At 71.1% G+C, this 55,325-nt stretch carries 54 protein-coding genes, 1 tRNA gene and 1 riboswitch (2 of these 56 cut by a window edge); of the genes, 14 read left to right on the top strand and 41 right to left on the bottom strand.

From position 1 onward, the window contains the following. The 5 genes from ftsH to dacB form a co-directional block, all read right to left on the bottom strand. Window positions 1-1,329: the 5' portion of an ATP-dependent zinc metalloprotease FtsH gene (gene ftsH / locus ACZ5L9_RS04810; protein WP_464534397.1), read on the bottom strand. Its footprint begins 726 nt before the window's first position; the window shows 1,329 of its 2,055 coding nt (coding positions 1-1,329); the start codon lies at window positions 1,327-1,329; its stop codon lies off the left edge, out of view. 123 nt (window positions 1,330-1,452) lie between these two features. Next, a complete protein-coding gene (gene hpt, locus ACZ5L9_RS04815) occupies window positions 1,453-2,004 on the bottom strand; it encodes a hypoxanthine phosphoribosyltransferase (protein WP_464534398.1) in 552 nt (183 codons plus the stop codon). Window positions 2,005-2,028: 24 nt separating this feature from the next. Then, window positions 2,029-3,078, bottom strand: coding sequence for a tRNA lysidine(34) synthetase TilS (gene tilS, locus ACZ5L9_RS04820; protein WP_464534399.1), 1,050 nt, complete (start codon window positions 3,076-3,078; stop codon window positions 2,029-2,031). Window positions 3,079-3,082: 4 nt separating this feature from the next. Then, complete coding sequence (locus ACZ5L9_RS04825) at window positions 3,083-4,195, bottom strand: zinc-dependent metalloprotease (protein WP_464534400.1); 1,113 nt, start codon at window positions 4,193-4,195, stop codon at window positions 3,083-3,085. A 98-nt stretch (window positions 4,196-4,293) separates the two neighbouring features. Continuing rightward, window positions 4,294-5,712, bottom strand: a complete 1,419-nt coding sequence (gene dacB, locus ACZ5L9_RS04830) for a D-alanyl-D-alanine carboxypeptidase/D-alanyl-D-alanine endopeptidase (protein WP_464534401.1) — start codon at window positions 5,710-5,712, stop codon at window positions 4,294-4,296. A gap of 76 nt (window positions 5,713-5,788) precedes the next feature. Here dacB and ACZ5L9_RS04835 point away from each other — a divergent pair, with 76 nt between their 5' ends. The 4 genes from ACZ5L9_RS04835 (at window position 5,789) to ACZ5L9_RS04850 (ending at window position 9,330) form a co-directional block, all read left to right on the top strand. Further along, the gene (locus ACZ5L9_RS04835; RefSeq protein WP_464534402.1) at window positions 5,789-6,280 is read left to right on the top strand and encodes an inorganic diphosphatase; all 492 of its coding nucleotides are present in this window, start codon (window positions 5,789-5,791) and stop codon (window positions 6,278-6,280) included. 511 nt (window positions 6,281-6,791) lie between these two features. Continuing rightward, window positions 6,792-8,060: an HNH endonuclease signature motif containing protein gene (locus ACZ5L9_RS04840; RefSeq protein WP_464534403.1), complete on the top strand. Its 1,269-nt coding sequence runs from the start codon at window positions 6,792-6,794 to the stop codon at window positions 8,058-8,060. A gap of 210 nt (window positions 8,061-8,270) precedes the next feature. Then, complete coding sequence (locus tag ACZ5L9_RS04845) at window positions 8,271-8,645, top strand: PadR family transcriptional regulator (protein ID WP_464534404.1); 375 nt, start codon at window positions 8,271-8,273, stop codon at window positions 8,643-8,645. Further along, the gene (locus ACZ5L9_RS04850; RefSeq protein WP_464534405.1) at window positions 8,635-9,330 is read left to right on the top strand and encodes a hypothetical protein; all 696 of its coding nucleotides are present in this window, start codon (window positions 8,635-8,637) and stop codon (window positions 9,328-9,330) included. Before ACZ5L9_RS04845 ends, ACZ5L9_RS04850 begins: the two co-directional genes overlap by 11 nt. A gap of 377 nt (window positions 9,331-9,707) precedes the next feature. Here ACZ5L9_RS04850 and ACZ5L9_RS04855 read toward each other — a convergent pair whose 3' ends face one another. The 10 genes from ACZ5L9_RS04855 to ACZ5L9_RS04900 all read right to left on the bottom strand — a co-directional run bounded on the left by ACZ5L9_RS04855 (window position 9,708) and on the right by ACZ5L9_RS04900 (window position 20,554). Next, on the bottom strand, window positions 9,708-10,277 hold the full coding sequence (locus tag ACZ5L9_RS04855; RefSeq protein ID WP_464534406.1) for a hypothetical protein: 570 nt from the start codon (window positions 10,275-10,277) through the stop codon (window positions 9,708-9,710). Beyond that, the gene (locus ACZ5L9_RS04860) at window positions 10,277-12,253 is read right to left on the bottom strand and encodes an acyl-CoA dehydrogenase family protein (RefSeq protein ID WP_464534407.1); all 1,977 of its coding nucleotides are present in this window, start codon (window positions 12,251-12,253) and stop codon (window positions 10,277-10,279) included. The genes ACZ5L9_RS04855 and ACZ5L9_RS04860 overlap by 1 nt, the downstream gene beginning before the upstream one ends. 45 nt (window positions 12,254-12,298) lie before the next feature. After that, entirely contained in the window at window positions 12,299-13,648 is a 1,350-nt protein-coding gene (locus tag ACZ5L9_RS04865) for a C40 family peptidase (RefSeq protein WP_464534408.1), read from the bottom strand. Between the two features lie 119 nt (window positions 13,649-13,767). After that, window positions 13,768-14,826, bottom strand: coding sequence for a phosphatase PAP2 family protein (locus ACZ5L9_RS04870; protein ID WP_464534409.1), 1,059 nt, complete (start codon window positions 14,824-14,826; stop codon window positions 13,768-13,770). Between the two features lie 10 nt (window positions 14,827-14,836). Further along, entirely contained in the window at window positions 14,837-15,808 is a 972-nt protein-coding gene (locus tag ACZ5L9_RS04875) for an ABC transporter ATP-binding protein (protein ID WP_464534410.1), read from the bottom strand. After that, a complete protein-coding gene (locus ACZ5L9_RS04880) occupies window positions 15,805-17,481 on the bottom strand; it encodes an ABC transporter permease (RefSeq protein ID WP_464534411.1) in 1,677 nt (558 codons plus the stop codon). Before ACZ5L9_RS04880 ends, ACZ5L9_RS04875 begins: the two co-directional genes overlap by 4 nt. Beyond that, window positions 17,457-18,566, bottom strand: coding sequence for a thiamine ABC transporter substrate-binding protein (locus tag ACZ5L9_RS04885; protein ID WP_464534412.1), 1,110 nt, complete (start codon window positions 18,564-18,566; stop codon window positions 17,457-17,459). Before ACZ5L9_RS04885 ends, ACZ5L9_RS04880 begins: the two co-directional genes overlap by 25 nt. Next, a riboswitch (TPP riboswitch) is annotated at window positions 18,556-18,662 on the bottom strand. (Overlaps the previous gene by 11 nt.) Window positions 18,663-18,708: 46 nt before the next feature. Next, window positions 18,709-19,749, bottom strand: coding sequence for an MBL fold metallo-hydrolase (locus tag ACZ5L9_RS04890; protein WP_464534413.1), 1,041 nt, complete (start codon window positions 19,747-19,749; stop codon window positions 18,709-18,711). Then, entirely contained in the window at window positions 19,746-20,198 is a 453-nt protein-coding gene (locus tag ACZ5L9_RS04895) for a hypothetical protein (RefSeq protein WP_464534414.1), read from the bottom strand. Before ACZ5L9_RS04895 ends, ACZ5L9_RS04890 begins: the two co-directional genes overlap by 4 nt. After that, the gene (locus ACZ5L9_RS04900; RefSeq protein WP_464534415.1) at window positions 20,195-20,554 is read right to left on the bottom strand and encodes a hypothetical protein; all 360 of its coding nucleotides are present in this window, start codon (window positions 20,552-20,554) and stop codon (window positions 20,195-20,197) included. Before ACZ5L9_RS04900 ends, ACZ5L9_RS04895 begins: the two co-directional genes overlap by 4 nt. A 16-nt stretch (window positions 20,555-20,570) precedes the next feature. On the opposite strand from ACZ5L9_RS04900, the gene ACZ5L9_RS04905 reads away from it, so the two are divergent. Continuing rightward, window positions 20,571-21,329 (top strand): putative protein N(5)-glutamine methyltransferase, encoded by a 759-nt coding sequence (locus tag ACZ5L9_RS04905; RefSeq protein ID WP_464534416.1) that lies wholly within the window; start codon window positions 20,571-20,573, stop codon window positions 21,327-21,329. A gap of 147 nt (window positions 21,330-21,476) precedes the next feature. On the opposite strand, the gene cds1 is transcribed toward ACZ5L9_RS04905, so the two are convergent. Together cds1 and ACZ5L9_RS04915 are read right to left on the bottom strand one after the other, a co-directional pair. After that, window positions 21,477-22,568, bottom strand: coding sequence for an L-cysteine desulfhydrase Cds1 (gene cds1 / locus ACZ5L9_RS04910; RefSeq protein ID WP_464534417.1), 1,092 nt, complete (start codon window positions 22,566-22,568; stop codon window positions 21,477-21,479). A gap of 16 nt (window positions 22,569-22,584) precedes the next feature. Further along, the gene (locus ACZ5L9_RS04915; RefSeq protein WP_464534418.1) at window positions 22,585-24,210 is read right to left on the bottom strand and encodes an AMP-binding protein; all 1,626 of its coding nucleotides are present in this window, start codon (window positions 24,208-24,210) and stop codon (window positions 22,585-22,587) included. A 109-nt stretch (window positions 24,211-24,319) separates the two neighbouring features. Here ACZ5L9_RS04915 and mqo point away from each other — a divergent pair, with 109 nt between their 5' ends. Continuing rightward, window positions 24,320-25,834, top strand: a complete 1,515-nt coding sequence (mqo, locus tag ACZ5L9_RS04920) for a malate dehydrogenase (quinone) (RefSeq protein ID WP_464534419.1) — start codon at window positions 24,320-24,322, stop codon at window positions 25,832-25,834. Window positions 25,835-25,942: 108 nt separating this feature from the next. On the opposite strand, the gene ACZ5L9_RS04925 is transcribed toward mqo, so the two are convergent. Beyond that, window positions 25,943-26,722 carry a sigma-70 family RNA polymerase sigma factor gene (locus ACZ5L9_RS04925; protein ID WP_464534420.1) on the bottom strand — a complete coding sequence of 260 codons (780 nt, stop codon included), beginning with the start codon at window positions 26,720-26,722 and terminating at the stop codon, window positions 25,943-25,945. 105 nt (window positions 26,723-26,827) lie between these two features. Continuing rightward, on the bottom strand, window positions 26,828-27,445 hold the full coding sequence (locus ACZ5L9_RS04930; RefSeq protein WP_464534421.1) for a response regulator transcription factor: 618 nt from the start codon (window positions 27,443-27,445) through the stop codon (window positions 26,828-26,830). Window positions 27,446-27,472: 27 nt separating this feature from the next. Between ACZ5L9_RS04930 and purU the strand changes: the two genes are divergently transcribed. Together purU and ACZ5L9_RS04940 are read left to right on the top strand one after the other, a co-directional pair. Further along, a complete protein-coding gene (purU, locus tag ACZ5L9_RS04935; protein ID WP_464534422.1) occupies window positions 27,473-28,321 on the top strand; it encodes a formyltetrahydrofolate deformylase in 849 nt (282 codons plus the stop codon). 88 nt (window positions 28,322-28,409) lie between these two features. After that, window positions 28,410-29,225 carry an alpha/beta fold hydrolase gene (locus tag ACZ5L9_RS04940; RefSeq protein ID WP_464534423.1) on the top strand — a complete coding sequence of 272 codons (816 nt, stop codon included), beginning with the start codon at window positions 28,410-28,412 and terminating at the stop codon, window positions 29,223-29,225. 30 nt (window positions 29,226-29,255) lie between these two features. On the opposite strand, the gene ACZ5L9_RS04945 is transcribed toward ACZ5L9_RS04940, so the two are convergent. From ACZ5L9_RS04945 to ACZ5L9_RS04985, 9 genes are all read right to left on the bottom strand, one after another. Then, complete coding sequence (locus tag ACZ5L9_RS04945; protein ID WP_464534424.1) at window positions 29,256-31,106, bottom strand: sulfatase-like hydrolase/transferase; 1,851 nt, start codon at window positions 31,104-31,106, stop codon at window positions 29,256-29,258. Between the two features lie 105 nt (window positions 31,107-31,211). Next, a complete protein-coding gene (locus ACZ5L9_RS04950; protein WP_464534425.1) occupies window positions 31,212-32,081 on the bottom strand; it encodes a hypothetical protein in 870 nt (289 codons plus the stop codon). Then, entirely contained in the window at window positions 32,078-32,566 is a 489-nt protein-coding gene (locus ACZ5L9_RS04955) for a SigE family RNA polymerase sigma factor (protein ID WP_464534426.1), read from the bottom strand. The genes ACZ5L9_RS04950 and ACZ5L9_RS04955 overlap by 4 nt, the downstream gene beginning before the upstream one ends. Before the next feature lie 98 nt (window positions 32,567-32,664). Beyond that, window positions 32,665-34,677, bottom strand: a complete 2,013-nt coding sequence (locus ACZ5L9_RS04960; protein WP_464534427.1) for a putative bifunctional diguanylate cyclase/phosphodiesterase — start codon at window positions 34,675-34,677, stop codon at window positions 32,665-32,667. A gap of 67 nt (window positions 34,678-34,744) precedes the next feature. After that, entirely contained in the window at window positions 34,745-35,665 is a 921-nt protein-coding gene (locus tag ACZ5L9_RS04965; RefSeq protein ID WP_464534428.1) for a 1-phosphofructokinase family hexose kinase, read from the bottom strand. Beyond that, a complete protein-coding gene (locus tag ACZ5L9_RS04970; RefSeq protein WP_464534429.1) occupies window positions 35,647-36,204 on the bottom strand; it encodes a Rossmann-fold NAD(P)-binding domain-containing protein in 558 nt (185 codons plus the stop codon). The genes ACZ5L9_RS04965 and ACZ5L9_RS04970 overlap by 19 nt, the downstream gene beginning before the upstream one ends. Further along, window positions 36,205-37,941 carry an IlvD/Edd family dehydratase gene (locus ACZ5L9_RS04975; RefSeq protein WP_464534430.1) on the bottom strand — a complete coding sequence of 579 codons (1,737 nt, stop codon included), beginning with the start codon at window positions 37,939-37,941 and terminating at the stop codon, window positions 36,205-36,207. Next, window positions 37,938-39,314 carry a family 4 glycosyl hydrolase gene (locus ACZ5L9_RS04980; protein ID WP_464534432.1) on the bottom strand — a complete coding sequence of 459 codons (1,377 nt, stop codon included), beginning with the start codon at window positions 39,312-39,314 and terminating at the stop codon, window positions 37,938-37,940. Before ACZ5L9_RS04980 ends, ACZ5L9_RS04975 begins: the two co-directional genes overlap by 4 nt. Before the next feature lie 17 nt (window positions 39,315-39,331). Next, window positions 39,332-40,192 (bottom strand): fumarylacetoacetate hydrolase family protein, encoded by an 861-nt coding sequence (locus ACZ5L9_RS04985; protein ID WP_464534435.1) that lies wholly within the window; start codon window positions 40,190-40,192, stop codon window positions 39,332-39,334. 60 nt (window positions 40,193-40,252) lie between these two features. On the opposite strand from ACZ5L9_RS04985, the gene ACZ5L9_RS04990 reads away from it, so the two are divergent. Then, window positions 40,253-41,161: a hypothetical protein gene (locus ACZ5L9_RS04990; RefSeq protein WP_464534438.1), complete on the top strand. Its 909-nt coding sequence runs from the start codon at window positions 40,253-40,255 to the stop codon at window positions 41,159-41,161. A gap of 86 nt (window positions 41,162-41,247) precedes the next feature. On the opposite strand, the gene ACZ5L9_RS04995 is transcribed toward ACZ5L9_RS04990, so the two are convergent. The 8 genes from ACZ5L9_RS04995 to ACZ5L9_RS05030 are packed head-to-tail and all read right to left on the bottom strand — an operon-like array spanning window position 41,248 to window position 48,054. Then, window positions 41,248-41,934 carry a polysaccharide deacetylase family protein gene (locus ACZ5L9_RS04995; RefSeq protein ID WP_464534441.1) on the bottom strand — a complete coding sequence of 229 codons (687 nt, stop codon included), beginning with the start codon at window positions 41,932-41,934 and terminating at the stop codon, window positions 41,248-41,250. After that, a complete protein-coding gene (locus ACZ5L9_RS05000) occupies window positions 41,931-42,248 on the bottom strand; it encodes a hypothetical protein (RefSeq protein WP_464534444.1) in 318 nt (105 codons plus the stop codon). Before ACZ5L9_RS05000 ends, ACZ5L9_RS04995 begins: the two co-directional genes overlap by 4 nt. A gap of 44 nt (window positions 42,249-42,292) precedes the next feature. Then, window positions 42,293-43,162 carry a class II fructose-bisphosphate aldolase gene (locus tag ACZ5L9_RS05005; RefSeq protein WP_464534447.1) on the bottom strand — a complete coding sequence of 290 codons (870 nt, stop codon included), beginning with the start codon at window positions 43,160-43,162 and terminating at the stop codon, window positions 42,293-42,295. Beyond that, window positions 43,156-43,887 (bottom strand): DeoR/GlpR family DNA-binding transcription regulator, encoded by a 732-nt coding sequence (locus tag ACZ5L9_RS05010; protein ID WP_464534451.1) that lies wholly within the window; start codon window positions 43,885-43,887, stop codon window positions 43,156-43,158. The genes ACZ5L9_RS05005 and ACZ5L9_RS05010 overlap by 7 nt, the downstream gene beginning before the upstream one ends. A 31-nt stretch (window positions 43,888-43,918) precedes the next feature. Next, window positions 43,919-44,935: a D-2-hydroxyacid dehydrogenase gene (locus ACZ5L9_RS05015; protein ID WP_464534454.1), complete on the bottom strand. Its 1,017-nt coding sequence runs from the start codon at window positions 44,933-44,935 to the stop codon at window positions 43,919-43,921. Then, window positions 44,932-45,765, bottom strand: coding sequence for a carbohydrate ABC transporter permease (locus ACZ5L9_RS05020; RefSeq protein ID WP_464534457.1), 834 nt, complete (start codon window positions 45,763-45,765; stop codon window positions 44,932-44,934). Before ACZ5L9_RS05020 ends, ACZ5L9_RS05015 begins: the two co-directional genes overlap by 4 nt. After that, window positions 45,762-46,727, bottom strand: a complete 966-nt coding sequence (locus tag ACZ5L9_RS05025; protein WP_464534460.1) for a carbohydrate ABC transporter permease — start codon at window positions 46,725-46,727, stop codon at window positions 45,762-45,764. The genes ACZ5L9_RS05020 and ACZ5L9_RS05025 overlap by 4 nt, the downstream gene beginning before the upstream one ends. A gap of 4 nt (window positions 46,728-46,731) precedes the next feature. Next, a complete protein-coding gene (locus tag ACZ5L9_RS05030; protein ID WP_464534463.1) occupies window positions 46,732-48,054 on the bottom strand; it encodes an ABC transporter substrate-binding protein in 1,323 nt (440 codons plus the stop codon). A gap of 163 nt (window positions 48,055-48,217) precedes the next feature. Between ACZ5L9_RS05030 and ACZ5L9_RS05035 the strand changes: the two genes are divergently transcribed. The 5 genes from ACZ5L9_RS05035 to ACZ5L9_RS05055 are packed head-to-tail and all read left to right on the top strand — an operon-like array spanning window position 48,218 to window position 51,293. Beyond that, window positions 48,218-49,135, top strand: a complete 918-nt coding sequence (locus ACZ5L9_RS05035) for an SIS domain-containing protein (protein ID WP_464534466.1) — start codon at window positions 48,218-48,220, stop codon at window positions 49,133-49,135. 16 nt (window positions 49,136-49,151) lie between these two features. After that, window positions 49,152-49,436: a hypothetical protein gene (locus ACZ5L9_RS05040; RefSeq protein WP_464534468.1), complete on the top strand. Its 285-nt coding sequence runs from the start codon at window positions 49,152-49,154 to the stop codon at window positions 49,434-49,436. After that, on the top strand, window positions 49,418-50,359 hold the full coding sequence (locus tag ACZ5L9_RS05045) for a carbohydrate kinase family protein (RefSeq protein WP_464534470.1): 942 nt from the start codon (window positions 49,418-49,420) through the stop codon (window positions 50,357-50,359). Before ACZ5L9_RS05040 ends, ACZ5L9_RS05045 begins: the two co-directional genes overlap by 19 nt. Before the next feature lie 53 nt (window positions 50,360-50,412). Then, on the top strand, window positions 50,413-50,979 hold the full coding sequence (locus tag ACZ5L9_RS05050; RefSeq protein WP_464534472.1) for a histidine phosphatase family protein: 567 nt from the start codon (window positions 50,413-50,415) through the stop codon (window positions 50,977-50,979). A gap of 44 nt (window positions 50,980-51,023) precedes the next feature. Continuing rightward, window positions 51,024-51,293 carry a hypothetical protein gene (locus tag ACZ5L9_RS05055; protein WP_464534474.1) on the top strand — a complete coding sequence of 90 codons (270 nt, stop codon included), beginning with the start codon at window positions 51,024-51,026 and terminating at the stop codon, window positions 51,291-51,293. 56 nt (window positions 51,294-51,349) lie between these two features. Here ACZ5L9_RS05055 and ACZ5L9_RS05060 read toward each other — a convergent pair whose 3' ends face one another. The 5 genes from ACZ5L9_RS05060 to ACZ5L9_RS05080 form a co-directional block, all read right to left on the bottom strand. Continuing rightward, the gene (locus ACZ5L9_RS05060; RefSeq protein WP_464534477.1) at window positions 51,350-51,511 is read right to left on the bottom strand and encodes an adenylyltransferase/cytidyltransferase family protein; all 162 of its coding nucleotides are present in this window, start codon (window positions 51,509-51,511) and stop codon (window positions 51,350-51,352) included. A gap of 6 nt (window positions 51,512-51,517) precedes the next feature. Then, on the bottom strand, window positions 51,518-53,053 hold the full coding sequence (locus ACZ5L9_RS05065) for an FAD-binding oxidoreductase (protein ID WP_464534479.1): 1,536 nt from the start codon (window positions 53,051-53,053) through the stop codon (window positions 51,518-51,520). A gap of 175 nt (window positions 53,054-53,228) precedes the next feature. Further along, window positions 53,229-53,304, bottom strand: a tRNA-Thr gene (locus ACZ5L9_RS05070). 78 nt (window positions 53,305-53,382) lie between these two features. Beyond that, entirely contained in the window at window positions 53,383-54,945 is a 1,563-nt protein-coding gene (locus ACZ5L9_RS05075) for an alpha/beta hydrolase (protein ID WP_464534481.1), read from the bottom strand. After that, window positions 54,942-55,325, bottom strand: partial view of a DNA polymerase III subunit delta' gene (locus ACZ5L9_RS05080; protein ID WP_464534483.1) — the 3' portion only. The gene runs 753 nt beyond the window's last position; the window shows 384 of its 1,137 coding nt (coding positions 754-1,137); its start codon lies off the right edge, out of view; its stop codon occupies window positions 54,942-54,944. Before ACZ5L9_RS05080 ends, ACZ5L9_RS05075 begins: the two co-directional genes overlap by 4 nt.

Raw genomic sequence — 55,325 nt, forward strand, 5'->3', positions numbered from 1 at the left:
GTTGTGCGGGAGCGCCGCGGCGACCAGGGCGTGGCCGCCCTCGTGGTAGGCGGTGATGAGCTTCTCGTGGTCGCTCATCACGCGGCCGCGCTTCTGCGGGCCGGCGATGACGCGGTCGATCGCCTCGTCGAGGGCGGTCGCGGTGATCAGCTTCTCGTTGTTGCGAGCGGTGAGCAGCGCGGCCTCGTTGAGCACGTTGGCCAGGTCGGCGCCCGAGAAGCCGGGCGTGCGCCGGGCGACGTTGAGCAGGTCGATGTCGGTGGCCAGCGGCTTGCCGCGGGCGTGCACCTTGAGGATCTCGGCGCGGCCGATCAGGTCGGGGACGTCGACCTGGATCTGGCGGTCGAACCGGCCCGGGCGCAGCAGCGCCGGGTCGAGCACGTCGGGGCGGTTCGTCGCGGCCAGCAGGATGACGCCGCCGCGAGTGTCGAAGCCGTCCATCTCGACGAGGAGCTGGTTGAGGGTCTGCTCGCGCTCGTCGTGACCGCCGCCCATGCCGGCGCCGCGGTGGCGGCCGACGGCGTCGATCTCGTCGATGAAGACGATGGCCGGCGCGTTCTCCTTGGCCTGCTCGAAGAGGTCGCGGACGCGGCTCGCGCCGACACCCACGAACATCTCGACGAAGTCGGAGCCGGAGATCGAGTAGAACGGGACGCCCGCCTCGCCGGCGACGGCGCGCGCGAGCAGGGTCTTGCCGGTGCCCGGAGGGCCGTACAGCAGGACGCCCTTGGGGATCTTGGCGCCGACCGCCTGGAAGCGGGCCGGCTCCTGGAGGAACTCCTTGATCTCGGAGAGCTCCTCGAGTGCCTCGTTGGCTCCTGCGACATCGGCGAAGGTGGTCTTCGGCATGTCCTTGCTGATCAGCTTCGCCTTCGACTTGGCGAACTGCATGACGCCGCGCCCGCCGCCGCCCTGGACGCTGTTCATCATGAACAGGAACAGCACCACGATGAAGATGAAGGGCAGCAGGAAGCTGAAGATCGAGCCGAGCAGGCTCGGCTGCGACACCTGCGAGTTGTAGGTGTCGATCTTGCCGTCGGTGACCTGCTTCTGGACCGTGTTGATCAGCGCGGCCTGGGCACCGTCGACCCAGTGGGTGGAGACCTTGTCGCCGGCGTCCCGTACGCCGTCGCGCAGCGTCGCCCGGATCTGCTGGTCGCCGTCGACGAAGGTGATGTCCTTGACGTCACCGGCGTCGATGTACTTGACCATCTGGGACGTGGTGATCTCGTCGCCGCCGCCTCGCGGAGCGAGGTACTGCAGGGCGAGCAGGACGCCCACCACGGCAACGAGGATCCAGAGCCACGGGCTCTTGACGATGCGCTTCACAAGGCTTCTCTCGGACGCGAGGTACAGGAACTTTCGAGGACTACAACGACTCAACACGCTCGAACGTGCCGGGTGCGTCGCCCACATTCTCCCCCAGGATGGAAATCACCTGGGAGAAGCCCATCAGGAGTAGACGTGCGGCGCCAGCGTGCCGATGTCACGCAGGTTGCGGTAGCGCTCCTTGAAGTCGAGGCCGTAGCCGACCACGAACTCGTTCGGGATGTCGAAGCCGACGTACTTCACCTCGACCGGCATCTGCTGGGCCTCGGGCTTGCGCAGCAGCGTCGCGATCTCCACCGTGGCGGGGTTGCGCGAGGCCAGGTTGGACGTCAGCCAGGTCAGGGTCAGACCGGTGTCGATGATCTCGTCGACGATGAGGACGTGACGGTCCGTGATGTCCGCGTCGAGGTCCTTCATGATCCGGACGACGCCGCTGGACTGGGTGCCGGAGCCGTAGGAGGAGACCGCCATCCAGTCCATGTCGACGTGGCGGGTGAACGAGCGTGCGAGGTCGGCCATCACCATCACGGCGCCCTTGAGCACACCGACGATGAGCAGGTCCTTGCCCTCGTAGTCCTGCTCGATCCGGGCGGCCATCTCAGCGAGCCTGGCCTGGATCTGGTCTTCGGTGTAGAGCACCTTGACGAGGTCGTCACCCACGTGCGCGGAATCCATGCCGCAACAGTAACCGGAGCCAGCTCAACCGGAAGAAGCAGTGCGGCGGAAGGCGAGCACGTCCGGCCCGTCCTGGTAGGCGGTGACGTAGCCGGGGAGCTGGATCTGCCGCTTGCCGGCGTCGACCATCAGGAGCTCGGCGACGGCGTTGACGTGGACGGCGAAGAGCTCGTCGCCCGGGCAGCCCGCCTCGAGGGCGGCCAGGCGGGCGACGCGGGTCTGCATCGCCCAGCCCATCGGTCGGACCTTCGAGGTCGTCACCCGGATGCCGAGCCCCTCGGCGCCCGGCTCACGGGCCTCGCTCAGGAGCCGCTCGGCGTAGTCGTCGAGGAACTCCATGTCTGGGCGGAGCTGCTCGGCGGTGCGCGCGAGGGTGGCGGCCACGCCCGGGCCGAGCTGCTGCTCGAGGAGCGGCATCACGTCGCGCCGCACCCGGGCGCGCAGGAAGCGGGGATCGCTGTTGTGCGGGTCGACCCAGAAGTCGATCTCCTCGTGGCGGCAGGCGGCCTCGGTCTGCTCGCGGGTGACGTCGAGCAGGGGTCGGAGGAAGCGCACGTCGCCACGGTGGAAGCCGCGCCGCATGCCGGCGATCGAGCGGCCGCCGCTCCCCCGGGCCAGGCCGAGCAGAACGGTCTCGGCCTGGTCGTCGCGGGTGTGGCCGAGCAGCACGGTGATCGCGCCGAAGTGCGTGGCGAGCTGGCCGAGCGCGGCGTACCGGGCCTCGCGGGCACCGGCCTCCACACCGATCGCCGTGGCATCGACTTGGACCCGGATGGAGGCGGTCTCGCCCGCACCCATCGCGGCCATCTGCTCGACCACCCGCGCGGTGTGCTCGGCCGAGCCGTCCTGCAACGCGTGGTCGACGACGACGCCGATCACGGAGCTCGGGCTGCGCCTCAGCTCGAAGATCGCCGCACTGAGCAGCGCCAGTGAGTCGGCACCGCCGGAGCAGGCGACCAGGACCGGCCGATCGTCGTTGTCGGGGACCCACACCCCACCCCGGCCGTCCGGGACGATGGTGAGCGCCTCCCGTACGCCGCGCCGTACGGCTGCGACCGCTGGCGGGAGCGTCATCGGCTCACAGGACCCGCGTGATCCACTGGTCCGGCGCGTAGATCTCGTCCTTCGACGGGAGGTTCTCCGGACCGGCCCAGACCGCGTTGAACCGGTCCATGCCGACCTTGTCGATGACCGCCCGGACGAAGATCGCTCCGTCGCGGTACTGCGCCATCTTCTGCTCGAGGCCGAAGAGCCGGCGCACGATCCGGTCGAGGGAGCCGGTGCCCTTGCGGCGCTTGTTGAAGGCCTCGCGGATGGTCGCCACCGTCGGGATGACCGTCGGGCCGACGCCGTCCATCACCACGTCGGCATGGCCCTCCAGCAGCGACATCATGCCGGTGACGCGATCCATGATGGCGCGCTGCTCGGGCGAGGAGATCGCGTCGATGAGGTTGCCGTTGCCCTTGATCGCCTCGATCGTGCGGCTGAGGCCGTCGGTGAGCATCGTCTGGGCGTCCATGGTGGCCGCCAGCGCCGCGACCTCGCTGAGGACGTGCTCGCGCAACCAGGGGTTGGCGGTGAACTGGACCCGGTGGGTCTCCTCGTGGAGGCAGACCCAGAGGCGGAAGTCGGTCGGGTCGACGTGCAGGTCGCGCTCGGCCTGGACGATGTTGGGGGCGACCAGCAGGAGACGCCCGTACGGGCCGCTGCCGGTGACAGCACCTGCGGCCCCCGGGTGCTCACTCGTGCCTCGCTCGACTCGGTCGGAGCCGTAGAACGGGTCGAACTGGCCCAGCACCTTGCCGGAGAGGAAGCCGAGCAGGCCGCCGACCTCGGCGCCCGTCACCTTGGCGCCGACGCTGCGGGCGATGCCGCTGGGCCGGTGGGTGACGACCTTGTCGATGACGGGCGTCATGACGTGCGCGAACGCATCGGCGTTGGCCTGGACCCAGCCGGCGCGGTCGACGACGAGGACCGGCGCGGCCTCGGCAGGAGTGGTCAGGCCGGTGAACTCCTTGACCAGCGGCGTCGACTTGGCGGCGTCGGCACGCAGCTCGGCGACCGCGGCGGCCGCCTCCGCGCGCGGGATGGTCGGGCCCTCGCCCGCCAGGCCGGAGCCGATCCGTACGGCGAAGTCCCAGTCGACGATCTCGCGCGCGCTGTCGTCAGCGCCGTCCGCCGCAGAAGTCATGAGTCGAACTTAGGCGAAGCCGGCAAAGCAGCGCGAGCTCGCTCGTGTTTGCGGGGTGCGGTCCGGGTGCGGTCCGGGTGCGACCCGGGCACGCTGAGCTAGCCGCAGCGGCAGGTGGTCAGCGCGGTCGCCAGGGCGTCGAGCGCATGCCGGGCGGCGAGCGTGTCGGTCTCGGAGACGCGGTCGGCCATGATCGCGAACACCACCGGAGTGCCGGTGGCGTCCTGGGTGTAGCCGGCCAGCGCGTCGACCCCGGTGAGCGTGCCGGTCTTGGCGCGGACGAGGCCACGGCCCGCCTCGGTATTGCCGTCCTCGTCGTCGAAGCGGTCGAGGAGGGAGCCGCTGAACCCCGCAACCGGGACCGAGACCACGATCGGGGCCAGACGAGGCTGTGCCACGGCCTGCTGGAGGGTCTGGACGAGGGTCACCGGCGAGATCCGGTCGGCCCGCGACAGGCCGCTGCCGTCGCGCAGGACGAGCCCGCTGGTGTCGACGCCGAGCTTGGCGAGCGCGCCCCGTACGGCCGCGGCGCCTCCGGCGAAGCTGCCGCCGTCGCCCGACGCGAGGCCGGCCTGGTGGGCGAGGACCTCGGCGCCCTCGTTGTCGCTGACCTCGAGGACGTGGTCGACGATCTCGCGCAGCGGCGGGCTGTCGACGTGGGCGAGATCGGCGGCACCCTGCGGGGCGGTCTGCTCCTGGGCTGCTCCGCGGACGGTGATGCCGGCGCTGGAGAGTGCCTCCGCGAACGTCGCGGCGGCGTCCTGCGCCGGGTCGGCGACCCGGCCGGTCGCTTCGGCGTCGTCGGTCGTACGCCCCTCGTCGGCCCACAGCGCGGTGATCGGCGCGACCACGCCCTCGGTGATGTAGCTGTGCGGCCAGGTCGGGGCGACGTCCGGGCCGGTGAAGAGCGACGTGTCGTAGCGGAGCCTGACCGACGTGATGCCGGTGGCGCGCAGCGCGGACGCGGTCTGCTTCGCGAGCGTGGCGAGGTCGGCGACCTTCGGGTATGCGTCGTCGGCGGCCGGCTCGGAGGCGAGCAGCGGATCCCCGCCGCCGACCAGCGTCACGGTGTCGATGCCCGGGGTGTCGGTGAGGACCGTACGGGTGGTGAAGCGCTTCTCCGGCCCGTCGAGCGCGAGCACGGCCGCGGCGGTGAGCAGCTTGTTGGTCGAGGCCGGCACCGCCGCGCCACGGCCTCGTTGCGCCACGATCGGGCGGTCCAGATCGGCGACTGCGGCGACGACATGGCTGCCGAGCGCGTCGTCGACGTCTCGGGCGAGGAGTCGCTGCACCGAGGCGGCGCGGATCGTCCCGTCGCCCGCATCGGCGATCGGATCCGTCGCTGCCGGCGTCGGCACATCGACGACCAACGGACGTGGCGCCGGAGTGGCCGCGACCCGGTCGTGACCACGCCAGTGATCGACCCAGCCGAGCGCCCAGAGAGCGGTGCCGGCGAGGAGCGCCAGGACCAGCGGCACCACCACGACGAGCAGTCGCCGACGACCCCTACGTGACACTGATGACCCTCCCGGTAGCGACTATCGAGGTCATTGTGGTGGACAATGGCGCGTCAACACACCTGGAGGAACACCCATGACGCTGACGTTCGACGTCCTGATCGAGGTCCCCAAGGGCTCGCGCAACAAGTACGAGGTCGACCACGAGACCGGCAAGCTCCGCCTCGACCGCGTGCTCTTCACCTCGATGGTCTATCCGGCCGACTACGGCTACATCGAGGACACCCTCGGTGGCGACGGCGACCCGCTGGACGCGCTCGTCCTGCTCCCGTTCCCGATCCACCCCGGCGTCCTCGTCGAGTCGCGCCCGGTCGCGATGTACGTGATGGAGGACGAGAAGGGCCAGGACGAGAAGGTCCTCTGCGTCCCGACCGACCCTCGCTTCGACAACATCCAGGACCTGGGCGATGTGCCGCAGGACGTGCTGGACGAGATCAAGCACTTCTTCGAGCGCTACAAGGACCTCGAGCCGGGCAAGTCCGTCAAGGGCTCCGACTGGGTCGGCCGCGAGGCCGCGATCGCCGAGATCGAGGCCTCGATCGAGCGCTTCAAGACCTCCGGTCACTGATCCACCGCTCCAAGCAAGGCGCTCCGGCCACTGGCCGGGGCGCCTTTTGCGTTCACTCGGCCCTCCCGCACCGCCGACTCGGCCCTCCCGCACCACCGACTCGACCCTCCGGCACGTTGTCTTTGGACGGGACCACACGCATGGTGGCTCGACGCGACGGTGCCCCACGCTGGGACGGTGCCAAGACACTGTGCTGGCACCCGCTGTACCACGCTTCTCTCGTTCGTCTTCGTGATCGCCAGCAGGCCCTACAGGCGCAACCCGTCCACCGGCGGTTGCCGGTGGGCGGGTGGCGTACCGGTGGCGACGGTTCCAGCCAGAGATTTCAAGGGAAGAGCGGCACCGCGGGTGCCGGTCGAGTGTCTTGGCACAGCAGGTGCCGAGAGCACAGTTCCGTCGGGCCACTAGCCCCGGGGCACAGAACAAAGACCCGAGAAGATATTCGAAAAGAAGTCTCTGGACAGGTCCGATGAGGCCCAAAACTGTCGGACCCTTTCCGTAGATTCGAACCATGACCACCGCACTCGCCCTTGAGCTCGACCGGGACACCCCGGCCGGACTCCTGGAGGCGATGGGCGCGGCGCGCGAGGACGCCCGCCAAGCCGAGATCCGGATCATGCGCCTCGCCTTGGAGTGGGCGGACCTGCACTCGACCGACTCCTTGGACCGGGCGATGACGGTGCCCGGCACCGACCACGAGCTCGCGATCGCGGGCGAAGGGGCGCCGCTGGTGGCGGAGTTCGCCGTCGCCGAGTTCGCCACCGCCCTGGGCCGCTCGGCCGACTCGGCCCGGTTGTGGCTCGGGACCGTGCTCGAGCTGCGGTATCGCCTCCCGTTGGTGTGGGCGCGGATGGTCGCTGGTCCGTTGGAGCCCTACAAGGCCCGCCGCATCGCCGACCACACCCTCGCCCTGACCCGAGATGCTGCGGGGTGGGTGGATGCCCAGGTCGCACCTCTCGCGCACAAGATCGGGATCGTGCGCCTCGAACGCCTCGTCACCGACGCGATCCGACGCTTCGACCCCGAACAGGCAGCCCAAGACGAGCTCGCTGCTGCCGAGCACCGCCACGTCACCATCCACGACCGCGACGTGGTCGGAGGCTGTGTCGGAGTCAGCGCGAGCCTGGATGCGGTCGACGCCCGCGACTTCGAGACCGCGATCGCCCGCGCCGCGCACGCCCTGCTGTTGGCAGGCTCGGAGGAGTCGTTGGACGTGCGGCGTGCGCTCGCGGTGGGAGAGATCGCACGCCGCGAGCTCGGACTCGACCTGACCACCGGAGAGATCACCACCGGCGGATCGGCCGCGACCCTGTACGTCCACCTGAACGCGGACGACCCGGAGACGGCGCACGTCGAGCACGGCTCCGGCGACTACACGGTCGGCATCGACCGCCTCCAGTCGTGGCTCACCCGCCCCGGCACGACGGTGAGCATCCGGCCGGTCATCGACCTCAACACCGAGATCGCCTCGTCGGGCTACCAGCCCTCAGCGACCCTGCGGGAGCAGATCGTCCTGCGCAACCGCATCTGCGTGTTCCCGCACTGCACCCGCAGCGCCCGCTCAGCGGACCTGGACCACATCGACCCCTACGAACACGGCAGCACCACCACCTCGGCGAACCTGGCACCCCTGTGCCGCCTCCATCACCGGGTCAAGACCCATGCAGGCTGGGGGTACACCCAGCTGAGTCCCGGCGAGTTCCTCTGGACCAGCCCCCACCGTCAGCACTTCCACGTCGACCCCACCGGCACCACACCACTACCCGCCCCCGGCGGCTGAGCCGCGCGCAGCCCCCGGTGGTCGGTGCCAATGAAGCGAGCCTCGACACCACCGCTGCGACCAATCGCCGGCGTCTCCGTCGACGCCGCGCCCATCGACCCACCGCGATCGACCCGCCGACTCGTAGGCGTACGTGCCTCCGGGTGCCACAGGCCGCGTGTTCCACGTAAACGCTCGCATTATGCGGCGATACCTACTACCGTGCGTCGCATGATAGATCAGGGCGACATCGACGGCCGGGAGACCCTGCTCATGCGCGGGGTCCTCGACATGTGCGTCCTGGCTCTCTTGGATCAGGAGCCGCTTCACGCCTACGGCCTCGTCCAACAGCTGCAGGATCACGGCTTCGTCAACGCGAGCTACGGAACGATCTATCCGCTCGTGACTCGCCTGCGGAAACAGGGACTCGTCGACAACCAGCTGGAGCAGAGTCCTTCGGGACCGGCTCGCAACGTGCTGGCGATCAACACCGCTGGCAGAGCGGCCCTCGAGTCCTGGTCAGCGCAGTGGAAGCGAACAACCGAACTCACCAGGCTGGTGCTTGACTCCGGCCCCACCCGAGGAGAGGCCCGTTATGCGCAGTGAAGAGTTGCCGGGAGACCCGCTGCTCGATGCCTGGATCGAGGCGGTTTCGGATCAGCTGCGCCGCAGCGGCGCGAGCAACCGCGACCGCCGACGACTTCGCGCAGAACTCGAACGGGATCTGCGACTGGGCCTGGCCGATGGCGCATCGATCGAGGAGCTGACTAGCGGAGACCCGGGCATATTCGCACGCGAGCTCGCCGAAGCCGACGGGCTCGTCGTGTCCCCGCGAAAGAACCCCTCGGTGACCCACGCGACGTTCGTCGGGACCGCGCTGGCGGGCGCCACGGTCGGAGCGGCGGCATCGCTCATCACGATCTATCCGCTCGGAATGCGGATCGTGGACAACCTCCGACTCACCTACGGCGATCAAGGCGGCTTCGCGATCGGGATGCATACCGTCGCATCGCTGGTCTGCGCAGCGTTCTCCATGTTTGCCGTTCGCTGGCGATTCCGTGACGAGAGAAGGATCTGGCTGATCGCCCTTACCGCAGGCGCCTCACTCCTCCTGGGCGGGGCACTCAGCGTCGCGCCGACGATGGCTGTCGCCGCGCGACTCGACTACTCCAGCGCTATCCCTGTCGTCACTCTCGAGGTATCGATCGTCGCCGCGTTCTGCGCGACGGCGCTCCTGCTCGGGCTATGGCTGGTCAGGCACGTGCGACGGTCAGCGGCAGCCGTCGCATAGGCCGCGCCCGTGTGCGGGCAACGTCCCCTCGTGCGCTGGACCGGCGACCCATGCTGCGTCCCCGCCGGAGCTGCGTCCGATGGAACGGAACTGCTCGGACAACGCGTCATGCGAACGTGCGGCTCATCGCGACCAGCCTGATCGGTCTGGCGGCCCTCGGCGCATGTACCTCCGCAGCGAATTCACGTACGGCCGTACCCGCGCCGGACCACGACGTCCGCGTTGCCACGGCGCTCGCCGACACCATCACCTCGGTCGGGCTGACGGCCTACGCCTCCGATGGACGGATCTGCGCCGAGGGAGTGGGCGCCGGGCCGGCGACGCCTGCGCCGGGCGCCGGGCGCCGGGCGCCGACATACTGCAGTGACGGCCGTGGCTCAGGCGTCGAGCCAGCCGGTGAACGCCCGGATGAAAGCGGCGTGGGCCCCGGCGGTGGCTTGACGGCCGCGCCAGCGGCCGGCCACGTTGAGTGAGTGATCGGCGCGCGGCAGCTCGACGATCTCGGCGGGCAACGTCCGGGCCGTCTCGGCGACCCAATGCTCATCAGCGGTGCCTCCGACGAGGAGCTGGCGGGCGGGGTTGGCCCTGATGCCCTCGACCACGTCGGGCTGGCCGAGGAGGGGCGTGAGCCAGCAGGAGGGGTACGCGGCGGCAGCGGCCTGCGGCGCCGCGAGCGTGCCGATCGACTTGGCCAGCACCCGGACCGGGAGCTCACCGGGCGCGGCGTCCTCGACGGCGGTGGTCAGCTCCCCGCCGGCCCACGGGGCCGTCACCGACTCCGGCGCCTTCCACCACACCTGACGCACCCGCCAGCCGGCGTCCACGGCCGCCAGGCTCGCGACCGAGAGCAGCGGTAGGTCCGGGTGATAGCCCTGTCCCGGCAGCAGGACGAGCAGGCCGCGCGCATCGGTGAGGTCCGGCCCGAGGTCGACGTAGCGGGTGGCCATCAGCCGATCAGCTCCTCGGCCCGGAGCAGCTCGTCGGGGATCCCGAACGCATCGACCAGGCCCACGGCCGAGGAGCGCAGCTCACGGCAGAGCGTCCCGACCTCGCGCGAGATCGCCTTCGAGCGCTGGACGGTGAGGCGGCCGTGCTCCATGAACCACGCCCGGTCGCGCTCGATCTCCGCAAGCGCGTGCAGCGTGCAGACCTGAGCCAGCAGATCGCGCGCGGCGCCCTCCTGCACCTCGCCCAGCCGTGCGACGAACGCCTCCAGCACCAGCCGCTCGACATGCGCACGGGCCGAGGCGATGACGTGGTCCTGGACGGCGGAGAACACCTCGGCCGGGTCGCCGCCGTTGTCGACCCCCCGCTTCAGTCGACGCGCGACCCCGCCCAGCATGTGCTCCTCGCGGAAGCGGAGCATCGCCAGGTGATACTCCGGATCGCGGACCTCGGCCTCCTGGTCCCAGGCGTCGCCGCCGGGCAGCAGGTCGCGGAACCGCTCCAGCAGCTTGTGCGCAGACGTCCTCTCCAGCACCGTGTCGACCGCCATGCCGGCGACGAAGCGGACCATGCCGAGCTGGTCGAGGTCGGAGAAGGCGTCGGCGTAGTCGGTGAGAAGACCCTTCGCGACCAGCTGCAGCAGGACCGTGTTGTCGCCCTCGAACGTCATGAAGACGTCGGTGTCGGCCTTCAGCGCCGCGAAGCGGTTGGCGGCGAGGTAGCCGGCACCGCCACAGGCCTCGCGACACTCCTGGATGACCCGGGTCGCGTGCCAGGTGGCTACGGCCTTCGTGCCGGCGGCCCGCGACTCGAGCTCACGCCGGTGGTGCTCCTCGACGGTGTCGGGGTCGGCACTGAAGATCTCGTGCAGCTGCTCGCGCAGCACGTCCTGCGCGAAGGAGAGGGCGTACGTCCGCGCGATCAGCGGGATGATTCGGCGCTGGTGCTGGCCGTAGTCGAGCAGCAGCATCTCCTCGCCGTCGCCGGTCCCGAACTGGCGGCGCCGCACGGCATAGCGGGTCGCGATGGTCAGCGCCGACTTGGCCGCCGTGATGCCCGCGCCGCCCACACTTACCCGGCCCTGCACCAGGGTGCCGAGCATCGTGAAGAAGCGCCGGTTGGGGTTCTCGATCGACGACTCGTAGCGGCCGTCGTCGGTGATGTCCGCGAAGCGGTTCAGCAGGTTCGCCCGCGGCACCCGGACCCCGTCGAACCAGATCCGGCCGTTGTCGACGCCGTTGAGCCCCATCTTCGGGCCGTCGTCCTCGATCCGTACGCCCGGGGCGGGCCGACCGTCGACGCGGATCGGCACCAGGACAGCGTGCACGCCGTGCCTCTCGCCGGCGACGACGAGGTTGGCGAAGACCGCCGCCATCGTGCCGTGCTTGGCGGCGTTGCCGATGTAGTCCTTGTAGGCGTCCGGCTCGGTGGTCGCCACGACGAGCTCGTCCGTCGCGGGATCGTAGGTGGCCGTGGTGCCGAGCTCGGCGACGTTGGAGCCGTGCGCGTGCTCGGTCATCGCGAAGCAGCCCAGCAACCGACCGCTCACCACGTCGGCGAGGTAGGCGTCGTGGTGTCGCGCGGTACCCAGATGCAGGATCGCGCCGCCGAACAGGCCGAACTGCACGCCCGACTTCACCAGCACGGAGAGGTCGCCCATCGCGAGCGTCTCGAACGCGGCGATCGAGGCGCCGATGTCTCCCCCGCCGCCGTACTCCTTGGGGAAGCCCAGGCCGGTCTGGCCCGTCTTGGCCATCTCCACGAGCAGGTCACGGACCCGATCGCGGTACGCGTCGCGGGCGAGCTCGTCGGCCTCGGCGAGCAGGCCCGCGTGCGGGATCAGCTCCTCGCGCACCTGGCGGCGGACGTCCGCGTAGCGGCCGTCCAGGACGGCGCCGAGCTCGGCAGTGAGCTCGCCAGAGAGCACGCCAGAGAGCACGCCGGTGACAGCGTCAGCAACGGGGGCATCGGTGTCCATGCCCCCGACGGTATCCCCGGGCGGCCCCGGTCAACCCGGGGTGCGCTACGGGCGGGCGAAGAAGTTCGGGGCGGTCCAGGAGTACATCGACACCTCGTCGACGTCCGCGCCCGTGTGCGGCGCCTGCACGATCATCCCGTTGCCGGCGTAGAGCGCGACGTGGTGGATCGAGGAGGGGTTGTCGGTGGTGCCCCAGAAGACCAGGTCGCCCGGACGCAGGTCGCTGTAGGAGATCGGGGTGGACTCCTCGTACTGCGCGACCGAGTAGTGCGGCAGCGAGATGCCGCCCTGTGCCCAGGCCGCCATGGTGAGGCCGGAGCAGTCCCAGCTGGACGGTCCGGCGGCACCCCAGACGTACGGCTCGCCGATCTGGGCCCGCGCGAAGGCGAGCGCTGCGGCCACGCCGCCGGACGAGGCGGGCGGCGCCGGCGTCACCGTCGGCGTGGGGGTCGTGGAGTCCGACTGGCCCCCGCCCTGTAGCTCGCCGGTCTCCGCACCCTTGCGGGCAGCGGTTCGCTGAGCCTGCTGCGCCGCTGCGGCAGCAGCCTCCTCGGCGGCCTTCTGAGCAGCCTTCTGGGCTGCGGCCTCCTGGGCCGCCTTGGCCGCGGCCGCGGCGGCGGCGCGCTCGGCGGCCCGCTCCTCGAGCGCCGCCTGACGCTGCGCGGCGATCCGGACGCTGACGTGCTTGAGCCGGGCCAGCTGGGTGATCAGCTGCCGCTTCTGCACGGCGATGTCGGCAGCGGCCGACTGGGCCTGCTGCTCGGCCGCGGCTGCCGCATCGCGCTTGGACTTCGCGTCGGCCTCGGCGGCGACCGCCTTCGCCTCGGCATCGGTCGCCTGCTGGGCGGTGACGGTGGCGAGCGCGGCCGAGGCCTGGACCCGGCCGTACTGCGCGTTGAGCGCCTTCTGCGCGGTCGCCATCGCCTCGGTCTGCTGCTGGACCTGGTCGATGCCGTGCGCCTTGGCGATGCCGGCCAGCGCCGTCACCTCGGGTGCGGCCTGGTAGTTGCCGACCACACCGGAGGCGTACGCCGCGCGCTGGGACTCCTGCTCGTCCTTCGCCTTGGCCGCGGCGGCACGCGCCTTGTCGGCAGCCGCGCGGGCCTGGTCGGCGGCCCACTGGGCGCCGTTGTAGGCCTCGGAGGCGATCTCGGCCGTGTCGCTGGCCTGCTGCAGCCGGACGTTGGCCGAGGCGAGCTGGTCCTGCACCTGCGCGACCTCGCCGCGCTTGCTCGTCACAGCCTGCTGGGCCTGGGCGACGTCCTGCTTGCTCGGCACCGGGTCATGCGGAGACGCGAGCGCCGAGGAGCCCGCAAGCGACGCAGCGGCCAGGCCCAGGGAAAGGCTCAGCGAGAGGACGGCAGCGGTTCCGAGAGTCCGCTTCGAGGTAGGCACGCGGGAGACGCTAATGCTCAGAAGTCACATCAGCAACAAAAACCCCAACTTTCACAGGGGTAACCGGCGTGTCGCGTTGACAATCACAACGATGTCATCCGCGAACTACATCGATGTGATTAGCCGCGGGCGAGGGCCTCCTGGGCCTCGATCTCGGCCCCTTCGGCATCCAGGTCACGCTCGCCCTTGCGGGTGAACTTCTGCCCGGTCGCCAGGCCGGCGACGTAGAACGAGACCAGCGCGATCATCACGCCCGCGACGTCGTCCGAGAGCGAGTGCCAGCCGAAGTACAGGGTCGCCATCGCCGTGACGCCGAAGTTGCACCAGAAGAAGATCCGGATCAGCCGGTTGCGCACGGTGAACTGCACCATCAGCGCCGTCAGCATGGTGATGGCGCAGTGCAGCGAGGCGAAGCCCGCCACCGATTGCACCGCGTCGATGATGCCTTCGCTCCATTTGATGTTCTGCCGGCCGTGGACCAGGGAGTCCATCAGTTGCTGCGCTGGAGTGTTCGGCTCGGTCTGGTAGATGTACGGGTAGGCGATGCCGGGGCCGAGGGTCGGCAGCGCGTAGTAGGAGATCGTCCCCAGCGTCCACGCGATGCACTGCGAGCCGACGAACCAGTAGCCGTAGGCGAGGTTGCGCGACCAGACCAGCCAGATCGTCACCGCGATCGGGACCAGCGGCAGGAACCACAGGTAGACGTACGAGAAGATGTAGGCCATGAACCCGTCGCCGAAGATGTTCTGCATCACCGCGCCCGGGTGGTGGCCGAACAGGATCGCGGTGTCGATCAGCTCCAGGTCGTGGTCGTACTTCGTCGAGATCACGAACGGCAGCGCCGACTTCATGTTCCGGTAGCCGACGTAGACGATGTAGAAGCAGACGACGCCCAGCGCGACCAGGGTCAGCCGCTCGCGGGTCCAGTGGGTGCGGATCCGCTCCATGAAGACGCCCCGCATCGCCTTCGGCCGGAAGCGCGAGATCCACAGCGTGCGCGGGATCAGATCGGCGCCGATCGCGGCGCCGAGCAGGATCGGCAGCCGCAGCCAGGACGGACCGAGGAAGCTGCCGTCGGGGTCGACCAGGTGGTGGCCACTGACCTGTGCCAGCACGATCGCGCCGATGCCGACCAGGAGTGCCAGACCGACGAGCAGGAGCTGAGCGCGGCGATACATGTCGGCGAGTTTAGATAAGGATGCTCAGACGAGCGTGGTCCACGCGCAACCGCACCCGCTCACCGGGTGCCACCTGGGCCGCCGAGGTGGCGACGGCGTCCACCTCGCCGATGCCGTCCACGGCCACGACCAGGCGGATCTGGTCGGGGGTGGCGCGGGACTCGAGCACCTCGCCGGACAGCACGCCGCGGTCGTCCAGGACGAAGGCCGAGCGTCGTACGGCGACACGATCCGCGGCGGCGACCCGCACGGCGGGAGCTCCGGTCAGCACCCTCGCGTAGCCGAGGAAGAGCGCCGTCTCGGCATCGGCCGGGTGCGCCCACACGTCGGCGACCGGGCCCTCCTGCACGAGCCGGCCGTCGCGGACGACGGCGAGCCGGTCGGCGACCGCATACGCCTCCTCCTGGTCGTGGGTGACCAGCAGCGCGGTAGTGCCCGCGCGCACCAGGATCTGGCGCAGGTCCGCAGCGAGTCGCTCGCGCAGGCTGGCGTCCAGCGCGGAGAGCGGCTCGTCGAGCAGGAGAAGGCGCGGCTCGACGGCGAGGGCGCGGGCCAGCGCGACCCGCTGCCGCTCGCCGCCGGACAGCGTGCCCGGCAGGCGCTTCTCGTACCCGGTCAACCCGACCAGCTCCAGCAGCTCACCGACGCGCCCGCGGCGGCGGGCGGCGGGGACGCGACGCAGCCGCAGGGGGTAGGCGACATTGGCCGCGACCGTCAGGTGGCCGAAGAGCTGGCCGTCCTGGAACATCAGCGCGAAGCCCCGCTTGTGCGTCGGGGTGCGGGCGAGATCCTGCCCGTCCCACGCGATCGACCCGCCGGTGGTCGGCTCGAGGCCGGCGATGGCCCGCAGCAGGGTCGACTTCCCCGAGCCGGACGGACCCAGGACGGCGAGGACCTGCCCGTCGGGCAGCTCGAGGTCGACGCCCCCGATCGCGGGCGTCCCTTCGTAGGCGACGCTGACGTCGCGGAGGGAGAGGGTCACAGCACTCCTGCGATCGGGACACGGGCACGCTCGACGACCAGCATCACGATCGCGGTGGTCGCGGCAAGGACGCAGGAGGCGGCCAGCGCCATGCCGTAGTTCATCGGGCCGGGGTGGTTGATGAGGCGGAAGATCACCAACGGCAGGGTGGCGTTCTCGTCGTGGGCGAGGAAGCTGGTCGCGCCGAACTCCCCCAGCGAGACCGCGAAGGCGAACCCGGCGCTCGCCAGGACCGGGCGGAAGAGGACCGGGACCTCGACCACCAGCAGGCGCCGCAACGGTCCGGCCCCCAGTGACGCCGCTGCCTGACGCTGGCGATCGTCGATCCCCTGGAGGGTGGGCACCAGTGTGCGCACGACCAACGGCAGCGCGACCAGCGCCTGCGCGATCGGGACCAGCCAGGGAGAGTCCCGGAAGTCGAGCGGTGGCCGATCGAGGGTGACCAGGAAGCCGAAGCCGAGGGTCACCGCGGAGACGCCGAGCGGAAGCATGAAGAGCGCATCGAGGGTGCCACGTACGCGCTTCTCGGTCCTGGTGTGCGCACGCCGGGTCACCGACAGTGCGACGAGCAGGCCGAGGGTCACGCTGAGCAGGGTGGCGTCGATGGCGATGCGCAGGGAGAGGTCGAGCGCGGAGGTGACCGGCTCGATGAGGGCCTGATGCGTGCCGAGGGTGTTGAGGGCGCGGTAGTTCGCGAGCGTCCAGTGGCCGTCCTGCCCGCCAACCGATGCCGTGTGCAGGCTGCCCAGCACCAGGGCGGCGATGGGGGCGGCGACGAAGACGAGCAGCACGAGGGTGACGACGATCTGCGGCAGGTCGACGGCGCGCGGCCTGCGAGGCCGTGGGGGGACGCGTGTGACGACCGTCGTGGCCGGGCGCAGCCGGGCGCCGACCGCGAGCAGCAGCGTGACCACGGCGAGCTGCAGGATCGAGAGCGCGGCGGCGCCCTGGAGGTCGAGCTGGTTGGTGGTGAGCTGGTAGATCTCGGTCTCGATGCTGGAGTAGCGCAGCCCGCCGAGGGTGAGCACGACCCCGAACGCGGTGGCGCAGAAGAGGAAGACCACCGACGCGGCCCCGACGATCGCCGGCCGCAGAGCCGGCAGGGTGACCGTGCGGAAAACCGTCCACGGCCCGGCGCCGAGCGCGGCGGCGGCCTCGGCCGGGCGGTGGTCGAGGCTCTCCCACGCGGCGCCGACGGCACGGATCACGACGGCGACGTTGAAGAAGACCAGACCGGCGATGATCGCGATCGGGCTGTCGTCGATGCCCGTCCAGGCGAGCGGTCCGGTGAGCAGCTGCCGGAAGGCCACGCCGACGACGACGGTCGGCAGGACGAACGGCACCAGGAGCACCGCCCGGACGAGCCGGCGCAGCGGGAAGGTGAGCCGGTGCAGGACGTACGCCGCCGGCAGGCCGAGCACCAACGTGATCGCGGTGGCGACGGTGGCGCTCCAGACGGTGAACCACAGCACCCGGTGCACGCGGGGACGCCGCAGCACGTCGAGGACACCCCCGACGTCCCAGTGGCCCTCGGGGCGGAATCCGCGGCCGACCATCCCGGCCACGGGCAGCACGAAGAAGACCGCCAGGACGGCGACCGGGACGGCGGCGAGCGCGACGAGGGTCACGTAGCGACCCAGCGTGCGGCTCAGCGGGTGGTGACGTCGCTCCACTGCTGCAGCCAGGCGTCGCGATGGTCGTCGATCTCGGTCGGGCTGATCGCGAGCGGCTTGCTCGGCATCACCGCGAACTTCGCCCACGCGGGCGGCAGCGGGGTTCCGTCCGCGACCGGGAAGACGTACATCGCGTCGGGCAGCTGCGCCTGCACGGCCGGAGTCAGCAGCCAGTCGACGAACGCCTCGGCTCCCGGCACGTTCTTGGCGCCGGTGAGGACCCCGGCGTACTCGTTGGAGCCGAAGCAGGTGTCGAGCAGCGCCTTCGTCGTCGAGGTACCGTCCTTGGCGATGGTGAACGCCGGCGAGGAGTCGTACGACAGCACGATCGGCTTGTCGCCGTCGCCCCCGCCCTGGGTGAAGTCGACCTCGTAGGCCTGCGACCAGCCGTCCGCGATCTCGGTGTCGTTGGCCATCAGCTTGGTCCAGTAGTCCGGCCACTGGTCGCCGTAGGTGGCGATGGTGGCCAGCAGGAAGGCCATGCCCGGGCTCGAGGTGGTGGCGCCGGGCGTCACGAAGAGGCCCTTGTACGCCGGCTTGGTCAGGTCGTCGAGCGTCGTCGGCGGCGCGAGGTGATGGGCCGCGAACCAGGTGGTGTCGACGTTGACACAGACGTTGGCGTGGTCGATCGGGGTGAGGTGCGTACCGGCGTCGCCCTCGACGTCGTAGGCGCTGACGCCGGCCGGGAGGTTCGCGGGCGTGTACGGCGCGAAGACGTTCGCCTTGAGCGCCCGGCTGGCGAAGGTGTTGTCGACGCCGAAGCTGACGTCGCCGTCGGGGTTGCTCTGGGTCAGGACGAGCTTGTTGGTCAGCTTGCCCGCGTCGCCGCTGGCGCGGACGACCAGGTGGTAGCCGGTCTGCTGCTCGAACTGGGCGATCAGCTTCTTGGGCAGGTACCAGCTGTCGTGGGTGACCAGGACGACGTCTCCGCCGGAGGTCGGGCCTGCTCCGGAGGTCGAGCCTGTCGAGACCCGGCTCCCCGGCGACCCGTCGTCGCTGTCCTTGGCCGACACCGAGCACCCCGCGGTGGCCAGTGCGACGGCGACTCCCAGAGCCGTCGCCGAGATGAGTGCATGCTTGCGCATCTGGACTCCCTTCGCCGGTGCTAACCGGAGCAGGTTCGGAGGGTCTGCGACCTTCTGTCGCACTCTCAGCCCGTACGGGCTCCCCTGTCTTGTGTCGGTAACCCTAGCCCCGGGCCCCGACGGCCGCGTCATCGCACGTGGCTCAGGCGGCGGTGAAGAGGTCGCCTTCGTCGCCGGCGGTGCGGACCGCGAGGCCGCGGGCGACCAGGACAACGAGGTGGGCGAGGGTCTCGAGGGTAGCGAGGGTGCCGTTGAAGACGTCGAGGGTGGAGAAGCGGTGCTCGTGCCTCGTCCAGGGCAGCTCGCCGGCGACCTCGTACGCGGTGCGGGCGCCGCCACGGATGGCATCCAACGAGAGCGCCAGCCGGTGCTCGTGGTGCTCGAGCAGCTCGTCGACGCGGGCGTGCACCGACGGCGCGATCGGGCCGTGGGCGGGCAGCAGCCGCAGGTCGGGAAGCGAGCGCATCTTGGTCAGGGAGGCCAGGAAGTCGCTCAGCGGCGAGGCCACCGCGGCGGGCTCGAAGCCGACCGACGGCGTGATCGTCGGCAGCACGTGGTCACCGGCGAAGAGCAGACCGGCCACCGGGTCGGCGTACACGTAGTGCCCCTGGGTGTGGCCCGGCGTGTGGATCGCGTCGAGAGCCCGCTCGCCCACCGCCACCCGCATGTCGCCGTCCAGCCACAGGTCGGGCGTGCGCCAGTGGTCCGGCTCCGGCTTCGGCGGCCGGATCGCGCCCCAGTCGGCCAGCAGCCTCGTGGCGCCGGCCGTCTCGAGCAGCTGCTGCGTCGCGCCGTGATCGCCGCGTTGCACGATGTCCAGCGTCGCCTGCTCGCGCGCCCCGAGCGCCACCTTCGCGCCGACCTCGCCGGCAAGCACGGAGGCCAGCGTGTAGTGGTCGCGATGCACGTGCGTGACGAGCACGTCCGTGACGTCGCCGACTCCCGCCCCGAGCACGGCGAGCCCCTTCTCCAGCGCCTCGCGCGCCTCCGGAACCGCCCAGCCACCGTCGATCAGCGTCAGGCCGCTCGGCGTCTCGACGGCGTAGACGTTGACCGCCTTGAGCCCGTCCATCGGCAGCGGTAGCGGGATCCGGTGGATGCCCGCATCCACCGGCCAGGCACCGGGCGTCGCCCAGTGCTCCCCGGAGTCGGGGGAGATCGCCTTGCCGGTGGAGACGCTCACGCGACGCTCTCCTTCTCGTCCTTCTTCTCGTGGGTGCGATGCAGCCAGAACAGTGCCGCGACGGGCAGCACCGCCGGTACCCAGCCGTAGCCGCCGCCGTAGTCGGACCAGACGGACGCATCGGGGAACCAGTCCTTCTTCACCACCGACAGCGTGCCGATGACGACGACGCCCGCGAGCTCGACCCACAGCATGATCTCGGCCAGCCGGGGCCTCCCGTGGGCGGCTCGGCGGATCGCGAACCAGCCGACGACGTACGTCACCGCGGCCACCGCGGAGAGGACGTAGGCCAGCGGCGCGACGTGGAACTGGGTCGCGATCTGCACGACCGCGCGGCTGCCGGAGGCCAGGATGAAGAGCGCGTAGCAAGCCATCAGCACCAGGTGCGGGCCACGTTTGGGGCGCGGGCCCGCCTGCTCGGCGGGCACGGTCCGCGAGGGGGCGCTCATCGCGTCACCATCAGCCGGACTGCGACCACCGCCGTCGCGATCGCCGCGACCGCCACCACTCCGCTCGACCACGACTCCCGCTCCTCCCGTATCGACATGATCGCCACCGGCATGATGCAGACCAGCGCCGCCAGGTAGCCGAGGTGGGTCGACATCGAGGCCGGCCGGTTGCCCTGGATCAGCGAGCCGAGGGCGCCGAGCCCCAGCACGACACAGCAGAGCTCGAGCATCCAGGCCAGCTGGTCGAGCCAGCGTGGCCGGGGCGCCTTGAGCGCGACGCCCAGTCCGGCGGCGATCGCCACGATGCCCGCGTACCCGACGACGATCCAGGCGATGGGGGCCAACGTGCCGTGCATGCGAGCATCGTGCCCCATGGACCCCTTGGTGACGCGATTGCGGGCGGCCGGCTGCGTCTTCGCCGAGGATGAGGCGACCGCGCTGCGCGAGGCGGCCCGGTCTCCCCAGGAGCTGGAGACGATGGCCGTACGCCGCATCGCCGGCGAGCCCCTGGAGCAGGTGATCGGCTGGGCCGAGTTCGCCGGCCTCCGGATCCGCGTCGCCCCCGGCGTCTTCGTGCCACGACTCCGCTCCACGCTGATGGTGCGGCTCGCCGTCGCCCTTCTCGCCGAGCACGCGCCCCCTCCGCCGGTCGTGATCGACCTCGGCTGCGGCACCGGCGCGATCGGGGCCGCCGTGGCCTACCGGGTGACCGGCGCGGAGGTCTGGGCCGTGGACATCGACCTCGCCGCCGTCGCCTGCGCGCGCCGGAACCTCCCGCCCGATCGGGTCCTCCAGGGCGACCTCTTCGCCCCGCTCCCCACCCTCCTGCGGGCGCGGGTGATCTGCGCCAACGCCCCCTACGTCCCCACCGACGCGATCGCGCTGATGCCACCGGAGGCCCGGGACCACGAGCACCACGTCGCCCTCGACGGTGGCCCCGACGGACTCGCCATCCAGCGTCGCCTCATCGCCGAGGCCCCCGCGTGGCTCGCTCCAGGCGGCACCCTCCTGGTCGAGACCAGCCGCCGCCAGGCCGCCGCCACCGCCGCCCTGATGGGCCAGGCGGGGCTCGTCCCCCGGATCCACACCGACGACGAGATCGACGGCACCGTGGTGGCCGGCGGCCGCTGAGGTGGTTGCGCGGCTCGCCAGTCCGCATCAACCACCTGGACCCAGCGAGGGGTCGTCCATCCCCCACCGATGGACGACCCCTCGCACTCAAGGAGACGACCCACCTATCGGGACATGACGCCGAATCGGAGAAGAAGCAAGTGTGGTCTAGATGACTGACCAGGAGCCGGTCTCGTCGAACTCCGCGAGGGCGGCGGCCCAGGGCGCGAGGTCGAGACCGCGCGCTGCGATCCAGCCGTCGTCGTAGTAGCTCGACAGGTAGCGCTCACCGCCGTCGCACAGCAGCGTGACGACGCTGCCGGACTCTCCGGCGGCGCGCATCCGGGCCATCTGGCCGAGCGCGGCCCAGACGTTCGTGCCGGTCGAGGGGCCGACCGAGCGGCCGAGCCGCTGCGAGACCCAGCGCATGGTGGCGATCGAGGCGGCATCGGGCACCCGCACCATCTCGTCGACGACGCCGCCGACGAACGAGGGCTCGACGCGCGGGCGGCCGATTCCCTCGATCTGCGAGCCGGGTGCGATGACGTCGGCGGAGTCGGCGAGCCAGCCGTCGTAGAACGCCGAGCCCTCGGGATCGGCGACGAGCAGGCGGGTGGGCAGCCGCTTGTAACGGAGGTAGCGGCCGATGGTGGCCGAGGTGCCGCCCGTCCCGGCGGAGGCGACGATCCACGACGGCAGCGGGTGCGACTCCTGCGCCATCTGCTCGAAGATCGACTGAGCGATGTTGTTGTTGCCGCGCCAGTCGGTGGCCCGCTCCGCGTAGGTGAACTGGTCGAGGTAGTGCCCGCCGGTCTCCTCGGCGAGCGCCCGCGCCGCGTCGTAGACCTCGCCGGGCGAGTCGACGAAGTGGCAGCTGCCTCCGTACCACTCGATCAGCTCGATCTTCACCGGCGAGGTGGAGGCCGGCATGACCGCGACGAAGGGGAGCCCGAGCAGACGCGCGAAGTACGCCTCGGAGACCGCGGTGGAGCCCGACGACGCCTCGACGACCGTCGAGCCGGCGTGCAGCCAGCCGTTGCAGAGTGCGTAGAGGAAGAGCGAGCGGGCGAGCCGGTGCTTGAGCGAGCCGGTCGGGTGGACCGACTCGTCCTTCAGGTAGAGGTCGATCCCCGCCCAGCCCATCGCCGTCGGCAGCGGGACCTGGTGCAGGTGGGTGTCGGCGGATCGCTGGGCGTCGGCCTCCACGCGACGGACGGCCTCGTCGATCCAGGCCCGGTGCTCGGCACTCTGCTGCGGCATGGGCAGATGGTACGGCTCACAGCTCCAGGAGCTCGGCGGACCGGGCCCGCATCTCCACCTTGCGGATCTTGCCGGTGATCGTCATCGGGAACTCGTCCACGACCAGCACGTAGCGCGGGATCTTGTAGGCCGCCAGCCGCCCTGTCGCGTACGCCCGGACGGCCTCCGCGTCGAGCGGGTCTGCGCCGGTCCGCATCCGGATCCAGGCGCAGAGCTCCTCGCCGTACGTCGCGTCCGGGACGCCGACGACCTGCACGTCCTCGACGTCGGGGTGGCGGTAGAGGAACTCCTCGATCTCGCGGGGATAGATGTTCTCGCCGCCACGGATCACCATGTCCTTGATCCGCCCGACGATGTTGCAGTAGCCGTCCTCGCGCATCACCGCCAGGTCGCCGGTGTGCATCCAGCCCTCGTCGTCGATCGCCGCGGCGGTCTTCTCGGGGTCGTCCCAGTAGCCGAGCATCACCGAGTAGCCGCGGGTGCAGAACTCCCCGGCCTCGCCGCGCGGGACGGTCCGCCCGGTCACCGGGTCGACGATCTTGATCTCGACGTGCGGCGCGGCCCGGCCGATCGTGGACGTACGCCGCTCCATGTCGTCGTCGACCCGGGTCTGGCAGGAGACCGGCGAGGTCTCGGTCATGCCGTACGCGATCGAGACCTCGCTCATGTGCATCTCGTGCACGCAGCGCTTCATCACCTCGACGGGACAGATCGAGCCGGCCATGATCCCGGAGCGCAGCGTGCTGAGGTCGGTCCCTGCGAACGCGGGCGAGCTCTGCATCGCGATGAACATCGTCGGCACGCCGTAGAGCACGGTGCAGCGCTCGTCCTGCACGGCCCGCAGCGTCAGGGCCGGGTCGAAGGCCGGGGAGGGAATGACCATCGTCGCGCCGTGGGTGGTGCAGCCGAGGTTCGCCATCACCATCCCGAAGCAGTGGTAGAAGGGCACCGGGATGCAGAGCCGGTCGGCGGCGGAGAGGTTGATCGTCTCGGTGACGAAGTAGCCGTTGTTGAGGATGTTGCGGTGCGACAGGGTCGCGCCCTTGGGGAAGCCGGTCGTGCCCGACGTGTACTGGATGTTGATCGGATCGCTCGGCGAGAGCTCCGCCGTCCGCTCCGGCAGCGCGGTGTCCGGCAGCCCGCGTCCGCTCTCGATCAGGTCCGCCCAGTCGGAGGAGTCGAGGTAGATCACCCGCTCCAGCCCGCGGGCCTCCCCCGAGGCGACGAGTTCCTCGACCATTCCGCGGTAGTCGGAGGTCTTGAACGCGGTGGCGGCGAGCAGCATCCGCATCCCGCTCTGGCCGACGACGTAGGCCAGCTCGTGGGTGCGGTAGGCCGGGTTGACGTTGACCAGCACGATCCCGGCCCTGGCGGTGGCGTACTGCGCGATCGTCCACTCTGCGCAGTTCGGCGCCCAGATGCCGACCCGATCACCGGCCGCCAAGCCGAGCGCCATCAGCCCACGGGCGACCTCGTCGACCGCGGTGTCGAGCTCCCCCCAGGTCCAGCGCCGCCCGGAGGCCACCTCGACCAGCGCCTCCCCGTCCGGGTTCCGCGCGACGGTGGCCGCGAGGTTGGCGCCGATCGTCTCCTCCAGCAGAGCGGGCTCGGTCTCGCCCGCGGCGTACGACTCGCTCGTCATGCTCCATGCCTACACCCTCTACGTGAGCCTGATCACAGGTCCACGCGGGAACCGCGCCCAGATCCGCCCCGCAAATGGCGTCCAAGTCGCATCGCCACATAATGAAGATGTGGCCCCCCATGCGAGCACCAGCCCTGCGAGTCCCCGCGACATCGTCCTGATCGGTGGCGGCATCATGTCCGCCACGCTGGGCGTCCTCATCCAGGAGCTCGAGCCGACCTGGAACATCCGCGTGCTGGAGCGCCTCGACGCGCTCGCCGAGGAGTCCTCCGGCCCCTGGAACAACGCCGGCACGGGCCACTCCGCGCTCTGCGAGCTCAACTACACCCCGGAGAACGCCGACGGCAGCGTCGCGATCGGCAAGGCGGTGCAGGTCAACGAGCAGTTCCAGGTCTCGCGCCAGCTGTGGGCCTTCCTGATCGAGAACGGCCGCATCCCGGACGCGTCCGCCTTCATCCGCACCACGCCGCACATGAGCTTCGTCTGGGGCGCCGACAACGTCGCCTACCTCAAGGCCCGTTACGACGCGCTCAAGGACCACCCGCTGTTCGAGGGCCTCGAGTACACCGACGACCCGGAGCAGGTCAGGGCGTGGGCGCCGCTGCTCCTCGAGGGCCGCACGGACGCCGACCTGGCCGCCAACCCCATCGCCGCGACGTTCCACGCCGCCGGGACCGACGTCGACTTCGGCGCCCTGACCAAGCTGCTCACCGCCACGATGCAGGCGAAGGGCGCCGTGATCGAGTACGGCACCCAGGTCAAGGACGTCCACCAGACCAACGACGGCGTCTGGCACGTCCAGGGCACCAACGGCGACGGAAGGTTCCACTACACCGCCGACTTCGTCTTCGTCGGCGCCGGCGGCTACGCGCTGCCGCTCCTGCAGAAGTCCCGGATCGCGGAGATCAAGGGCTTCGGTGGCTTCCCCGTCTCCGGCGAGTTCCTGCGCACCTCCAAGCCGGAGCTGGTCGCGAAGCACCACGCGAAGGTCTACGGCAAGGCCGCCGTCGGCGCTCCGCCGATGTCGGTCCCCCACCTCGACACCCGCGTGGTGGACGGCCGCCAGCACCTGATGTTCGGTCCGTACGCAGGTTGGACGCCGAAGTTCCTCAAGGCCGGGTCCTGGCTCGACCTCTTCCGCTCGATCAAGCTCAGCAACCTGATGCCGATGCTCAAGACCGGCGCGAAGAACGTCCCGCTGACCATCTACCTGATCAAGCAGGTGCTGGCCGGCTCCCCGACCAAGGCGACGAAGTTCAAGGACCTCCTCGACTTCTTCCCCGACGCCGAGAACGGCGACTGGGAGAAGCTCACCGCGGGCCAGCGCGTCCAGGTGATCCGCCCCGACGGAACCCTGCAGTTCGGCACCGAGGTCATCACCGCCAAGGACGGCACCATCGCCGGCCTGCTCGGCGCCTCTCCGGGCGCCTCGACCGCGCCGCCGATCATGCTCGAGGTTCTCGAGCGCTGCTTCACCGACCGCTGGGCCGACTGGCAGCCGACGCTGCACGCGATGGTCCCGAGCTTCGGCACCCCGCTGTCGAACGACCCGGAGCAGGCCAGCGCGATCATGACCCGTACGGCGGGCGCACTGGGCATCGTCGCCCCGCCGGTGCACGCCTGATCCGCGAGCACGCCTGATCCGCGAGCACGCCTGATCCACGGGCTCGTCCCCGTAGAACGCACGAACGCCCTGGCCATCGGCCAGGGCGTTCGACGTTGGTGCGGCGGGTCAGGCAGCGGTGCTGGCGGCGACCGCGCCGAGCTGCTCGCGGAGCTTGGTCATCACCTTCTTGAGCAGGCGCGAGACCTGCATCTGGGTCACACCGATCCGCTCGCCGATCTCCTCCTGGGTGAGGTCGTCGACGAAGCGCAGCTGCACGATGAGCCGCTCACGCTCGGTGAGGGAGCGCAGCGCCGGGGCCAGCATCAGCCGGGCCTCGGAGGCCGAGTGCTCCGCGTCCTCGCCGGCGAGGAGATCCCCGAGGGAGGCGGCGTCGGACTCCGTGCCGACCGGCGCGTCGAGCGACAGCGGGGAGAAGCAGCCCTTGAGCTGCTGGGCCTCGGTCACCTCGGCCTCGGACACACCGAGCTTCTGGGCGAGCTCGGCCGGGTCACTGATGTCGGCGCGCATCACCTCAGCCTGGAGCTCCTGCACCCGACGCGGCGGGCGGACGGTCCAGCCGTGGTCGCGGAAGTAGCGCTTGACCTCGCCGCGGATGGTAGGCACCGCGTAGACGAGGAAGTCCTCGGCGAGCCGGCCGTCGTACTTGTGCGCGGCGCGGACGAGCGCGAGGTAGGCGACCTGCTCGAGGTCTTCGAGGGCGATCCCGCGATTGCCGTAGCGCGCGGCGATCGCTCGGGCCACGGAGGTGTTGATGACGATCACCTCGTCGAGCAGGGCGGAGCGCTCGTCGCCGGTGGCGGCCGCGGCCTCCTCGAGCAGTCGGGTGGTCTCGGCACGTCGGACCTCGCGGGGCAGATCCTGTTGGAGCGTCGCAGTCGGGCTCATGACTTGAACATCCCCGCGATGCCCACGGGGGTAACAGTCCGACCTGCAAATTGGCCCGGAGGGGGGAGGTGAAGATCGGTAAAGACTCACCCCTAGGGGTGAAATTCAGCCTAACGCCGGGTTCGGCTGGTCCGGCGGGGCGAAGCCGTTCTGCAGCGCCCACGCGACGGCCTGGGCGCGCGAGTCAGCGCCGATCTTGCGGTACGCCTGCCGGATGTGGCTCTTGAGCGTGTTGCCGCTGAGGTGCAGCCGCTCGGCGACCTCGACGTTGGACAGGCCCTGGGCGATCAGCGCGAGCACCTCCACCTCGCGCGGGGAGAGCCCGGCGTCGTGACCGAGTCGCTCCTCCTGGTCCGGCAGCGGCAGACCGGCGGCGATGAGCTCGACCGCCTCGACCAGCTCCTTGGCCCGCGTCGACATCGATACCCAGGCGCTGCACCCGTGGGCGAAGGCGCGGGCGCGCAGATCGGGGCGCATGTCCCGGCTGAAGACCAGCACCTTGGCGCTGGTGTTGCGCAGCAGGTGGAGCAGGTCGGCGCCGTCGCCCACGTGCAGCCCATGGGTGTCGTAGAGGACCACCTCGACGCCCGGCGCCGTGGTCCAGACCGTCGGCAGCGCCGTCACGATCACCCGGTCGGGATAGTCGGCCAGCATCGCGGTCAGACCGCGCGCGATGACCTCCTGGCGGCTGACGATGGCAAGCCGTACCGGTTGATCGCGCATAGGGGTGATGGTGTCATCCTTCTCCCTATGCAGCGCTATGTGATGACCCTCAGGTGCCCCGATCAGCCCGGCATCATCAGGGCCTTCGCCGAGGGTGTCGTCAACGCGTCGGGCAACATCGTCGACAACCAGCAGTTCTCGGACCCGGTCTCGGGCACGTTCTGCATGCGCTCGGAGGTGGACTCCCCGCTCGGCTCGGCCGACGAGGTCGAGAGGCACCTGCTCGCCGCACTGGCCGGCTTCGAGCCGGCCCTCACCGTCCGGCCGGAGTCGGCGCACCACCGCGTGCTGGTGATGGTCTCCAAGTTCGACCACTGCCTGGTCGACCTGCTCTACCGCCACGAGACCGGCGAGCTCCCGGTCGAGATCCCGCTCGTGGTCAGCAACCACGAGGACCTGCGCGGCCTCGTCGAGCACCACGGCATCCCGTTCGTGCACCTGCCGGTCACCAAGGAGACCAAGGCGGAGGCCGAGGCGGCCCTGCTCGATCTGGTCGCGAAGCACGACATCGACCTGGTCGTCCTGGCCCGCTACATGCAGGTGCTCTCCGACGACCTGTGCCGCGCCCTCGAAGGTCGCGTGATCAACATCCACCACTCGTTCCTGCCGGGCTTCAAGGGCGCCAAGCCCTACCACCAGGCGTACGAGCGCGGCGTGAAGCTGATCGGCGCGACGGCGCACTATGTCACCGCTGACCTCGACGAGGGCCCGATCATCGAGCAGGAGGTCACCCGGGTGACCCACGCCGCCTCGCCCGAGGCCCTGGTGGCGCTCGGCCGCGACACCGAGCGACTCGCGCTCTCGCGCGGGGTGCGGCTGCACGCCGAGGACCGCGTCCTGCTGATCGGCGCGCGGACGGTCGTCTTCAACGCCTGACGCCCGGGCGCGCGCTCGGGGCCCTTGCCCGCCTCCGAAAGTACCTGGTACAACGTGTACCACTAACTTTTGCACACAGGAGGGCCCCGTGCTCGCGTACGAACGCTTCGGCAGTGGCGATCCGCTGGTCCTGATCCACGGGATCGGACACCGTCGCCAGGGCTGGTACCCCGTCGTCCACCGGCTCGCCGAGGAGTTCGACGTCATCATCCCCGACCTTCCGGGTCACGGCGGATCGACGGACGCGCTCGACCGCTCCGTCGCGCCCAAGGAGGCGCTGCGGGTCGCATTCCAGGACCTCTTCACCGAGCTCGGCATCGAGCGTCCCCACGTCGTGGGCAACTCGCTGGGCGGCCTGATCGCCCTCGAGCTCGGCAACGACGACCTCGCCCGTTCGGTCACCGCGCTCTCGCCGGCCGGCTTCTGGGCCGGCCCGCGCGACTTCCGCTACGTCAGTACGCTCTTCGCCTCGGTGATGGCCGCCGCCCGTGCCTCCGCTCCGATGGCCGGGCGCCTGACCCGGTCCCCGACCGGGCGGATGGCGATGATGGGCTGGCTCTACCAGCACCCGGAGAGCCTCGCCCCGGAGATGGCGCTCGGCGACCTGCGCAACCTGCTTGCCGCGCGCACGACGGTCGGCTACCTGCTCAAGCACGCCTACACGTTCATCCCGGGCGAGCCGCGCGAGATCCCGGTGACCATCGCCTGGTCCGACCACGACAAGGTGCTGCTGCCCTACCAGGCGCGCCGCGCCCGCCGTCTGCTGCCGAACGCGCACCACGTGTGGCTCGACCACTGCGGCCACGTGCCGATGCCCGACGACCCGGAGCTGGTCGCGCAGACCATCATCGCGGGCGCGCACGCGCCTGTTCCGACCCGCACCTCCTCCGGGACGGCGGCCTGACACACCCGGCCTGACACACCCGGCCGAACGCTAGTGGCCGTACGCCGCCCGGACGGCGTTGCGCCAGGTCGTGCCGATCCCGCGGTCCGCCACAGCGTCCTCCTGGAGGCTCGCCGGCAGCTCGACCCGACAGCTCGCGCCCGCGCAGGTCCGGCCCTGACCCCAGATGCTGTCGAGGTCCGAGACGACCTGGGCGTACGCCGGGTCGGTGGCGACGTTGCTCCACTCCAGCGGGTCCTGCACGAGGTCGTAGAGCTCGCGACTGCCGTCGCGGTAGCGGACGTAGGAGTAGCGCGCGGTGCGCAGGCCGTACGAGGCGAGATGGCCGCCCGCGAGCGCCGGGTCGGCGCCACCGCTGTTGGGAGTGGACCAGGCCTGCTCGATCGGCACCGCGTAGCGCCAGCCGCTGTCACCGCCGGCCATCACCGGTGCGAGCGAGACGCCGTCCGGGGTGCGCGGCGGTGCGGCGTCGGCCCAGTCGAGCACGGTCGCGGTGAGATCTGCCGTGGTGATCGGGTCGAAGCGCTGCTGGGCGCCGGCGCCGCGCAGGCCCGGGCCGGTCACGACCATCGGGACCCGCAGCGACGGCTCGTACCCGTAGACCTTGCCCTCGGCCCGGCGGTGCTCGCCCTGGAAGTAGCCGTTGTCGGAGGTGAAGACGAGGTAGGTGTTGTCCCACTCGCCGGCCCGCTTGAGGGTGGTGATGATCCGGTCGACCTGCTGGTCCATCGCATAGACCGCCTCGGCGCGCTGGCGGGTGCGCTCGCGGAGCTGGGTCAGCTGGGTGGCCGTCAGGTGCGGGAGCGCCGCGAAGACGCCCGGCTTGTCGCTGACGTCGTCCTCGTCCACGCCGTCGACGGTGATGCCCATGCCGCGCTGGATCACGCTGTCGAAGTGGCCCCGCAGCCGCGCCGGGGAGGCCGTCGAGCAGGGCGCCTCGACGGCGCCGTCCTGGGCGAGGGTGGTGTCGTTGCCGAGGCCGCGGGCCAGATCGCGCGCCCTCTCGGCCGCGTCGCCGATGCCGCAGTGCGGCGCGACGAAGTTGACGTCGAGGAAGAACGGCGCGCTGCCGGCGGAGAACGTACGGATCATGTCGACGGTGGAGTCGGCCACGACGTCGGTGGAGTAGGTGCCGCGATGCGAGTGCGGGACGCCGTTGTCGTTGCTCACCGTGCCGTAGTAGTGGTAGACGCCCCCGCCGTGGATGCCGGTGGCGCGGCGCAGGCCCGGCGATGACTCGAAGAGGGCGTGCCACTGTGACCAGCCGTTGGGCACCTTGCGCCACGACGCGACGGTGCCGGCGTGTCCACGCAGGCGGACCGGGATCGGGCGCGGACGCTTCTTCGGGTGGAGCGCCGGGCGACCCTTGCGGTGCTGGCGCAGCCACTTCCAGCGCTTGATCGCCCTCTCGCGCTTCAACACGGCGTGCAGGCGCTTCTGGGTGACGATCCGTCCGCCGGATGTGGCATCGACGCCGTAGCCGTTGAGGTACTTGCCGGCCAGGCCGGTGCGGTAGCCGGCGGCCTGCAGCGAGGTCGCCAGGCTGGCGCTGTCGTCGAAGGCGCCGTACCCGTACGGCGCCTGGTGCGTCCAGACGTGGTGGTTGTGGGTGAGCTGTCCGGTGAGGAAGCTGACCCGGGCGGGGCAGCACAGTGGGTACGGCGAGAAGGAGTCCTCCATCGAGACCCCGTCGCCCGCGACCAGCTGGCGGATGTGCGGAGCCCAGGCGAGGTCGTCGAACCGCATGTCGTCGGCCATGATCACCACGATGTTGGGCTTGGCCGTGGTCGGCTGGGTGGCGGCCCTGGCCGCCGTCGCGGTGAGTGCTCCGAGTACGAGCGCGACGACAGCGATGAGCGCGGCCCAGCCCCTCGTACGCACGCCTCTTCCCTCCCGAGCCGGCACCGGGCGGATGTCCGGCACAGGTGTCGGCATGCTAAGCGATTCGACCGGCCGGACCTAGCGCCCACCGTCCGCCGACGTCGGTCAGGGCAGCGTGTACGCCGGGTCGGCCGCCGCCTCGAGAAGCTGAGCGGTGGTCAGCCCGGTGCCGCCCGCGAGCGCCACGGTGGAGTTGTTGCCGAAGAGCCCGCTGGCCGCCACCGCGACGAGGGTCCCGTCGGCACGCTGGACCTCGGCAGCGAGGTCGGTGCCGCTCTGCGCGGTCCAGGCCCGCACGGCGGTGCCCGGCGGGGCGACCTCCTTCCAGCCGCTCATCTGCATCCGGATCTGGCCGGGCCGCTCCTCGTGGACCTCGATCTGCACGACGCCCAGCCCGGGGTCGCCCGGACTGCTCCAGTCGAGCTTGGTGCCGACTCCCGTCACCTTCCCGGGCTCGACGCAGGGACCCATGCTGTTGGCGGAGGTCTGCAGGTTGCTCGGCCTCAGCTGCAGGTGCTTGCCGGTGGGGTCGAGGTGGCGCGCGAGGTGATCGGCGTAGTCGCCGAGCAGGACCGCCAAGGCGCTGTGGGCCGTCCCCGGCATGCCGACCCGCATCGCGATCTGGCCGGCGGGGCAGCCCGGGTCGTGGAGGGCCGGGTCGTTGAGGGCCGGGTCGTGGAGGGCCGGGGCCGCAGGGGTGGGCGTGCTGCTCGCACTCGACGGCGCCGTCGAGGCGGACTGGACCGCGGGGTCGAGTGCCCGATCGCCCCCGCCGGCGGTGGCGCCGACGCCGACCGCGACGGCCGCCGCACAAGCCCCGGTCACACCGCCGGCGATCAGGGCGGTGCGGCGCCGCGCGCGACGTCGCCCGCGGAGGAGGTCGGCGCGGCCGTCGCTGGGCGGCACGGCGATGTCGTCGACGAGTCCGCGCAGGCGCGCGGCGAGCTCGTCCTCGACGGGATCGGGGTCGTTCATCGGGATTCTCCTTCGGTGTGGATGGCCCGGCGCAGCGCGCTGAGCGCAGCGGACGTCTGGCTCTTGACCGTGCCGCCGCTGATGCCGAGGTCCGCTGCGACCTCCTCGACACTCAGCCCCCAGTAGTGCCGCAGCACCACGACGCGGCGCTGGCCGGGCGGCAGGGCGCGTACCGCCGACCAGAGCTCGTCGTCCGGGGTCGCGTGCTCGACCGTGCGATCGAGCACCTCCGGGACACTCGGGCGCTCGCGCCGCCACGGGCGACGGGTCTCGTCGAGGTGGCTGTTCACCAGCACCCGGCGGGCGTACGCGTCGATCGCATCGGCCCGCCGCGCCCTCGGCCAGGCGACGTAGAGCTTCGCCAGTGTCGTGGCCACGATGTCCTCGGCCTGGTGATGGCTCCCGCAGAGCAGGTACGCGGCGCGGTAGAGACGGGGGCGCGCCGCCGCGGCGTACGCGGTGAACTCCTCGTCGTGCCGTGCCATCGGATGCGTCCCTCGTCCGGTTGCCCCTAGGGCCTGTCACCACTGTGACGGAACGAGGACCCGATCGGTTGGCTCGGCCGCAGCCGGGTCTCGCGGCGTCAGCGCGCCTCTGCCGTCGTGGAGCCGGCCACCCGGGCGAGGAGGACGTCGAGCTCCGCGGGACGACCGAGGTGGTAGCCCTGCATCAGGTCGCAGCCCAGGGCCCGGACGACCGCGAGGTCGGCGCCGGTCTCGATGCCCTCCGCGACCACCCGCATCCCGAGGTTGTGACCCAGCTCGACCACGGACTGGGCGATCGCCGTCTTCGCGGGGTCCTCGGCCATGCCGGTGACGAAGCAGCGGTCGATCTTGAGCTCACGGATCGGCAGGTCCGCGAGGTAGCCGAGCGACGTCTGGCCCTGACCGAAGTCGTCGATGCTGACCTGGACGCCGGCCCGGTCGAGCTTCGAGAGGACGGCGCGGGCACGCTCGGGGTTGGTGAGCAGCGCGGTCTCGGTCACCTCGATCACGAGGCGGGACGCGGGGACGCCCGCGACGTCGAGCGCGTCGATGACCTGCTGGGCGAAGTCGTCGCGGACGACGCTGCGGGCCGAGACGTTGACGGCGATGGAGAGCGGACGCCCGTGCGCGGCGAGGCGGGACGCATCGGCCAGCGCGCTCGCCAGCACCCAGGCGGTGAGGCGCTCGATGAGGTCCGTCTGCTCGGCCATCGGGAGGAACCGACCGGGCAGCAGCAGCCCGTGCTCGGGGTGCTGCCAGCGGATCAGGGCCTCCGCCGCGACGACCTCGCCGGAGGCCACCTCGATCTGCGGCTGGTAGTGCAGCACGAACTGTCCGTCGGCCAGGGCGTACGGGACCTCGGCGATCAGCTCCACGTCCGCCGCGACGAAGCGCTCCATGGGGGCGCTGTACTCCGCGACGACGGAGTGGTCGGCCTTGGCGGCGTACATCGCGACCTCGGCGCGCTGCAGAAGGGTCTTGGTGGTCTCCACTCCGCCGGTGAGGCGCACGAAGCCGAGGCTGGGTGCCACCGTCAGTGGCAGCCCGGCCACCTCCACCTCCGAGGCGACGACGGCCATCAGCCGGGCCAGCTCCGCGTTGGCATCCGCGACGTCGCGCAGCACGAAGCCGAACTCGTCGCCCCCGAGCCGGGCCACGACGTCGGGGTCTTCGACGTGCGCGTCGAGCCGCCGGGCCAGCTTGACCAGCAGCTCGTCGCCGCTCGGGTGCCCGAGGGTGTCGTTGAGGTCCTTGAAGTTGTCGAGGTCCATGAGGGCCACGAGCGCCGGTCGTCCGCTCCGGCGCACCCAGGCCGCGGCCTCGGTGATCCTCTCCAGGAACAGGACGCGGTTGGGCAGCGCCGTGAGGGTGTCGTGGCGGGCCCGCCACGCGCTGGCCGCCAGCTCGCGGCGCAGTCCTCGGCTGACCGAGAGGGTGATGATGAAGAGCACCACGAACAGACCCGCCAGGCCGAGTGCCAGGTCGCGGTAGAGCACGCGCAGGCTCGCGTTCACGTTCGCCTCGATCGGGGCGTACGGCAGGTACATCTCCAGGACGCCGATCTGCTTCCCCGCCTGCCCCGCGGTCAGCGGTAGGTACACCTCGACGGCGGCGGGCCCGGCCGGACCCGTGTCGCCGCTGTCGGCGTTGACGTGGGTCAGGTGGGCCTCCACCTGACCGTCGGCGGCCGCCGCGACCTCGTCGTCATCGTCGCCGTCGTCGGCCCCCTCGCTCTTCGCCATCGCCTTCGACGTGGCGGACGCCCCGGGCTCGTCGTCGGAGGAGAAGATGACGGTGCCGTCGTTGTCACGCAGGCGCAGCCGCAGCAGGTCGCCGCCGGCGACGGCCCCGCGCACCAGCCGGCTCATCGCCCGCTGCTCGCGATCCGACAGCTGCCCGCTGAGCTGACGCCGGTCGAGCTGGGGCACGACAGCGGTCTGCGCGACCAGCAGGGCCTCCGAGCGGGCCTCGGAGAGACCCCGGCTCTGCGCCGTGCCGCGGATGCCGAGCGAGAGGCCGACCCCCAGCAGGATGACCGGGATCAGGATGAGCACGCCGTGCGTCACGAGCACCCGCGCCGCGGATCCCGTCCGCATCGGTCGCGCGTCCATGGTCGGGACCGTAATGCACGGACGCCGCACGGGCGGGCACTTTGCAGTGAACGCCTGTGGGCGGGCGTCAGGCGCGCACGATCTCCACACCGGCGGCGACCTCCCGGGCCCGGTCGGCGTCGAGCACACCGCCTCCGGGCCGCAGCGCGTTGGCGGTGGCCGCGCCGACGCCGAGACGCAGTGCGTCGAGCAGGTCGCCGCCGGTCTCGAGACCCGCGAGCATCCCGGCGAGCATCGCGTCACCGGAGCCCTGGGAGAAGGCCCCGACGATGCCCGTGGGCCGCGCCACCCAGCGCTCGCTCCCGTCCACGGCCGCCACCCCCGCCGTCGAGTCGGTGACCACCACGGCCCCACCGCTGCGGGCCGAGAGCGCCGAGGCGAGCTCGACCGCGGTGCTGCCGACCGGAAGCCCGGCCAGCGCCTCCGCCTCGACCCGGTTGACCTTGACGAGGCCGGCTCGTGCGGCGACGCCGACGGCCAGCGCCTCACCATGCGTGTCGATCGCCGAGCCGCGGCCCGACCGGATCAGTGCGGCGATGGCGCCGACGGCGTCCGCCGGGACCGAGCCGCTCACCGCGATCCTCCCTGCGCCGACGGCGTCCGCAGCCGCGCGGACCACACCGGTGACGACCTCGGGCGCGAGGGCGGGCGCATGCTCGTAGACCTCGGTCATCCGGCTCGTGGCCAGGGATGCGATCGAGACGCACATGCGCAGCGGAACGCTCGACTCGACGGCCACGAGCTCGACTCCCCCCGCTTCGAGCGCGGGGCCGAGAGTCTCCACATCGATCGACCGGAGCGGCAGGACCACCCGCACCGGAGCACCCAGCGCGGCCGCGACGCGGGCGACGTTGACCGCCTTGCCGCCGAGGTGTCGCACGGTGCCGGCCGGGCGGTGCAACCCACCCACGACGAGGTCGTCGACCACGTAGGTGACGTCGAGCGCGGGGCTGAACCCGACGACCGTGATCACGGCCGGTCCGCCCACGGACGGACCGCACCGAGCAGGCCGTCGCGATCGCTCGGCGCGAGGAGCAGGTCGTACGCCGCCGCAGCGATCTCGACCGGCGTGTGCCATCCGCCGTCGGCCCGCCAACCGAGGACCAGACGACGCCGGCGTGCGGCCCCAGGAAGCTGGTCGGAGGACCATGCCGCCCCCTCGGCCTCGTCGTCGCGAGGCGCCGCGACACCGCTGGTCAGCAGCTGGACCACCGGACCGTCGCCCATCGCGACCGACGACTCCAGGAACATCAGGTTCGACTCCTCGATCGCCGGACCGTACGCGACGGCGGCAGCAGGGGTGCGGCCGTCGGCGGCCCGGGTGAGGGCCTCGCCGATACCCGGCACGTGCGCATCGACGGGCACGGGCACCAGGCCCGGTCCGAGCTCGGTCCGGAGCGTCGCCAGCGCCTGCGCCGAGCGGGCGACCGCCAGCACCGGAGTGCCGGCGGTCACCAGTCGGATCGTCAGGGGCCGCAGGACGCGCGTCGCGCCGATGACGACCACCGGAGCGTCGAACGGCGCCATCTAGAACGCCTGCGGGGGGACCGCGTGTCCGCTGCCGCCCTCGAGGAAGTCCAGGTCAGCGCCCTCGTTGGCCTGACGGACGTGCTCCACGTACAACCGGGTCCAGCCGCGCTCGCTGCCCGGCACCGGGGTCGGCTTCCAGCCGGCCAGCCGCTCGGCGATCTCCTCGTCGGAGACGTCGATGTCGAGCCGACGGGCGGCGACGTCCAGGATGACGGTGTCGCCGGTGCGGACCGCGGCGAGCGGACCACCGACGGCCGCCTCCGGTGCCACGTGCAGGATCACGGTGCCGTACGACGTGCCGGACATCCTGGCGTCGGAGATGCGGACCATGTCGGTGCAACCCGAGGCGAGGATCTTCTTGGGCAACGGCAGGTTGCCCACCTCCGGCATGCCCGGGTAGCCGCGCGGGCCGACGTTGCGGACGATGAGGACGTCGCTCGGCTCGACGTCGAGGTCGTCGTCATCGGCGGCGGCGAGGTAGTCCTGGAGGTCGTCCCAGACCAGGGCACGCCCGCGGTGCACCATCAGCTCCGGCGCCGCGGCGGACTGCTTGATCACCGCGCCGTCGGGGGCCAGGTTGCCGCGCAGCACCGCGATCCCGGAGCCGGCCGGCTTGACCGGGTCCGTCATCGGGCGGATCACGTCGTGGTCGTAGCAGGTGCCGTCGGGGTAGTTCTCCGCGAGCGTCCGGCCGGTGATGCTGACCTGGTCGCGGTGGAGCAGCGAGCCGAGCTGGTCGACCACCACGCTCAGCCCGCCGGCGTCGACGTAGTCCTCCATCAGGTAGGTCCCGGTCGGCATCAGGTTGACCAGGGTCGGCACCTCGCGCACCAGGGTGTCGAAGTCGTCGAGGTCGAGCGGCACGCCGACGCGACGGGCCAGCGCGAGGAGGTGGATCACGGCGTTCGTCGAGCCGCCGAGCGCGGCGTTGACGCGGATCGCGTTCTCGAACGCCTCGCGGGTCAGGATCGTGCTGGGTCGCAGGTCCTCGGCGACCATCTCGACGATCCGGCGCCCGGCGAGGTGGGCGAGCCGGTTGCGGCGCGAGTCCACCGCGGGGATGGCGGCGCTGTCGGGCAGCTGGAAGCCGAGGATCTCGGCGATCGAGGCCATGGTCGAGGCCGTGCCCATCGTCATGCAGTGGCCGCGGGACCGGGACATGCAGGTCTCGGCCTCGCGCAGGTCGGCGTCGCTGATCCGGCCGGCGCGGTGCTCCTCGGTGAACTTCCAGACCGAGGTGCCCGAGCCGATCTCGGTGCCGCGGTACTTCCCGTTGAGCATCGGGCCGCCGGTGATCATCAGGGTCGGCAGGTCGACGCTGGCCGCGCCCATCAGGTACGCCGGCGTCGTCTTGTCGCAGCCGGCCAGCAGCACGACGGCGTCGAGCGGGTTGGCGCGCAGCGTCTCCTCGAGGTCGATCGAGATGAGGTTGCGCAGCAGCATCGCGGTCGGACGCACCAGCGGCTCGCCGGCCGAGGTCGTCGGGAACTCGAACGGCACGCCGCCGGCCTGCCAGATCCCGCGCTTGACGTACTCGGCGACCTCGCGCAGGTGCGCGTTGCACGGCGTCAGCTCCGACCAGCTGTTGGCGATGCCGATGATCGGGCGCCCCTCGAAGGCGTCGTCGGTCAGCCCCTCGGACCGCAGCCAGGAGCGGTGCATGAACCCGGTCTTGCCGGGGTCGCCGAACCAGGCCTGGCTGCGCAGCTCACGCCCGCCGTCCCCGGCGCTCATGCGAACCTCGGCAGGTGTCGCGCCTGGGCGGCCAGCAGGTCGTCGGTGAGGGCGGCCGCGACGTCGCTGTCCGTGACGCCACCGTCGGCGATCATCGCCTCGATGACCAGGTCACGGGAGCCGGTCATCGCTGCCTCGATGGCGAGGTAGACCGACGACAGCCGACGGTTGAGGACAGCGGTGAGCGGCGCCGACAGGTCGGGGACGGCCAGCGGACGGATGCCGCGGGCGGTGGCGACACCGGGCACCTCCGGCGCGGAGTCGTCCGGCAGCCCGGGGACCGCGCCGTTGTTGATCACGTTGCACGAGAAGATCTCACGCCGGTCGTGCAGCACCGACCTGATGATCGCAAGGAGCTGCTCCTGCTCCCCCGAGCTGCGGTGGAAGATCGTCTCGTCGAGCGGGTCCTCGCCGCGGGCCTGGCGCATCATCGCCTGGTAGCGGGCCTCGCCCCAGTCGAGGATCTCCGGCACGGAGAAGGCGTCCACGCCGAGCTTCTTGCCGTAGTAGTCGCCCGAGGCCCAGCGCTCGGGGAAGAACTCGGTCACGTGGCGGTCGCCGGCCGCCGGGAAGGCGCCGTACCGCCGGAAGAGCTCCCAGGAGAACGGGTGGTGCCAGACCGACACCTTGTCGTAGAAGATCGAGCCGACCTCGTCCATGTCGGGGACGGCACCCGTCAGGGGCAGCTCGCGGTCGAGGCGCTCGCGCACCAGCGGCCAGGCGTCCTGGCCACGCCACCGGAAGTCGTAGATGAAGGTGAGGTGGTTGATGCCCGCGTAGAGGGTGGACGTCTCCTCGAGCGGCTTGTCGATGAACTCGGCGAGCTCGCGCTGGATGTGATGCATGCCGTGGCACAGGCCGACGACGTCGAGCCCGGTGTAGCGGTGGATCGCCATCACGTTGGCGGTCATCGGGTTGCTGTAGTTGAAGTACAGGGCGTCGGGGGCCAGGTCGGCGATGTCCTGGGCGATCTCGACCATCACCGGGACGGTGCGGATCAGCCGGGAGATGCCGCCGGGCAGGATCGAGTCGCCGACCGGCTGGTAGATCCCGTGCGTCATGGTGATCTCGTGGTCGGTCTGCCACCCGGGGCGGCCACCGACGCCGACACAGGTGACGACGAAGTCGGAGCCCGGCAGCATCGTGCGGCGGTCGAGATCGCCGACGACCCGTACGCGGTGGGCGACGCCGCGCGCGGCGATCATCTTCTCGGCCAGGCCCTGGGCTCCGCGAAGCGCATCGGGGTTGACGTCGACGAGCCGGATCTCCCAGGACCCGAGGTCGTCCGCCGAGATCAGGTCGGCGAGCAGCCCGCGGGTGAAGACCGCGGAGCCGGCGCCGATGAGGGTCAGGACGTGCTGGTCGTTGCTCATGAGGGTGCCCTTCCGATTCAGACGTCGCGGACCGTGTTGCGCAGGGTCCCGATGCGGTCGATGGTGATCTCGACGACGTCGCCGTCGGCCAGGAACAAGGGTGGCTGGAGGAAGGCGCCCGCGCCCGAGGGGGTCCCGGTCATGATCAGGTCGCCCGGCTCGAGGGTCACGCCGTCACTGAGGTGCGCGAGGATCGCGGGCAGGTCGAAGACCATCGAGCCGGCGACGTCGTCCTGGACCACGTCGCCGTTGACGGCGGTCTGCACCCGCACGTCCACCAGGTCACCCATCTCGTCGGCGGTGACCAGCCACGGACCGGTCGGGGCGAAGGTGTCGAACGACTTGCCCCGCGTCCACTGGACGTCGCCGAACTGCACGTCGCGCGCCGAGACGTCGTTGCCGATCGTGTACGCCGCGATCGCACTCACCGTGGCGCTGCCGTCGGGCGCGCAGGTCGTACCGACGACGGCGACGAGCTCGCCCTCGTAGTCCAGCTGCTTGGTCTGGCTGCGCGGCGCGCGGATGTCGTCGTCCGGGCCGGCGATGCTGGTCGGGTACTTCGCGAACATCAGCGGGGTCTCCGGTGCCGCCAGGCCCGTCTCCGCGGTGTGGTCGAGATAGTTGAGCCCGACGGCGATGATCTTGCCGGGCCGCGCGATCGGCGCAAGCAGCGTCGTGGACGCGAGCGGAAGCACGCGCTCGGTACGGTGGCGAGCCACCGCGTCGGCCAGCGATGCGCCGTCGGCCCCTCGCAGCAGGTCAAGCAGCGGGTCGGTGCCGGTGAGGTCGAGCACGCGGGCCGTCTCGGCGCCCGGTGCGCCGTCGATCTCGACCGCGAGCACCACGTCGTCCTGAGTACGGACGCGGGAAAGTCGCATGGGGGTGTCCTCCTTGGTTTGCTCGGTCATTCAATCATTACTGAGCAGAAACGGCCATAGGTGCGCACGAAGTTCTATCATCTGGTCATGGACTGCTTATATCTGAGTGAAGTCGCCCCTACCGACGAAGCCGTGCTGGCCAGCCCGGGGGCCGGTCTGATGACCCTGACCCAGGGCGCCTACGGCAGTCGGGGGAACCTCGAGCTGGCAGCGCCGCACCCCGAGGGCGGCAGCACCGTGTGGTGGTTCAACTCCGACTCCCCCGCCGGCCCGGTCATCGAGCCCGCGATCCCGGCTGCCTCCTGGAGCGCCGGCCTGCACGTCCCGACCGGCGCCGGCGCTGCCCTCGCGATCGCGCAGCTGCGCTCGGGTCCGCTCTTCCTGGAGATCGTCTCGAGCGGGCCCGACGGCCTGGAACGCTGGACCTGGACCCCGACCTCGGGCTTCGCCCTGACGGGCTCCTGGGCGGGTGCCCGGCCGGGCACCGCCGGCCTCCCGTACGTGGTGGAGACCGACACCGATCTGGTGCTCGGTCACACCGAGACCGTGCCCGAGCGGCACGGCGGCGAGGACGGTGCGGGAGCGTCGTACCGCGTCCGCCGGCTGCGTGCGCCCCTCGCCCGCTACCCCGCGATGGAGCCGGCCCGTGACGAGAGCATCGAGCTGCCCGGCGAGCCGGCCGCCATCACCGCCGACGCCGAGGGCATCGTGGTCGTCGCCGTCCGCGATCGCGAGGAGCTGCTCCTGGTGCGCTGGTGCCACGACGGCAGCACCGCCACGGAGTCGACCGGCGTCGCCCCCGGTGCGGTGGTCGCCCTGGCGACCGACCCCGAGGTGATGCTCGTCGCCGGTCCGAAGGAGGCGGAGGCGCTCGCGTGCGCGTGGTCGGTGATGGACGAGACGTTGACGCTCGAGATCGCCCTGCGATCCGGGCTCGCGGTGACCCACCGGCGACACCGCCATCGCTGATCGTCCCCGCAGTCCTGAGCGACCGACGACGACGGCCCGCACGATCACATCGTGCGGGCCGCCGCCGGTGGGGGAGGGGAGATGGATCAGGCGCTGGGGAGACGCTGGATCATGGTGTTGCTGAACAGGAAGTCGTACCCGGCACGGAGGAGGGCCTCGTCGTGCTCGGGGCTGCGGCCGTACTGCGAGCCGTGCAGCCACGCGAAGGCGCGCGCAGGCTTGCCGATCGCCTCCTCCACGAACCGCTTCGAGGCGACCACCTCCGCCTCGATCTGGTGGGCGTCGTAGATCGTGTCGAAGCCCTGGTGGGTGGCCGTGTGCGGGTAGACCTCGTGCTGCTGGGAGAGCTCGATCATCTCCTCGACGTTCATCGCGATCCGCCCGCCCCCGAGGTCCTCCTCGACCAGGTAGATCCAGTGCGCCCGGGCGAACGCCTCCTGGTGCTCCGGGGGCGTGGTGATGAAGGAGGTGATCACCGGGAACCACGCGGTCAGCCCGGCCTTCTCGGCCGCGGGCGCAGCGACCGTGTAGCTGTTGCGGTAGCCCTCGTAGAAGACGGGCAGGACGCCCGGCTTGTCCTTGTGCCACTCGCCGGTCTCGAAGAGCTGCTCGAGGTCGTCCATCGAGACCGGGGCGAAGGCCTCGGCGTACTCGGCGAGCTCCTTCTCCAACGCCGCGCGCCCGCTCTCGGGCGTGCTGTGGAAGTTCACCACGCGGATCAGCTCCCCGCGGGCGAACGCGTCCTGATGGCGGCGCGACGTCACGATGGTCATCGGCCCTCCCCCTCTCGATGAGCCTGCTGGTCGAAGTGGCGGTAGGCGACGACCTGCATCGCCGTGATCACGCCGCCCTCGTCGTCGGCCGCGAAGACCGAGGACGGGGTGAGCAGCTCGGTGTAGGCCTCGAGCAGCTCCGCGTAGACGGCCCCCTCGGCGCGTGAGACGGCGTCCTCGGCGATCCGCAGGGGGCGGCGCTCGTCGACGAGCGCCAGCACCATCGGGATGCCTTCGCGGTCGAGGCGACGGGAGTGGCACTCGCGCAGCAGCGTGGCTGCCTGCTCGGCGGTTGGCCGGTCGGCCGGAGTCATGGTTCTCCTTGTCATCGTGGTCATCGTGGTCATCGTCATCGTGGTCACCGTGACGGCTGAAGCGGGGAAGGGTCGGTCCGCGGGGCGGCGGCACCGTCGACCACGGCGATCAGCCGCCGCACGACGGCCGTCATCTCCTCGCGCGCGGTGCGGAGGTAGGGCCGAGGATCGGATCCCGTGGACCCGGCGCCGGCCGCCACGGCGGCCGTGTAGGCGATGTTGAGCTGGGTGCCGACGTTGACCTTGACCAGGCCGGCGCGTACGGCCGCCGCGATCGTGGCGTCCGGAACGCCCGAGGAGCCGTGCAGCACGAGCGGGACCGCGACCCGGGCACGCAGCCGCGCGATCAGGTCGAGGTCGAGCACAGCGGTCGCCTCCGTCATCGCGTGCGAGCTGCCGACAGCCACGGCGAGGGCATCGACGCCGGTGGCGGCGACGTACGCCGCAGCCTCGTCGGGATCGGTGCGCACGTGCGGCGCGTGGGCGCCGTCCTTGCCGCCGATCTCGCCCAGCTCGGCCTCCAGCCAGACCCCGTGCTCGTGCACGAGGGCGGCGGCGCTGGCGGTCAGCTCGACGTTCTCCTCGTACGGGCGGATCGCCGCGTCGTACATCACCGACCCGAAGCCGGCGTCGACGGCCTGGGCCACCAGGGCGAGGTCCTCGACGTGGTCGAGGTGCAGGCCGACCGGAACCGCCGCCTCCTCGGCGAGGCGGCGGTAGGCGGCGGCGATCGGCCCGAGCCCGCCGTGGAAGCGGACGGCGTTGTGGCTCAACGCGAGGATGACGGGACGCTCCGCCGACTCGGCGGCGGCGACGATCGCCTCACCGTGCTCGATCGTGATGCCGTTGAACGCCGCGATGCCGCGACCCGCGCGGGCGGCCTCCGCGACCAGGTCGCCGGTGGGGGTCAGCACGTGATCACCCGGACGCCTCGCCGCTCGAACTCGGCGATGGTGTCGGCAGCGACGGCGTCGTCGACGACGAGGGTGTGGATGCCGTCGGTCGGCGTCAGCCGCACCGGCCCGCGCTGCTCGAACTTCGAGCTGTCGGCGAGCACGACGACCTTACGGCCGGCACCCGCCAGCGCGCGGTCGGTCCGCGACTCCTGCAGGTTGGCCCCGGTGATTCCCTCGACCGGGTCGACGCCGAAGGCACCCATGAAGACGAGATCCACGGTGAACTCCCGTACGGCCTCCGTGACGAGTCCGCCCAGCAGCGACATCGACTCGCGGCGCAGCTCGCCGCCGAGCACGATGACGTTGATCTCCGGGTACTCCGCCAGGCCGGCGGCGATCTGCACGCCGTTGGTGATGACGGTGAGCTCCCGCGCATCGGCGAGGAACGGCAGCATGTTCTCGGTGGTGGTGCCGCCGCTGATCAGGATCGTCGAGCCGGGCTCGACGAGGCGAGCCGCCGCCTCGCCGATCCGCCGCTTCTCGGCCGGAGCGCTCTGGGCGCGCACCGCCTGGCCGGCCTCCAGGCCGATCGAGGTGATCGCGGCGCCGCCGTGCACCCGCTCCACGAAGCCGCGCTCCTGCAGCTCGGCGAGGTCGCGACGGATCGTCGACGGGCTCGCGCCGAACATCTCGGAGAGCTCCTCGACGTGTCCGGTCCGATAGGTCCGAAGGTAGTTCAGCAAGTCATCCTGGCGCGTCTGGCCGAGGACCCGTCTAGTACCCCGCTGCACGGTCGACTCGATTCAGTAGTGGTTGACCCGCCGCGAGGCGGGCGACGTTGGCGACGACCAGATCCAGCACCTGGTCCCGATAGCGTGGCGCGAGACCTGCCACATGGGGGGTGATCAACACGCCGTCGACATCCCACCAGACCGAGTCGGCCGGCAACGGCTCTTCGTCGAAGACGTCGAGGGCGGCGTACCGGAGCCGGCCCGAGGCCAGCGCCGCCACCACGGCGCCCTCCCCGACGATGCCGCCTCGCGCCACGTTGATCAGACAGCTGCCGCGCGGCATGAGGTCGAGCTCGCGTACGCCGATCAGGTCGCGGGTCGCCGCCGTCCGCGGCACCGTCACGATGAGGTAGTCGGTGCGGGGCAGCACCTCGTCCAGCTCGTCGATCGCCCGCAGCTCGGCGACCTCGCCCGCGCCCGAGCGACCCGTGTCGAAGCGGTCCTCGCCGTCGCGCGTGCGGCCGGTGCGGGAGAGGCCGATGACGTTCATCCCGAGCTGGTCGAGCACCCGGCCGATCTCCCGGCCGATCCGGCCGTAGCCGAGGATCGTGGCGGTCGCGCCGTCGACGGGCAGCGGCGTCAGCGTCGCCAGCCGCTCGGCGTCGCCGGGCCAGCGGCGCTCCGACAGGAGCCGGTTCACCGCCGGCTGGTGATGGGCCAGCGCCAGCAGGGACATCACGGTGAACTCGGCCATCGGCACCGGGGCCACGCCACCCAGGGTGGTGATCTCGATATCCGACTCCCACAGCGCGCTGCCGGCCAGGTGCTCGGCACCCGACGTGTCCAGCTGCACCCAGCGCAGCCGCGGCGCGAGGTCCTGCGCCGGGAACACCTGGCTGGTGTGCAGGACATCGACGCGCTGCCACAGCGCGGGATCGATGTCCTCGACCCGCTCGCAGCGGTGCTGGTGCACCTCCAGGTCGGGGCAGCGGCGACGCAGGTCCGCCAGCCACGGGTCGTCGAAGCCGAGGGTGGTCAGGTAGACCAGCGGCGTACTCACTTGATCCCCGTCCGGGCCAGGCCCTGCACGAAGTAGCGCTGCAGGAACAGGAACATCGCGACCAGGGGCAGGCAGGTGAGCAGCGCCATCGCCATCAGGCCGCCGTAGTTCGCGTCGTACTGGCCCTGGAGGAAGCGCATGGAGACGGGCAGGGTGTACAGGTTGGGGTCCTTGAGGGTGATGAGGGGCCACAGGAAGTCGTTCCACTGGCCCATGAAGGCGAGCAGCGCCATGGTCGCGATGAGCGGCTTGCACAGCGGCAGCACGATGCCCAGGAAGATCCGGACGTTCCCGGCGCCGTCGCAGCGGGCGGCCTCGAGGAGCTCGTCCGGGATGGAGAGGAAGAACTGCCGGGCCAGGAAGATGCCGAACGCGGTCGCGGCCGACGGCAGGATGACGGCCCAGAACGTGCCGAACAGGCCGAGGTGAACGACCGTACGGAACTGCGGGACCATGATCGCCTGCGCCGGGATCATCATCGTGCTCAGGACGAGGACGAACAGCGGCCGCCGGCCCCAGAACCGCACCTTGGCGAAGGCGTAGCCGGCCAGGAGGTTGACGCTCACCGACAGCACGGTCGTCAGGGTCGCGACCATCACCGAGTTGACGAACCACGTCCCCACGGGGAACTTGTCGAAGAGGCTGGTGAAGTTCGCGTCCGTGAGGTGTCGCGGCCAGAGGTGGCTGCCGCCCGTGAACAGGTCGGCCTTCGGGGTGAAGGCGACGACGACCATGCAGTAGAGCGGGAACATCATGGCGAGGGCGATCACGCCGACGACCGCGAACCGCCACCACGCGCCACGGCCCATGGCCTCCTTGGCCGAGCTCATGACTCCTCCTTCTTCCGCTGGACCAGCAGCTGCACGATCGAGACGACGAGCGTGATCACGAAGAGCACGACACCGATCGTCGAGCCGTACCCGTAGTCACGGGCCGACCCGAAGCCCTCGTTGTAGGCGTACGTGACGAGCATCGAGGTGTCGTAGCCCGGACCGCCGTTGGTCATGACGTAGATGACGTCGAAGATCTGGAACGACCAGATGATGTTCATGACGAACAGGAACAGGGTGCTGTTGGAGAGCATCGGCGTGGTGATCCGCCAGAACCGCTGCAGCGGCGGAGCGCCGTCCACGGCGGCGGCCTCGTAGATCTCGCCGGGGACGTCCTGCATCGCAGCCAGGTAGATCACCATCGCGAAGCCGACCCGGGTCCACAGCGTCATCAGGATGACCGAGAGCATGGCCAGCGGGCCGTTGGTCTGCCAGTGCACCGGCCCCATGCCGACCGCGCTGAGCATGCCGTTGAGCACGCCCACACCCTCGTCGAAGAGCAGCAGGCCGATGAGCGAGGTCACCAGGCCGCTGATCACGATCGGCAGGAAGATGATCGTGCGCAGCGTGGTCCGCGCCGGCATCGCCCGGTTGAGCAGCTCGGCGAGGACCAGCCCGATGAAGATGCTCGTGGGGACCGTCGCCACCGTGAAGATCGCGGTGTTGAGCAGCACCCGCCAGAAGACCGGGTCGCTGAACAGGTGGCGATAGTTGGTGAGCCCGATCCACTCCGTCGGCCCGAAGGACGACGCCTTCTGGAACGACAGCAGGATGACGAGGATCAGGGGCGTGAAGAGGAACGCCGCGAGGAGCACGAGGTTGGGTGCGACGAAGAGGTAGCCGGTCAGGCCCTCGCGCAGGCGCCCTATCCCCCGCCGGGCGCGGGTTCGCGGCCGCGGCGGTGGAGTGGTGACCGGGCTGGCGACCGGAGCCAGGCTCTGCCCGTTGATGACGTCGCTCACCGCGTCAGCTCGCCGCCTTCTCGATGCCCGAGGCGATGTTCGACAGGGTGGTGTCGACCGACTGGCCCGAGAGGAAGCACAGCTCGAGCTCGTTCATCAGCAGGGTGTTCACCTTGCCGAAGAACGGCACGCAGACCTGCTCGACGTCGCTCGGCTGCATGGTGGTGGCCTGGTCGACGAAGTACGGCATCAGGTCCGGCCGGGTGGCGTAGTTCAGCTTCACGTCCACCAGCGACTGCAGGGTGGGCAGCTCGACCGACTGCTCGCAGAAGAGCTTCATGTTCTCGGGCTTGACCATGAAGTTGAGGAACTCCGCGGCGAGGTCCGGGTTCTTGGTGCCGTTGGTCGCGACCAACGCGTTGCCACCCAGGTCGCTGGACGCCCGCAGGTTCTTCGGCTGGTAGGTCGCCTTCCACTCGAACGCGTTCTTCACGCCGTCGTCGATGCCCGGGAGCAGGAAGTCGCCCACGTACGACATCGCGACCTTCTGCGAGATGAAGGCGGTGTCGGTGTAGGTGGCGCCCTTGACCGAGGTGTTGCGCGGGACCCAGCCCTTGTCGAAGAAGGTCTTGGTGTACTCCAGCGCCGTGCGGCCGGCCGCGCTGTCGATGGCCGAGGTCTTGAGGTCGTCGGCGAGGAGCCGGCCGTTCGCCTCGAAGAGCCAGGTGAGCCAGCGGTAGGCGCCGCCCTGCTGCCAGTCGTAGGCGAAGGCGTTGACGCCCTTCGGCATCGCGGCCTGCACCTTCGCCGAGATCTGCGACCACTCCTCCCAGCTCCAGGCCGACGAGAGCGAGTCGGGCACGCTCGTGATCCCGGCCGCCTCCAGCATCTTCGGCTGGTAGACGATGCACGTCGTATCGGTCTGGTGCGGCACGCCGTAGGCCTTGTCGCCGTACTTCACCGCCTGGAGCATCGCGGGGATGAAGTCGCTCTGGAGCGTGCTGTCGATCCGGCCGGTCATGTCGAGGAGCTGCCCGGTGCTGCTGTAGTTGCCGAGGCTGGTGTAGTCGACGCGGAAGATGTCGGGAGCGTTCCCGGCCTCGAGCTGGGTGTCGATGTTGGTGAACATCTCGGCGTACGGAACCACGCGGAGGTTGACCTTCGCGCCCTTGTTGGCCGCTTCGAACTTCTTCACCAGCGTGGTGAACGCTGCCTGCTCGGCGTCGCTCGCCCAGGTGGTGAAGGTGATCGTGTCGGAGCCGGCCTTACCGGAGTCATCGGACGATGACTTGCTGAAACCGGCGCAGCTGGAGAGCGCGCCAGCTGCCGTTCCGGCGACGGTCAGGGCGCCGACACCAGAGAGGAACGAGCGACGGGTGACGGGCATGCCGTGTCCTTTCGGGAGCTTCTGTCGGACCAGAAGGCGATTGGCGACCTAGTCGACCCCATCGCGCATAACCTGTCAATAGCGAGCATGAGATTTTCAATACTGCTCATTCGTGATTGACTCTGGTCATTCCTGCATGGCCATCCTCGGACGGAGACATCAAATGAGCAACTCAGGCGGGCCCGCGTCGATCACGCGAGCTGAACTCGCCACGCAGCCGGCGATGTGGCGCCTCGCGGCCGCCACCTCGACAGCCGAGCTCGACCGCCTGCCGGTCGCCGGGGAGTCGGTGCTCGTGCTCGGCTGCGGCACGTCGTACTACATCGGAGAGGCGTACGCGCGTCGACGGCGGGCCGCCGGCCTGGGCCCGACCCGCGCCGAGATCCCGAGCCAGCTCGACGTCGTCGAGCCGGGCACCGTCGTGCTGCTCCTGTCGCGCTCCGGCACGACCGGTGACCTGGTCACCGTGGGCAAGGAGCTGGCCGCCGCGGGGCACCGGCTCACCGCGATCCTCGGGACTCCCGACACCCCGCTGCACGACCTCGTGCCGGACGCCGTCATGCTCGAGTACGCCGACGAGCGCTCGATCATGCAGACGCGCTTCGCGACCACGGGTCTCAGCCTGCTGCGCCGCAGCCTGGGCGAGGACCTCGTCGAGGTGGCCACCGACGGCGAGGCCGCCCTCACCGATCCCCTGCCTGTCGAGGGCGAGGCATTCGAGGCGCTGCGCCACGTGGTCTTCCTCGGCGATCGCTGGAGTGCCGCCGTCGCCCAGGAGGCCGCGCTCAAGGTTCGCGAGGCGGCCGGCTTCTGGACCGAGGCGTACCCGCTGCTCGAGTACCAGCACGGCCCGATCTCCTGCGCCGGCCCGGGCTCGCTGGTGTGGGCCTTCTGCGACATCCCCGACCAGATCGCCCGCGACATCGAGGCGACCGGGGCGCAGGTGGAGCGCCCTCGCGGCGACGCCCAGGCCGAGCTGGTGCGCGCCCACCGGCTCGCGGTGAACCTCGCGCTGCGCGAGCAGCGCGACCCCGACGCCCCGCCGCACCTGTCGCGCTCCGTGATCGACCCGGTCGGCTGAGATGCCGATCCTGAGCGTGTTCGCACCCGCCTCGGGCGCGATCGAGGGCCTGCTGCACGACGCGTGCTCGGCGACCTCGACGGCGCTCGGCCTCGCGCCGGACGACGTGATCGCCACGCACGTGCCGACGGGCCTCACCGTACGGCCGGGGCACCCCGGCGCCGGCTGGCCGGTGGTCGTCGTGCACGGCTCCGCCCGGCCCGCCGAGCAGATGACCGCCGTGACCGAGGCGCTGCGTACGCTCACCCGCGAACGACTCGGCGAGGATGAGGTCTGGGTGACATGGCAGGTACCGCAGTGACCGGCGTGCTGGTGGTCGGAGAGCTCTGTGCCGACATCATCGTCGAGCTCGCGGCCGATCCGACGTTCGACGATGCCGAGGTCGTCGTGCCCTCGACGACCATCACGATGGGCAGCTCGTCGGCGATCACCGCGTGCGGCCTCGCCCGTCTCGGTGTCGACACCCAGCTCGTCGGCGTCGTCGGTGACGACCTGCTCGGCCGCTTCGTCCGCGACGAGCTCGCGGTGCGCGCCGTCGGGACCGACGGCGTCATCGTCGACGACGCCCGGCCGACCGGATCCTCGACCATCCTGACCCGCGCCGACGGCAGCCGCTCGATCCTGACCGCGCTCGGCACCATCGGCGCCGTGCGGGTCGGCGACGTGCCCCGGTCGCTGGTGGAGCCGGCCGGGCACGTGCACGTGGGCTCCTACTTCCTCCAGTACGGCCTGCAGCCCGACCTCGGCGCCTGGTTCGCCGAGTTGCGGGCGGCAGGGCTGACGACGAGCCTCGACCCGAACTTCGACCCGGCCCTGACGTGGGACAGCGGGATCGCCGACGCGCTGCGCCACACCGACGTCCTCTTCTGCAACGAGGAGGAGGGCCGCTCGATCACCCGGACGAAGACGGCCGGGGACGCGATCCGCGAGCTCTGCGCCCTGCTGCCCGCGGGCGGCCTCCTCGTGCTCAAGCGCGGCGCCGCCGGTGCCGAGGTCCACGGCGCGAGCGGGCTCGTCGCCAGCGCTGCCGCGCCCGAGGACCCGCGGCCGTTCGTCGACGCCGTGGGTGCCGGTGACAGCCTCGCCGCCGGCTACCTCGCCGCCCGCTCCCGCGGGCTCGAGCCGGCCGCCTGCCTGGCGGTCGGCGTGGCCACCGGAACGGCCTCGACTCGTGCCGCCGGAGGCGTCAACGGCCAGGTGGCCTGGAACCCGTCCTGGGCCTGAGCCCGACCGGTCACGACGACTCGTGGCCTCACTCCCCCCGCGTAGGAGCACCCATGTCCGTCTACCTCGTCCGCCACGGCGCCACCGAGTGGAGCCTGAACGGTCGCCACACGTCCGTGACCGATCTCCCGCTCCTCCCCCAGGGCGAGCAGGACGCCCGCGATCTGGCTCCCCGGCTGGCGGAGCACCGGTTCGGACAGGTCCTCACCTCGCCGCGGCAGCGCGCCCGCCGCACCGCCGAGCTGGCGGGCTTCCCCGACGCCGTCGTCGACGAGGACCTGGTCGAGTGGGACTACGGCACGTACGAGGGCGTCACCACCGCCGCGATCCGCGAGACGGATCCCGCGTGGACGGTCTGGGACGGCGTGACCCCCGGCGGCGAGACCGAGGTGGAGGTCGCCAAGCGTCTCGATCGGGTCATCGAGCGCGCGCGGCTGGCCGACGGCGACACGCTCGTCTTCGCGCACGGGCACTGCCTGCGCGCATTCGCCGCGCGCTGGCTGGGCGAGGAGCCTCGATTCGGTCGGCTCCTGGTGCTGGGCACCGCGACCCTCTCGGTGCTCGGCGAGGATCGCGGCCAGCCCGTCATCCTGCGCTGGAACGTCTCGGCCACCCGCTGATCCGGACGGCATCGCGACGCCGCTCGCGGGCGTACGGTGCATCCATGTCACAGACCGGGGACGCGTCGAGGCGCCGACGCTTCCGCGACGGCCGCGATGTGATGTTTCGGTACTGGGAGGGCGACGCGCTCGCCGCGACCCTGGTCGGGCTGAGGGCCGACACGGCCGTTCGTGTCGTGACGGATCGCGCGTTCGATCATGAGCTCATCCCTGCGGGTCGGCCGCCCGGCGCGGTGGCGGCGGTCTTCCGACCCAACTGCATCTCGCTGTACGTCGACGAGCACGGCGCGATCGTCCGCGCCTCCTGCGGGTAGCGGGGCCGCTTCTCGGCGAAGGGCTGCGCGCCAGCGTTCGAGCCTCGTGGCTGAGCTCACGCTCGGGAGAGTCCGGCCGGGGCGAGAACCCCGACGACGAGCCGATCGCCTCGTGCCTTGGCGGCTCGGAGCAGCTCGACATGTCCTGCGTGGAACAGGTCGCCGACCATGTCGACATAGACGCGGGAGATCGCCGGATCCGGAGTCGAAGCGTCCATGCCGGCTCACCAGCCCTGCGGTTGGGTGAAGAGGTCGTGCGGGTCGTAGGTGCGCTTGACCGACGCCAACCGCTCCGCGTTGGCGCCGAAGTAGGCGGTTCGATAGTCCTCGACGGCCGTGTCGGCGTAGTTGACGTAGGCGCCGTCGCCCCACCACGGCGTCAGGTCCGAGCGAAGCCCCCGGACGAAGGCGTGCGCGGCCCCGGCCTGGTCGGTGGCGTCGTACGTCGCGGTGTACTGCACCGTCATCAGCGCCTGCCGGTGCACGAACGCGGTGTCCGCCGGCGCCAGGTCGCGGACATGGCCGCCGAGGGCGTCCAGGGAGGCGCCCGCCTCGTGCAGGGCACTGGTCTGGGCGTTCTCGACCCGGTCCAGCAGCGCCGTGATCCCGGCCGACGGCAGCGGCTGGTACGCGACGTGTGAGGTGGCGGCGAACGCCTCGCGGCTGAGGGCCCCGCCCGGTCCGGTGTGGCAGCTCTGCACCGGGATGCTGGCGCAGCCGGCGTACGCAGCCATCGCGGTCCGGTAGTCGCGTGCGGTGGTGGATCGCACGGCCGGGGCCGGCACGTGTGCCAGCAGGCCCTGGAGCTGGGCTGACAGGTCACCGGCCGGGCCGGTCCAGGTGCCCGACAGGGTGAGCGTAGGGCCGCTCGGGTGCGCGGCGCCGCCGAGCGCCTTGAGCGTCGACCACAACCGGGTATCGGCACCGGGCGCCCATGCCTGCCACCCGTCGATCACCGCCGGCGCACCGGCGAGGGGCCAGGACAGGTAGAAGGTGTCCAGCATCGGCGCTGCCCGGGTGGCGAAGGTGAAGCCCATGACGACTCCGACGTGCCCGCCGCCCCCTCCGCGCAGGGCCCAGAACAGGTCCGGGTCGTGGTCGGCGTCCGCCGTGCGGACCGTGCCGTCGGCGGTGACGATCTCCAGCGCGGTGACCGCATCGCAGGTGAGTCCGAAGGCCCGGGTCAGGACGCCGACCCCGCCGCCGAGGGTCAGCCCGCCCACACCGACGGTGGCGCACGAGCCGCCGGGGATCGCGCGGCCCCGTCGAGCGATGGTGTCGTAGACGACCGCCAGAGCCGCGCCGGCACCGATCGTCGCGGAGGTGCCGTCGAACGAGATCTCGTCCAGACCGCGGCAGTCCAGCACCATAGCACGCGGCTGATCGGTGCCCGGTCCGCCGCCGGCCGACCACCCCGGATAGCTGTGGCCGCCGGAGCGGATCGCCAGCGGGAGACCGTTGTCGCCGGCGAAGCTCAGTGCGGTCGCCACGTCGGCCGGCCCGGCGACCCGCAGCACCGCCAGCGGCCGCGCCGTGTCGTAGGCGGGGTTCTGGACGAGCCGCGCCTGTGCGTAGGCCGCGCTGCCGGGAAGATCCAGGGTCCCGCTGACCCCGCGCCTGAGCTGCTCCCAGGGGACGTTCGACGTCGTCCCGGTCGGCGAACCTCCCGACGACGGTGTCGGCGATGACGCGGGACCGGGTGCCGTTCCTCCGCTGGGGCCATGGCATCCCGCCACCGCCGCCAGTCCGCTCGCGGCCACGCCCGTCAGGAGTGCTCGGCGGCTGGCATAAGGGGCACCTCGCGTCGGCCTCACCCGGTCATTCAACACGAGCCGGCCCGCGAGCATGCGCGCACTGCGCCGTCCAGCTCATCGCGTGCCGTTCAACGGCGAAGGGCCTCTCCCCCGAGAGATTTCCCAGGTGAGAGGCCCTTGATGGAGCCGTCTGTCGGAATCGAACCGACGACCTGCTCATTACGAGTGAGCTGCTCTACCGACTGAGCTAAGACGGCCTGCCGCCTGACGGATCAAGCGACGCGCAGAGTCTAGCCATCGGTCGGCCCAGCCGCGAAAACGGGACCGCGACCGGATCAGCAGGAGAGGCCGTCGCGGGGGACGGTGCCGTCGACCAGGTAGCCCTCGACGGCGTCGTCGACGCAGCTGTTGCCGGCGTGGTAGCCGGTGTGGCCGTCGCCGTCGCGGGTGATCAGCACGCCGGAGTCCAGCAGCTTGGCGAGGTGCTGGGCCCAGGCGAGCGGGGTGGCCGGGTCGCGGGTGGTGCCGACGACGACGATCGGGTTGGCGCCGGCGGCGCCGATCGGCGGGGTGGGCTCGTCGGCGCGGGCCTTGAAGTACGTGCAGCCGGTCAGGCTCCAGGCGAAGACGTCGCCGAACGTCGGCGAGGCCTCCTCGAACTCCGGCTCCACGCTCGCGACCTGGTCGGGGCGGATGGCGGAGGGGTCGTCGAGACAGCTGATCGCGACCAGCGCCTCCATCGAGTTGTCGGTGTAGCCGGTCGTCCCGCGGCTGGTGTAGAAGTCCGCGAGCTGCAGCAGCACCGAGCCGTCGCCGGCGAACGCCGCACGCAGCGCCTGGCTGAGGTAGACCCACGAGTCGCGGCTGTAGAGCGGTGTGAGGATGCCGTAGAACGCCGTGCCGGCGGTCAGGTCGCGGCCGCCGAAGCCCGGCAACGGGTGCGCGCTGATCTGGTTGTAGAGCGCCTTGATCCGCGCCAGCCCCGCGTCCACCGTGGAGCCGAGGAAGCACTGCTGGGTCGTGGTGACGCAGTTGCTGACGTAGGCCCGCAGCGCGGTCTCGAAGCCGGCCGCCTGGGCGAGGCTGGTCTGCTTGTTGGTGAGCGTCGGGTCGACGGCACCGTCGAGGACGAAGCGGCCGACCCGGGTGGGGAAGAGATCGGCGTACGTGCTGCCGAGGCGGGTGCCGTAGGAGGCGCCGAAGTACGCGAGCTGCTTCTCCCCCAGCGCCGCCCGCAGGACGTCCATGTCGCGGACGGCGTCGACGGTCGCGATGTGGGCGCCGACCGGGGACGCGGCACAGCCGTCGGCCATGATCCGGTTCCACTTCTCGTACGTGGCGATCTGGGCCGGCGTGGTGGGCGCCGGGTTCTGCGCCACCGACTGGTCGAGCTGGGCATCGGAGATGCAGTCGATGGGGTCGCTCTTGCCGACGCCACGCGGGTCGAAGCCGACGATGTCGTAGCGCTGCAGGATCGGTGCGCCGAAGGCCTGCTTGGCACTGGCGGCGTAGTCGAGCCCCGAGCCGCCGGGGCCGCCGGGGTTGACCACCAGCGAGCCCAGCTTGTCGTCCTGGTCGGTGGCGGGCACACGCAGCAGCGCCAGCTTGATGTCGTCCGTGCCCGGGTGGTTGTAGTCGAGCGGCACCGTCAGCGTGGCGCACTGGTCGCCCTTGCGGCAGGCGGTCCAGGTCAGCTGTTGGTGGTAGTAGCGGGCGAGCGCCGGCTGCGGCGGGTCCTGCGACCCCGGCTGGGGCGCTGCCGAGACGACCGTCCCGGGCGTCGCGCCGTTGTCGTCATCGTGGCCGCCGACCACCTCGAGGACGATCCCGACGGCACCGCCCAGCACCAGGGCCGCGACGGCGAGGATCGCGACGATCTGCTGCCAGCGCTCGGTCACGACGGGTTCCTCAGCGCGACCATCATCGACTCGAGCGCGAGCGCCGGCGGCACGTTGAACTCCATCAGCTGCTCGCGCGCCTCGAAGATCCAGCCGATCCGGCGCAGGTTGAGCTCCGGCGATGACGAGCGGGCGAGGTCGACGATCGCCGGCCTGATCTCCTCGTTGACCAGCTGCCCGCGGGCTCCGGCCGCCATCGCGATCGCGTCGCGGTAGACGCTGACCAGGTCCATGAGGCCGCGGTCGATCACATCGCGGTGGCGGCGGGTGGCGCGGCGCTTCTGGTCCTGCTCGAGCCGGGAGAGGGCGGGGCCGTACTCCCGTGGGCGGCGGCCCCGCTCGACGACGCCGTACGCGGTGTCGAGGTCGGCCTTCTCCTG

Source organism: Nocardioides sp. JCM 18998, assembly GCF_055391535.1.

What these genes read in the sequence shown, in the direction of transcription:
- hpt (WP_464534398.1), bottom strand. Translation starts at nt 2,004, where the DNA reads ATGGATTCCGCGCACGTGGGTGACGACCTCGTCAAGGTGCTCTACACC.
- tilS (WP_464534399.1), bottom strand. Translation starts at nt 3,078, where the DNA reads ATGACGCTCCCGCCAGCGGTCGCAGCCGTACGGCGCGGCGTACGGGAG.
- ACZ5L9_RS04825 (WP_464534400.1), bottom strand. Translation starts at nt 4,195, where the DNA reads ATGACTTCTGCGGCGGACGGCGCTGACGACAGCGCGCGCGAGATCGTC.
- ACZ5L9_RS04835 (WP_464534402.1), top strand. Translation starts at nt 5,789, where the DNA reads ATGACGCTGACGTTCGACGTCCTGATCGAGGTCCCCAAGGGCTCGCGC.
- ACZ5L9_RS04840 (WP_464534403.1), top strand. Translation starts at nt 6,792, where the DNA reads ATGACCACCGCACTCGCCCTTGAGCTCGACCGGGACACCCCGGCCGGA.
- ACZ5L9_RS04845 (WP_464534404.1), top strand. Translation starts at nt 8,271, where the DNA reads ATGATAGATCAGGGCGACATCGACGGCCGGGAGACCCTGCTCATGCGC.
- ACZ5L9_RS04850 (WP_464534405.1), top strand. Translation starts at nt 8,635, where the DNA reads ATGCGCAGTGAAGAGTTGCCGGGAGACCCGCTGCTCGATGCCTGGATC.
- ACZ5L9_RS04855 (WP_464534406.1), bottom strand. Translation starts at nt 10,277, where the DNA reads ATGGCCACCCGCTACGTCGACCTCGGGCCGGACCTCACCGATGCGCGC.
- ACZ5L9_RS04860 (WP_464534407.1), bottom strand. Translation starts at nt 12,253, where the DNA reads ATGGACACCGATGCCCCCGTTGCTGACGCTGTCACCGGCGTGCTCTCT.
- ACZ5L9_RS04870 (WP_464534409.1), bottom strand. Translation starts at nt 14,826, where the DNA reads ATGTATCGCCGCGCTCAGCTCCTGCTCGTCGGTCTGGCACTCCTGGTC.
- ACZ5L9_RS04885 (WP_464534412.1), bottom strand. Translation starts at nt 18,566, where the DNA reads ATGCGCAAGCATGCACTCATCTCGGCGACGGCTCTGGGAGTCGCCGTC.
- ACZ5L9_RS04895 (WP_464534414.1), bottom strand. Translation starts at nt 20,198, where the DNA reads ATGAGCGCCCCCTCGCGGACCGTGCCCGCCGAGCAGGCGGGCCCGCGC.
- ACZ5L9_RS04900 (WP_464534415.1), bottom strand. Translation starts at nt 20,554, where the DNA reads ATGCACGGCACGTTGGCCCCCATCGCCTGGATCGTCGTCGGGTACGCG.
- ACZ5L9_RS04905 (WP_464534416.1), top strand. Translation starts at nt 20,571, where the DNA reads ATGGACCCCTTGGTGACGCGATTGCGGGCGGCCGGCTGCGTCTTCGCC.
- cds1 (WP_464534417.1), bottom strand. Translation starts at nt 22,568, where the DNA reads ATGCCGCAGCAGAGTGCCGAGCACCGGGCCTGGATCGACGAGGCCGTC.
- ACZ5L9_RS04915 (WP_464534418.1), bottom strand. Translation starts at nt 24,210, where the DNA reads ATGACGAGCGAGTCGTACGCCGCGGGCGAGACCGAGCCCGCTCTGCTG.
- ACZ5L9_RS04925 (WP_464534420.1), bottom strand. Translation starts at nt 26,722, where the DNA reads ATGAGCCCGACTGCGACGCTCCAACAGGATCTGCCCCGCGAGGTCCGA.
- ACZ5L9_RS04930 (WP_464534421.1), bottom strand. Translation starts at nt 27,445, where the DNA reads ATGCGCGATCAACCGGTACGGCTTGCCATCGTCAGCCGCCAGGAGGTC.
- purU (WP_464534422.1), top strand. Translation starts at nt 27,473, where the DNA reads ATGCAGCGCTATGTGATGACCCTCAGGTGCCCCGATCAGCCCGGCATC.
- ACZ5L9_RS04950 (WP_464534425.1), bottom strand. Translation starts at nt 32,081, where the DNA reads ATGAACGACCCCGATCCCGTCGAGGACGAGCTCGCCGCGCGCCTGCGC.
- ACZ5L9_RS04955 (WP_464534426.1), bottom strand. Translation starts at nt 32,566, where the DNA reads ATGGCACGGCACGACGAGGAGTTCACCGCGTACGCCGCGGCGGCGCGC.
- ACZ5L9_RS04960 (WP_464534427.1), bottom strand. Translation starts at nt 34,677, where the DNA reads ATGGACGCGCGACCGATGCGGACGGGATCCGCGGCGCGGGTGCTCGTG.
- ACZ5L9_RS04970 (WP_464534429.1), bottom strand. Translation starts at nt 36,204, where the DNA reads ATGGCGCCGTTCGACGCTCCGGTGGTCGTCATCGGCGCGACGCGCGTC.
- ACZ5L9_RS04975 (WP_464534430.1), bottom strand. Translation starts at nt 37,941, where the DNA reads ATGAGCGCCGGGGACGGCGGGCGTGAGCTGCGCAGCCAGGCCTGGTTC.
- ACZ5L9_RS04980 (WP_464534432.1), bottom strand. Translation starts at nt 39,314, where the DNA reads ATGAGCAACGACCAGCACGTCCTGACCCTCATCGGCGCCGGCTCCGCG.
- ACZ5L9_RS04985 (WP_464534435.1), bottom strand. Translation starts at nt 40,192, where the DNA reads ATGCGACTTTCCCGCGTCCGTACTCAGGACGACGTGGTGCTCGCGGTC.
- ACZ5L9_RS04995 (WP_464534441.1), bottom strand. Translation starts at nt 41,934, where the DNA reads ATGACCATCGTGACGTCGCGCCGCCATCAGGACGCGTTCGCCCGCGGG.
- ACZ5L9_RS05000 (WP_464534444.1), bottom strand. Translation starts at nt 42,248, where the DNA reads ATGACTCCGGCCGACCGGCCAACCGCCGAGCAGGCAGCCACGCTGCTG.
- ACZ5L9_RS05020 (WP_464534457.1), bottom strand. Translation starts at nt 45,765, where the DNA reads ATGAGCTCGGCCAAGGAGGCCATGGGCCGTGGCGCGTGGTGGCGGTTC.
- ACZ5L9_RS05030 (WP_464534463.1), bottom strand. Translation starts at nt 48,054, where the DNA reads ATGCCCGTCACCCGTCGCTCGTTCCTCTCTGGTGTCGGCGCCCTGACC.
- ACZ5L9_RS05035 (WP_464534466.1), top strand. Translation starts at nt 48,218, where the DNA reads ATGAGCAACTCAGGCGGGCCCGCGTCGATCACGCGAGCTGAACTCGCC.
- ACZ5L9_RS05045 (WP_464534470.1), top strand. Translation starts at nt 49,418, where the DNA reads ATGGCAGGTACCGCAGTGACCGGCGTGCTGGTGGTCGGAGAGCTCTGT.
- ACZ5L9_RS05050 (WP_464534472.1), top strand. Translation starts at nt 50,413, where the DNA reads ATGTCCGTCTACCTCGTCCGCCACGGCGCCACCGAGTGGAGCCTGAAC.
- ACZ5L9_RS05055 (WP_464534474.1), top strand. Translation starts at nt 51,024, where the DNA reads ATGTCACAGACCGGGGACGCGTCGAGGCGCCGACGCTTCCGCGACGGC.
- ACZ5L9_RS05060 (WP_464534477.1), bottom strand. Translation starts at nt 51,511, where the DNA reads ATGGACGCTTCGACTCCGGATCCGGCGATCTCCCGCGTCTATGTCGAC.